The following is a 57671-nucleotide window of genomic DNA, read 5'->3' on the forward strand; positions in this document are numbered from 1 at the left end:
TAGTGTTAATCCCTCGACCTATGCTGGTTACGGTTGCAGCGCTTCCATTAAGCAGGCTTTTGACGCACGCCGTTACCGCATCCCGACGAGCTTTATGCATTTTTAAGCTGACAAGCGATACGACTTTGTTCACAATAGATAGGGCATTCATGGCGTTTAACCTTCACTTTTTTTTGGCGAAAGATCTGATCACCAAACGTCATGAATGTTCCCATCTTTTTTATCTCACTGATTTCGCTATATTATTTGTGGGGATACCTCAGGGTCAGAGTACATTAATACGAGTACACAAATACCTAATACTAAACCTTCGACCTCTACTCAAGTCGGGCGCTACGCTCCCACTAAGCAAGCTTTTTACATAGGCATTCACTGCTTTCTGACGAGTTTTATGCATTTTATAGCTGACAAGCGATACAATAGTGTTCACAATAGATAGGGCATTCATGGCGTTTAACCTTCACTTTTTTTTGGCGAAAGATCTGATCACCAAACGTCATGAATGTTCCTATCTTTTTTTATCTCACTGATATCGTTATATTATTTGTGGGGATACCTCAGGGTCAGAGTACTTTTTGCAAAATTAACTCTGACCCCATTATTGATTCAATCTTCGACCTTGCGTATTCTCATTCCAATTGTGTTTGAGAATAACTCTAAAGGTAATAAACGCTGTGTGTGAACTGTTAGGCATGAGTGCCAATACGCCTACCGATCTGTGTTTTAGTTTTACTGGGCTCACTCGCCGGGGAGGTGAGACTGGGCCTCATAAAGATGGGTGGGGCGTAGCGTTTTATGAAGGTAAGGGCGTGCGTATGTTTCACGACCCCGAGCCGTGTGCAACATCACCTATTGCCGATTTTGTCTCAAAATTACCGATAAAAAGTAAAAATGCTATTTGCCACATACGCCAAGCGAACGTGGGCAATATCAATTTAGCCAATACGCACCCTTTTGCTAGAGAATTATGGGGCAGCTATTGGGTATTTGCCCACAATGGTCAGTTACCTAATTTTACTCGTAGAACGGGTATCTATGAGGCCGTGGGTGATACCGATAGCGAAGAGTTGTTTTGCGACATTATGAACAATGTAAGAGAAAATTTGCCACGTGATGCTATGCCTGAACAGCTCGCTGAAACCTTGGTGGGGTTAGCTAAAGAATACGCGCAGCAAGGTGTGTTTAATTGTTTGTTGAGTAACGGCGACTGGCTATTCACGTTTTGCAGCACTAAGCTTGCCAGCATTACCCGAAGAGCGCCTTTTGGCCCCGCGTGCCTTAGCGATGTAGAAGTAGAAATTGACTTCGCCGCTGAAACCACGCCAAAAGATGTGGTAAGCATTATTGCCACTGAGCCACTAACTAATGACGAACAGTGGGATATCTATGACCGAGGCGAATGGAAGCTATGGCAAGAAGGCGAGGTGATTGCGACGGGTAAAGTGGATGTGCCTGAACATAAAAGGGAAGCCGAGTTAGTTGCGCCGGATCCATCCCTTCATGGGTAGTTTTTCTGCTACTTCTTAATGGAAGTATGTATTGGGGCGTTAGGTTTTTACTCTGACCCCATTATTTGCGAGCACTTCTCCAATCACTTTTTTAACTATCTGATAGCGAGCTGGTAGCGCACTATGTGGGGTTTGAACGCTGTACAAGGGCTCGGTAACATCGTTTTTAGCTTGATATACGATGAGTTTGTGGGCAAAGCTGACAAAGTTTAGGCTACTGGTAGGGAGTACGGTAAAACCCAATCCTTCGCTTACCGGCAGTAATATTTGCGAAAGCTGATTGATGTAACCGGTGTGTTGAAGCTTATTTGGATTAATGCTGGCAAGGTCAGCTTCACCGCAATCGTTAAAGTAGCGCTGCACATAGTGCATGGCATCTGGGTGATTAATAAGCCCTAATGCCGTGACAACGTTTTTGATAGAGCCCTCAGCGTTTTGAAGACCACCGTCAGCGCTTTGAAGACCACCGTCAGTGCCCAATAGATCACCTTCAGCACTCTGTGGAACTCTTTTAATATCAAGTGCAGCGCTTTTTGCGTTATCCGAAGTTGCAAGGTCTAAACCGAGCAGCGCGCGAGGTAGAATAAGCCCCAGCGGCTCTTCGCCTAAATATTCGCTTTGCACATCTTCTGTGTCTGGCATGTTGGTGACAATACCAAGCTCAAGGGTATTGTTGGCAATACCTGACAAAATCGTTCTGCGGGGCGCTACTTCAACGTGAATATTAAGTGCACTATGCTGTTTTTGAAGGCTAAGTAGCGCAGGGTAAATACGCTGCGCAATTGCGCCAGAACACGCCACTACGCATTTTCCTTCATACGGCGCGTCGAACTTTAAGCTAGCAATAAAATCTTGCTCTTGGGCTTGCTGACTTTTTGCGTAGTGATAAACGCGCTGGCCTTGTTCGGTAAGCTGAATGCCTTTGCCTAACCTAATCACTAACTCACAATTGCAAACATCTTCTAGCTTTTTTAAGTGCTGGCTCACCCCGGGTTGCGTCATAAAGCGCTGTTCCGCCGTACGCGTAAAATTTCCTGTTTCCACCAAGGTGATAAAGGTATCTAGCCAAATTGGATTAATCATAGGGCTATAATTTTAAATTATCATATCGAGAAGTAATGATAATTTCATGTTTTATGTTTGTCTAGCTACTATGTGTCCACGTTCACTTAAGCGCGCTATCACTTGCCGTAAGACCGCTGAGATAAACCGTGCGTTTAAGCCATTTTGAATACTTGCACTACAAAGGAGTAAGTGATGACTGAAGCAGTAAAAACACCGTATCCACGTACGTTTTCACACATTGGTATTTCAGTACCCGATTTGGAAGCCGCAGTTAAGTTCTACACCGAAGTGCTTGGCTGGTACCTTATTATGAAGCCAACCGAAATAGTAGAAGACGACTCTGCTATTGGTGAAATGTGTACCGATGTCTTTGGCGCAGGCTGGGGCAAGTTCCGTATTGCGCACCTTTCAACGGGTGACCGTGTAGGCGTTGAAATCTTTGAGTTTAGCAATCAGGAAAACCCAGAAAACAACTTTGAATACTGGAAAACCGGTATTTTTCACTTTTGTGTTCAAGATCCTGATGTTGAAGGTTTGGCCGAGAAAATTGTTGCCGCTGGTGGTAAAAAACGCATGAAAGCGCCACGTTACTACTACCCAGGTGAAAAACCTTACCGCATGATTTACATGGAAGACCCGTTTGGCAACATCCTTGAAATTTATAGCCACAGCTATGAATTACACTACGCAAGCGGTGCTTACGAATAAGCGTGTGGTAGTTGAGCTAGCGTAATTTGAGTTACCCCTTGTGGTTAACAAAGGCAGTTAGCGATTAAATACCGACTAAATACCAAAAAGGCGAGGGCGCTTCTACAAGCGTACTTCGCCTTTTTAATACGTACTCACTACATCTGCGTTACCCGAACTGCCCAGAAACATATGGGTTTGTGGCTTTCTCTTTGGCTATGGTGGTCGTTGGGCCGTGGCCGGGATAAATGGTCATATCATCGGGTAACACCATTATTTTCTGCTTAATTGAATCGATAAGCTGCTGGTGATTTCCTTGCGGAAAATCGGTGCGGCCAATAGAGCCTGCAAAAATGACATCTCCCACAATAACCTTCTTGCTTGCGCGCTCTACTAATACAACATGGCCCGGTGTGTGCCCAGGGCAGTGCAGAACGTTTAGCGTTAAGGTTCCAACTGAAAGGGTATCGTTATCGTTTAGCCACGCGTTAGGAGCAAAAGGCTGTGCCGGTGGAAACCCAAACATTTGGCTTTGCTGCATTAAGGCATCTAACCAAAACTTATCACCCACATGCGGCCCTACAATAGGTACATTGTAATGTTCGGCAATAGCAACCGTGCCGCCCACATGATCTAAGTGACCATGAGTTAAAATGATCTTCTCTATATTGACGCCTTTGCTCGAAGCCGCGCTTATCAGCTTTTCAATGTCGCCACCAGGGTCAACAAAAGCCCCTAGCATAGTAGATGAGTCCCAAATTAATGAGCAGTTTTGAGCAAACGGGGTAACGGGTATAACTTGAATTTCCACTTTCTAACCTTTTGAAGCGTTGTTGTGTAGGACGACATAAAGCAGTGCGCCAATGACGAGTTCGCCCACTAAAAATAACCATGCATGGGTTGAAGATTGTGTAACAGACCACGCGCATACCGCAAGCGCTAAAAAAGGCAGCAAGCGCTTAATAAGGTTAACCGGAAGCGTTAACTGATTTTGCGCTTTAATGAGCACCAACACACACATTGCGTACACCACCAACCTTGCCAGAACACTTGCAATGGCCAGCCATACGAAACTTCCACTTAGCGCCATAATGCCGGCGAAAATACCCAATACCACTATGGAGATGTAAGGTGTAGCAAACGTTTTGTGTACTTTGCCTAACCATGGCTTGCCTAGTGTGCCTGGAATGAGCGACTGATGCGCCATAGAAAACGTTAACCGAGAGGTAGAAATCATATTGGCGAGCAAGTTACCTGCAACAGACACCACCGCGGTTAGCGTCATAACAAGCGCCCCGGTTTGACCAAAAATCATATCGGCAAGCGCAATTAGCGGCGCACTATCGGGTTTTGCTGCGCCTACCGTATGCCAATATAACCACTGTACGCAAAAGTAAAACAGTGCAATACCTGCCACGGTTAACATAAGTGCCCGAGGTATAGTTTTTTTCGGTGAGTTCGTCTCTCCACTGGTTACCACCACAGTTTCAAACCCTATAAAGGCGTAAAGCGTAAGTAGGGCGCCAGCAGAAATGGTATCAAACGCCGGTAGCGTGTTGGACATTGATGAGTCAGCCACGCGGCTAAAATCTAACTGCCAATAGCCTATACCGATAAGAGCGGCAAAGGGCAAAAGCTTTAACACCGAGATAGTGTCTAGTGCCCGCATCGCCGCTTTTAACCCCACAATATTCACCAAGATTAGCGTTGTTGTTAGTGCAATGATGGCTAAAGACTTACCTATCCCCGCGTTTAGCTCAGGCCAAACATATCCAGCGTAAAGTAACAGCACGTGCATATTGGCCGCAATAGCGGTGGCGCGGGCTAAATAGTAAATAAAGCCAGTTTGAAACGCGGCGGCGTCGCCAAAGCCTTTGCGGGCATAAATCACTGGCCCGCCGGTTTCTTGATACAAAACTACTAGCTGGCCAAAGCACCACACCACAGCAAGTATCAGGGCGCCAAAAATCAAAAAGATGTAAGGGCTGAACCCACCTAATTCGGCGGCCATTTTGGCTGGCAGGGCAAAAATTCCCGCTCCAATAAGGCCGTTTAGCACTAATAAGGCGGCTCCTACACCGCCAATACCTTTGCTTAAAAGGCCTTTGTTTGAACTGCTCATTTACACATTACACTCGCGGTTATTGGGCAAATACTTGCTTGCCTGCCACATACGTAGCCTGCACTTTGGTTTTCCAAATGTCCTTCGCATCAATGGTGAAGATATCTTGGTCCACTAAGATAAAGTCGGCCCATTTTCCTGGCGTTAGCGTCCCTAGTGTGTCTTCCATATGCCCCGCGTATGCCGCATCTAACGTAAAGCCTTTAAACGCTTGTTCAACGGTTAGGGCTTCGTGAGCATACCAACCTTTTACTGGCTGGTTGTTTCTGTCTTGGCGTGTTACAGCCGCATGAAGACCGTAAAAGGGGTTGGCTAACTCTACCGGAAAGTCAGAACCTAGTGGCAGCGCAATGCCTGAATCTAACAACGTTTTCCACGCATAGGCGCCTTTCATACGTTCTTTGCCTATGCGATCTTCGGCCATGTTCTTATCGCTGGTGGCATGCGTTGGTTGCATAGACGGTAGCACTTTTAACTTGGCAAAGCGGGCCAGGTCATCGGGTGCAATTACTTGCGCATGCTCAATACGATGACGGAGTTCGCTGCCGCCAATGTTGTCAAAGGTAGTTTCAAATTCATTGAGCGCTACGTGGTTCGCTTTATCGCCAATGGCGTGATAGTTAAGTTGAAAACCTGCGCCTATAACGGTAGTGAAAAGCTGCGTCATGTCTTCAGGTTGAGTCAGTAGTAAACCATGCTGGTGCGGAGCATCGGAATAAGGCGCAAGAAGCGCTGCACCACGGCTACCTAGTGCGCCATCGCCATAAGCTTTAACCGAGCGAATATACAAAAAGTCGTCTTCATCGCGAATAGGTCCGTTACCCAACATGGTTGAAAGCTCGTTATCTGTTGCGCTTATCATAGCGTAAATACGTACCGGTAAATCTCCCTCAACGGCCTCTTTTAAATAGAAGTCATAAACCTCTCTGCCTACGCCGGCATCGTGCATTGACGTAATACCATTAGCAAGTAAGTGCTCACCCGCAGCGTCGAGCTGTTGTGCATATATGGCGTTACTGGCTTTAGGTAAATGCGCTTCTATTAATAAAGATGCGTTATCAATGAACACGCCTGTAGGGTTGCCGTTAGCGTCTTTGATAATTTCACCGCCAACGGGAGATTGAGTATCTTTAGTAATGCCTGCTAGTTCCATGGCTTTGGTATTCACCCATGCCGCGTGACCGTCTACCCGAGTAAGAAAAACGGGGCGATCGGATACGACTTTGTCTAAGTCTGCGGCGGCTGGAAAGGCCCTGTCAGACCATAATTCCTGGTTCCATCCCCGTCCTGTAATCCAGTCTTGTTGTGCATTGGCAAAAGCGTAGTCGGCCACCATTTTAGCGGCATCTTGGGCGCTGCTGCTTTCTCGCAAATTCACTTCAAGTAAGTTTGCGCCTAAGCCTAACAAGTGACCGTGTGCGTCTATCAACCCTGGCAGCATTACTTTGCCTTCGCCGTTTATTGTGGCATCAATTGAGTAGTTATTTTCATCAACGTTTAGGGCCACAATCTTGCCTTCGTCAAACACAAGGTTGCTAAATTTTACCAGCTTGCCCCCTTCATTTAAGGTGTACCCGGTGACGTTCTTTACTAAGGTTGTAGCGGTGACTGAGCCAATGGATAGGCCTGTTGCAGCAATGCAGGCCATAGCCAAGGACAAGCGAGTAAATAGGGTTTTAACTGTCGTTATTTTCATGGTTATTCTTCTTCTGTAGAAATAATAGGGGGCTGAAGTAAAAAGTCTCTTTCCCATATTTTTGCCATCGATGCTTGGCTAATATTGCCGCCTGACAATATGACCAATGCAGTTTGACCTGGCGTGGTGTTTGCCGCCCACGCAGCCACTGCCGCCATCGACATAGCGCAGGTAGGTTCAATATGCAGTTTTAGTAAATGTTGTAGCCATTGGGTCCAATAAGCTATTTGCAGTTCATCCACTTCGTAGAAGTCATCGAGTTGTTGCAAAAGAGGAAAGGTTACTTCGCCAATACTTGGCGTAGCTGCACCATCTGCTAGGGTTTCTGGCGGGTGTTCTAAGGAAACTATCTCGCCGGATTGTAAAGACATAGAGGCATCGTTTGCTTCCGCGGGTTCTGCACCAATAACCAATGCGTTAGGTTGTAGTTCACGCGTAGCAATAAGCGACCCTGATAATAGGCCGCCCCCGCCACAGGGGGCAAATACCGCATCTACATTGCCTATTTCTTGTAATGCCTCTAATGCCACCGTGCCTTGCCCAGCTACAATATCATCGTGGTTGAACGGCGGTATCCATACTGTATCGGGAGCTTGTGCAGCTTCACGCACGGCCGCATCGGCGTCTGGGCGAGAATCAAATAACTTCACTTCAGCGCCATAACTTTGTGTGGCAGCAGCCTTAATGGGCGATATATTTTTGCTCGCAAAGATAGTGGCTTTAACCCCGAACGCTGCCGCAGCATAGGCAACAGCTTGTGCGTGGTTACCTGAACTATTTGCCACAACATGCTTAGGCAGTCGGCCTTGTTCGTTAAGCTTTGCTATAAAATTCATTGCGCCACGTAATTTAAATGCACCCACGGTTTGCAAGCATTCTGCTTTAAACAAAATACGTTGGCCCATCCATTTGTTTAAAAGCCTAGACTCCATAACTGGCGTATGTTTTACATGGTTTTTTATGCGTGCTGCAGCGGCTGCTATGGCGGCATAGTTTACAGAAGAATTTTGTGTCATTTTAATTTGCTAACGCATCGTGTTGTTTTTCTATTGTTATCTACCCTAGCATCTATCTGGCATCACGAAAATTCATAATTAATTCATAATAGTCCATTAGGCTTGTCGCTCATCGAGCAGAGAAGTCGTCATGCAAATAAGAGTTACCCACCGAGTTTACGGTTTACCTATCGCATTATTTATATTCTTGGCGATATTTTTCGTTTCAGCAGGGATTTATCTCGAGAACGAAGAAAAAAGCGCCCGAATTTCGAAAGCATCGTCGGTAGCTGAACAGGTAAGGATCAGTTTGGAGGTGTTCTCAAGTGAGCGAATTCAGGCAATAAATAACCTTATGCGAACATGGCCTACTTTCGAGCCTAACCAAATAGATTGGTTTAACGCGCAAGCAGTATCGCTAATGGGCATGCAAAAAGGCTTTAGTGGGCTTATCTTTATTGATGAAAACGGAGTAATACAGTGGGCGGCTACTCCTTCAGAAGTTAGTAGCGCGCGGCTGTCCACCGAATTAATTGGTCAGCCCATGGATGCCACGGGGTTATCCATTCCGGCTATTTCAGAACAGTTTACCAGTACGCTTATCTATTCTGTACCCACCCAACACCACCACATATTGCTTGGTAGAGCGATTAGCCCTCAGGAACCCAGTCATGGGTATGTTATTGCGGGCTTTGATGTGCAAACCATTTTATCGGTAATGTTGGGCCAGTTGGTTGGGCCCCAGTTTAACTTCGAGTTAGCCAGCGGCGAAAACATATTGTTTAAAAGTGGCGACTTTAAGCATGATGGTAGTGTGGTTTCCACCAAAGATTTTTGGTTTATTGATCAATTGTTCTCATTGTCCATGCAATCGCAAACGACTATGTACCAGCCAGGGAAGCTGATTATCCTTATCGGGCTGTTTATGTCAGCCTTGGTGAGCTGGGTTTTCCATAAGCAATTAAAAGGCGCATTGCATTTGTCATTAAGTGAACAGCGCTATCTCACTGCCAGTGAGGCGGCTTTGGATGCCATGCTTATTTACCAACCCCACGGGAATAACTATCGCTTGGTTGAGGCCAATCGATACAGTCGTTTCTTATTTAAAGGGGCGTGGGAGAAACTAAGCGCAATGAGTTTAAAAGGGCAATTGGCTTTTTTAGGGTTGCAGATTGAGTATGACAAGGTGAAGCAGGTGGCAGTAAGTGGCCAGCCCTATGAAGGGTATTTCGCCATTGAAAGTACCAAAGTTGCACCACAATGGGTAAAGGTGCAGGTAGTAAAAGCGGGGGCGAACATCGCGTTAACCGTTCGCGATGTAACTGAAAGGTTCAATGCCCAACGGGAGCTAAAGCAAAGCGAAGAGCGTTATAAACGCCTAGTAGATGGTCTGCACCGTCATTTTGTGTATACCAAAACGGCTACACATAAATTTATTTACGTGAGTGCGGGTATCAATACCATATTAGGTTATTCGGCCGAGTATTTCTGTGCCAATGAGTCGAGTTTGGTAAAGCAAGTGCCAGATGAGACGCTGGGTATTAGAAACACCATTTTACGGGGCCAGAAGCCAGAACCTTATCTTGTGCACTATGTAGGGGGCGCGGGTAAAGAACATGTTCTTGAGTTTTCTGATACCCCCATCTTAGATGAGAACGGTCATATCATTGCAGTAGAAGGTATTGCTCGAGATGTGACTAAAGAGCAAGCTTTACAGGCGGAGGTTGTGTTTCAAGCCAATCATGATCAGCTGACAGGCCTACTTAATAGGTATGCTTTTGATAACCAACTGCGCGCCATATTAAGCGAGCGCGACTGTGCTCACCATAACGCGACTGAGTCTACAAATGTCACCCCTATAGGGGCAACAGTTGCTATTGAAAAGCACACAAGTGTGATGTGTTTCATTGACATGGATAGATTTAAATTAGTCAACGACAGCTGCGGGCACCCGGCAGGCGATAAGTTACTAAAAGAAATTTCTACCTTGTTTCGCCAACATGTTAATGACAACGATCTGCTAGCCCGAATTGGCGGCGATGAATTTTGTATTATTTATCGAGCAGAAACCTTATCGAGAGTAAAGGCTAAGTTAGATCGGCTACTAAAGGCTATTTCAGGTTATCGCTTTGTCTATGACGATAAACTATTTTTTGTGGGCGCAAGTATTGGCGTTATTGAAATAGGTGCGCGCTCAGTAAGCGCCGCAGAGCTTATAAAGGCAGCTGATAACGCATGTTATCGGGCCAAGCATTTAGGGCGAAATCGCTACTTTATTGTCCATCCCAACGATGAATATATGGGCATAAACAATAACGAAAATGACGTACTACACACCTTACATCGCGCATTACAAGACGATGGTTTTGAGCTTTATAGTCAAGCTATATTGCCGCTAAATGTCCCATCGGCCTCGTCACAACAGCACTATGAAATATTACTTCGTTTAACGGCCAGTGACGGAAGCTTAATTAGTCCCAATCTATTTATCCCTTTAGCTGAGCGGCACGGTTTAATGAATAAAGTAGATATGTGGGTAGTGGACAACACCCTTAGGGTGTTAGAGACGAACCCTGCGCATTTGGATAGCGTAGGCAAGGTGGCGATAAACCTTTCGGGAATTACGCTGGGAGATGAAACCACACTGTTGGCCATAACTCAGCGGATACAGAATACCTGTGTACCTGCTGAGAAAATTTGTTTTGAAATAACCGAAACCACAGCGGTAACCAATTTAAACGCAGCAAAGCATTTTATATCTACCCTTCGGGCCTTAGGTTGCAGTTTTGCTTTGGACGATTTCGGGGCGGGTATGTCTTCATTTACTTACCTAAAAAACCTTGATGTGGACTACGTTAAAATTGACGGTTCTTTTGTGCGAAACATTGCTCACGATCACATTGACCATGCTACAGTTAAAGCGATAAATAATATTGCGCATAGTATGGGCAAGCAAACTGTTGCAGAGTTTGTTGTAAATTCTGCCACCGCTGAGGTTCTCAAACAGCTTGGTGTTAACTTTGGCCAAGGGTTTGCTTTAGATAAACCAAAGCCTTTAGCGCACCGTGTTCAATGGCGTTTGAAACAAGCGTCGGTTTAGGAGATAAAAATGGGGTTATTCGATACATTGTTAGGCAACGCCAGCGAAACCAGCGCAGAAGCCGTTAACGAAGAGCTTATGCCTATATTGGCGGCTAACGAAACCGTGACAGCTGCGTTTAAGCTAGTAAGAGACCTAAGTGTTTTCACCAATAAACGTTTGATACTTATTGATAAGCAAGGTTTAACCGGGCGTAAAGTGAATTATCATTCCATCCCTTACAAGTCGATTACACAGTTCATTGTTGAAACGGCGGGTCACTTCGATACAGATGCAGAGTTAAAAATTTGGTTGTCGGGCAAAGCCGATGCTATCGAAATAGAGCTAAGTGCATCTTCGGCACAAGCGGTACAGCAAAATTTAGCAAATCAACTTTTTGCCTAAACCCGGTGGGGCTTACCGCCCACTAAAACGAGGTTAATGCAGTTGTCATTAATGAAAAGGCACCGCCAAAACGCTGGCGGTGCCTTTTTTATCAGTTATGTTTTCGATTAACTGAAAGGACGATTTATTTCAGTGTACGATCGAAGAAATTAGTAATGGTATTGTACAAGTGAATACCGGTTTGTTTGCCACGTATACTGTGCTTTTTACCCACATAGTCCATGGTTTCAAACGGAATGGCTAAATCCTGTAAATGCTTATATAGCATGGTGGAGTGAGTGAACAATACGTTGTCATCTGCCATCCCGTGGTAAATTAACAAATCGCCTTTGAGGTCTTTTGCGTATGGGAAGACCGATGATGCTGTATATGCATCATCATCTGTATTGGGGTTGCCCATATAACGCTCAGTATAGTGAGTGTCATATAAACGCCAGTCGGTTACCGGTGCACCCGATACCCCAGCAGCAAAGTAATCACCCGCTTTAAACATACTCATTAGTGTCATATAGCCGCCATAACTATGGCCATGAACACCAATACGCTCAGCATCTACATAAGGAAGGGTACGGAGGAACTCTACACCCGCTATCTGATCTTCTACTTCAATAAAGCCCATTTTCTTATAAATTGGATCCTCAAACGCTTTGCCGCGATAGTTAGAACCACGATTGTCTAAGGTGAATACAACATAACCTTTGTCCACCCAATGCTGCATTAGTAGGCCCCGGTTACCTGCCCAGCTATTGGTAACGACTTGGGCATGAGGGCCGCCATATAGGTACACAATAACAGGGTGTTTTTCTTCAAGGTTATCGGGCTTATAAATGCGATAGTTGAGGGTAGCGCCATCTTTGGTTTCAATTTCGCCAAATTCAGGGGCTGTCCAACTATCCATATAGGTGTAAAGGGGGTGGCCTTGCTCAACCTTGTTTTCTTCAAGCCACGTAATTCTTTTGCCTGAAGCGTCATTTAAACTTACTTGAGCCGGTGAATTTACGGTGGAAAAACGGTCGATAAAGATAGAGGCATCGCCGCTAAAGGTAGCGCTGTGGTAGGCACCGAGTTCTGTTATACGCGCAATGTCTGTACCATCAAGGGAAATAGAATATACGTGACTTTCAAGTGGCGTATCTTTACGTCCAGAGAAGTAAAGACGATTGTTCTTTGTGTCTATCGCTTCAACACTATCAACAACCCAATCGCCTTGGGTAAGTTGTTTAACTAGGCTGCCATCATTGTTGAAGAGGTATAAGTGTTTGAAGCCGTCTCGTTCTGACGCCCAAATAAATTGGTCACGATCGGCCAGAAAATAAAGGTCGTCGTGTAGGTTTACCCAGGTATCACTGGTTTCTTGTAACAACACACGTTGCTTTTTATTGGCCACATTAAAGGCGCGTAGTTCAAGGGTTTGTTGGTCGCGGGTTTGCCACTGATAAGTAAACGTTTTGCTATCTGGCATCCAGGCGCCACGGGCCAGGTAAATATCTTTATTTTCACCTAAGTCTACCCACTCGCGCTGCTGGCTCTCAATATTCTGGATCGCTAATTCAACCTGAACATTTGGCGTGCCTGCTTTGGGGTACTTCTGCTCGATAAGCTTAATTTCGTCCGCGTAAATTTCTGAACGGGTAATCACGTCTACGGGGGTTTCATCTACTTTGGTAAAGGCAATGTGACTTTCATCGGGCGACCACCAGTAGCCTGTCATCCTTCCCATTTCTTCTTGCGCTACAAATTCGGCCATACCGAATTTGATATTACCGCCGCCTTCGGTAGTGATCGCGGTTTCTTCGCCACTCTTAATGTTTTTAACGTAAAGGTTTTGCTCGCGAATAAACGAGATATAATTGCCCTTGGGCGATAGTTTTATATCTGTTTCAAAGGTATCGGTATCAAGCAATTGCTTGGCACCTTTTTCACCTAATTTATGGTAATAGACGTCGCCACCAAGAGGGAAAAGCAAGGCTGTTCCATCATCGGACCATTGGTAACTTACAATACCGCTACCCGATAAACGCATACGCTCGCGGCGTGCTTTTTCTTCATCAGAGAGCACTTCATCACCGCTTTGTAAATCGTTTGAATCGAACAGCAAACGAGTTTTGCCGCTCTCAATATGGTATTCCCATAAATCTAGGCGTTCGTAGTCGGTTTGCTTTCCTTTAAGAAAAGTAACCCGTTCGCCATCAGGCGAAACTTGTAGCGCCCTTGGGGCGTTTCCATCTAGGGAAGGTGAAGAGAATATTCGCTCAATAGTGAGCGTTTCAGCGTGTAAAACTGTAGAGAGCATAGCGGCTCCAATTAAAAGGGCTTTTTTCATTATTTTCTGCATATTTTAACTGTCGAAGGGTTGATTGTAGAGAATCTATTAGATGATACAAGGTGCGAAGTATGAAATCAGCAATGGTGCTGGGAGCGACAGGTCTGGTTGGGCGAGCGTTAGTAAACTTATTATTACAAGACCCGCGCTATCAAGAAATTACGTGTTTAGTGCGAAAACCTTTAGCCCGCCACCAATATAACGACCCGCACAACAAGCTAAAACCTGTGGTTATCGACTTTAACGCGTTGCAGGATTATCAAGGGTATTTTAGCGTTAACCATGTGTATTGCTGTTTAGGAACTACGTTAAAACGAGCGGGTTCTAAAGCCGCTTTTAGACGGGTAGATTTTGAATACGTTCATATAGCTGCGCAACTTACCCGCGCGCAACGGGCGGATAGCTTCGTATGGATATCTTCGGTAGGGGCAAATGCCAATAGCCGCAGTTTCTATTTACGGGTAAAAGGCGAGTTGGAAAATGCCATTATGCGCATGTCGCAGTTACCTTATGCCTCAGCAGTAAGGCCTTCTTTGCTGCTTGGCAAGCGCGACGATGCGCGAACATTAGAAGATATAGCGAAAAAAACGGCACCTGTGTGGCAAGCGCTTATGAAAGGCCCGCTTAAAAAATACCGTCCTGTCCACGCTACAGACGTAGCGAGGAATATGCTGGCGTTGCAACGTTGGTAATAAGTACGAAGGCGTGGCGCTGCGCGTTCCTTTTGCCTAGCCAGATGTGAAGACCCATAGTGTGCAATGCAATAATTAGAAGATATTAACAATGTTTAAGTGTAAGCAGTTTACGGTGAAACAAGGCAATTGTGCCATGAAGGTTAACACCGATAGCTTAATATTAGGAAGCTGGGCAGATGTAACTGACGGGGCGCGCGTGTTAGATATCGGCACGGGGACGGGGGTTTTAGCCCTAATGATGGCTCAAAAAACAGATACCTCAGCGCACATAAACGCTATTGATATCGACACGGGAGCGGTAGAGCAAGCGAAGGAAAACGTACATGCTTCCCCGTGGCCCCATAAAGTAACCGTGTTTCACTGTGACATCAGTAAACATATTAGTAACGGCTATGACGTTATCATTACTAACCCACCTTATTTTGCAGAGCAAAATAAGCGCAGCGCTGCCTATGATGCGCAATCACACACGCGTAAACAGGCCCGTCAATTTTTGTCACTTTCTCCAGAGGCTTTATTTAACGCCGTGGCCAAAAACTTATCATCTACGGGGCGCTGCTACTGTTTATATCCTGCTGTGCAGGAAAATGAAACCAGGCGTATCGCATTAGCGTATGGACTACATGTTCAGCGGATTTTGCGGGTTAAACACGAGGCCACGGTAGCGCCTTATGTGAATGCTTATTGCTTTGCATCTACGTCGGCAATCGAAACAGAAGAAACCCTTATCATAAGAGCAGAAGACGGACGCTATTCGGCGCAATACCAACGGTTGTGCCGGGCATTTTATTTGAATTTTTAATCACAAGGTTTGTGTAACTATGATAGTGGCTGAAGCGTTTGGTGCGTTGGCGGTAATACTTAATTTTATTGGTTACCGACAGAATAATGTCGATAGGTATCTGCTTATCTCCGCCTTTGGGTTAGCCGCACTTAGCGCGCACTTTTTTATGTTAGATGCTATGGCGGCAGGAGTAGGTACGTCATTAGCAAGCCTGCGTAACTTTATTGCATTGAAAAATCGAAATCGATTTATCTTGTTTTTGTTTGTGGCAGCTAACATAGGGTTTCTTATTTATGAATGGTTTGTATTAAACCATGGGGCAATTATTTTTATTGCTTATGCTTCCTCTCTTATTTTTACCGTGGGTTCAATTGTATTGCGTAGTGCGGGCAAAATACGCCGCTACTTTTTATTGGCAGAGCTACTCGGGCTTATTTACGCAGTATCAGTAGGCAGTATTTTTGGCACCGTATTTAACATCAGTAATTTAATCAGCATATTGTCTAAAATTCATGCTGAAAAGCACACTCAAAAGGCCTAGATTGGTTCAACTTTAGTCTACATTTGATTTCAATAATCACTTTTGAATCAAGTGCTTATAGAGAGTGTTAGGCGAAAGTTTAATTTTCCCCTCAAAGATCCCGCGTATACTTTGTCATCAGTAAGTATGAGTTTAGCGATTTTTCCTCAGGGTAAGCAAAAGTAAGCTTACGCTGTACTGTTGGGGAGGACCTATATGCCGAACGTAGTAGAGTTAAATCAATTCAACACCGTTGTTGAACCTGCACATGACGCGTGCGAATTTCGCAATCCTTCTTTGGTAGATACGCATACTCGTGTACAAACCGAGCAGTTGTGGCAAAAACGTCTGCGCATGTTTGTTCGTGCCGAACGAGCACTGTTGAAAATGAATCGCTTAAGTAAACTTACCGGGGTGTTTACCGTTGCTAGTACGGGAACGCTACTTTTTTCATTATACATGGCGCCCACGTTACCGCCTTCGGTATTTTTCGCTCTGTTCGTAACAATGGCTTTTGGTGTTATTACTTACCCCGCTTGGTTATTGGTTGGCAATGATAGTCGCAAAAGACGAGATTCAATCTCTAAAATGTTCTATCTAAGCAATCATGAACTTGATATTGAAGGGGATAAGGTGACATTAATCAACCGCGCGAACTATGCCTACGTGACCCATGTCCACGTTACGGACAGCCACCTTGGACAGTTCTCGCGCAGATAAACACTATACTAGTCAATATTTGGCTATTCTTCTTATTGCTGCAGCACTTCTTGGCCTTTTGCTGTTAGCGCCGATGGACGCAGCGGGCCAATTGGTAACCTCTACTGTAGTGCTGGTTATAATTTCTCTATGTAGTCGAGAAGCTACACACACACAGCGCTATCAATCTTTGTTTAAAACCTTTGCCCTTGTATTGGGCGTGGCTTTAACGTTTCGCTATTTATTATGGCGCGGTATATATACACTAACCGCTACAGATTTTCTCTCGCTGGTGGCCGTTTGGTTGCTCTTTGCGGCAGAAATTTATGCGGGTATTACTTCTGTACTCGGGTGTATTGTGAACGCCTTTCCGTTAACTCGGCCCCCTTTGCTACTTAGTGAAATGGAGGTAGACCGTGTTCCTACTGTAGATGTCATGATACCCAGCTACAATGAATCGCAGGATATTCTTGAAATCACTATCCGCGCCGCAAAACTACTCGACTACCCTAAAGATAAGGTCTCCATCCATTTATTAGATGACGGTGGAACGGATCAAAAAATTAATCAAGCAGATAAAGCTGGGGCGGCTAGAGCCATTGCGCGTAGGGAAAGTTTGCAGCGTTTATGTCAACGTCTCGGTGCCACCTACCATACCCGTGAAAAGAACCTAAATGCGAAAGCCGGTAATGTGAATAGCGCGATTGAAAACACCCATGGTGAGCTTATCGTTATCCTTGACGCAGATCACGTGCCTACCAGTGATTTTCTTGCGCGTACCGTGCCTTGGATGATTAAAAGAAAGAAGGTCTTTCTTGTTCAAACCCCTCACTTTATGGCAAATCCAGACCCCGTAGAACGAAACTACTTTTCTGCCTTTACCCGTATGCCGTCAGAAAACGATATGTTTTATGGCACCATTCAAAAAGGGCTCGACTATTGGTCTAGTTCCTTTTTTTGCGGGTCAGCGGCGTTAATGCGCCGTGAACATTTAGCGTTAGTTGGCGGAATCTCGGGCGAGTCTATTACTGAAGATGCTGAGACCGCGTTAGATTTGCATAAGATGGGCTATGAATCTGTATATGTAGATCGCCCAATGGTGAGTGGCTTAGCCCCTGAAACCTTCGATGCTTTTATTCAACAGCGTATGCGTTGGGCGCAAGGTATGACCCAAATATTACTGCTTAAGAAACCCTATAAAGCTGAAGGGCTAAAGTGGTATCAGCGGGTGGGATACATGAGTTCTATCATGTTTTGGCTATTTCCCTTTGCCCGCATTGTGTTTCTTCTTATGCCGTTGGCATACCTGGTTTTTGGTTTGCAGGTATACCACGCCTCCCTTCTTGAAATTTTAGCATTCACGCTTCCCCACGTTATTGCTACCTATATGCTCTCAACCATGCTATTTGGGCGAACGCGATGGCCTTTGGTTTCAGAGCTATATGAAATATTGCAATGTGCCTTTACGTTAAATGCCTTGATAAAAGTATTCCTCAAGCCGAGAGCGCCTTCGTTTGTGGTTACGCCAAAAGGCGAAAGCTTAGATAAAGCCTTTGTTTCTCCTTTATCGAAGGTGTTTTATTGGTTAATTGCGGTGCTCACCTTTGCCACCTTAGCGGGTGTGTACAAGTACATCAACCAACCCCTCACCCGCGAATTAACCATTGTTGTCATGTTGTGGAATACCTTTAACTTACTCTTGCTACTTAGCGTTATGGGGGTGTTATTGGAGCGCAAACAGCTACGCAACCAATCGCGTTTACCAGCCACCGATAACGTAGTGATTGAAACAAAAGAGGGGCACGCTTGGGTGGGGCAACTTATCGATTTGTCGGTGGGAGGCGCGCGGCTGCGTTTGAAGGGCGACGGCATAGAAATTCCGTCTAATGTCGTATTAACTTCTTGGTGTGAAGCGATAAAATCTACTGTGAACCTGAACGTGCAAATACTTAATTTTGATACTGAAAGTAAAGAGTTGCGGGTTAAGTTTACGCCGGTCACAGAGCAGGAGCACGCTGATGTTGTTGCCTATAGCCTATGTGATAGTCGTCGTTGGCAGTCATTTCAACGCCGCCGGACGCGCCCCATTTCTTATTGGTATGGCGTAAAGCACGTATTGAAAGTAGGTATAAAACCTACCTTCATTCATCTATCGGTGAGCTTGCAGCACGGTTTTCAAAAATTGAAGACCTATTGGCAAGTCGCTAAGGAAAAGTAATGTATAAAACCCTGTTTCTGTTATGTCTGTCTTTTTTTTCTTTTGGCATTAGCGCTGAATCCCATACTTATCGTCTCACCAACTTCTATGGCGGCGACGGCGTAGTACGTATGCAAGGGAAGTCCAATAGTTTCGATATTGCAATTCCGCTCACTTCCATACATTCGGTAACCTCTTCATCGGTTACCCTTGAGGTTACCAGCTCTCAAGCGCTGATTAAGCGGCGTTCGCAGCTCTTCGTTCGTTTTAACAATGCCACAATTGGTCAAATAGCGTTTGATCCTACCCGGCCTAGCCTAACCTCGCGCATTGTTATCCCTGCAGCCCTATGGCGTGCAGGTTTTAATCGGCTAACCCTCGCAGTGAGCCAACATTATGCAGAGCAGTGCGTAGATGGCAACGCGCCTGAGTTATGGAGCGAGGTAAACGTTTATAATTCAAGCCTAAGCGTTGACACTAAGCTTGGTGTAGACGAAGTGACTCTGGCACATTTAGCCGGCTTTTTTAACCCGGGTATTGGCGGGCAACGCAATGTAAATGTGTTCACAGCGGCAGATACGCAGCGTCAGTTGCAGGAAAAAACCTTACCTCTTGTTGCGCAGGGTTTAGCGCTTCGCAACCAATATCAGCCACTCTCTATTCGTCACAACGTGCTGCCCGATGGTAACGTATTGCCTGAGATACAATCGGCAAAAGAAACGTTTTGGAATGAGACCCAGGTGGATAATTATGAGCACTCTGCTTGGTATCTAAAGGGGGCGGATACCGATGAGGTTCATGTGGTGGTAGGCACAGTAGAAGAGCTAGCACTTATTTTATCCGATGATGTTATTAACGAAATAGATGGTGCTTATGTAAAGGTAGAGCGTTCGTCGCGATTTATGGCAAATAATAAAACTCTGGTGGCTCCCGCATACCGCCTTATTGTAAGTGGCAATACACACGATGAAGTATATCAGGCCGCGAAAGCCCTTGCCGTGATGGACGATGTACTAAGTCCAGTTTCAAGTATCCGTGTGCTATCGCAAACGCAGGTACAGGCTGAACGTCTTCAGCGTATGCGCGTACTTACGCCAGGTGAACAATATAGTTTCGAAGCCCTTGGGGTGGCCAGTGAACGCTTTACCGATGAGGGCGATTTTTCTAAGCGCATAACCTTTCGATTGCCAGCTGATTTTTACGTACCCGAAAATGCCAGTGTAGCCCTGCTGCTTGATTTCAGTTATGGCGCCGGCACTGGGCCAGGCTCTATTATGAACATTAGCGTTAACGATGAATTAGTTCATGGGCTTTATTTTGGCGATCAAAACGGCGAAGCCTTTAGAGATTATCAATTGCGGATCCCGGCGCGTTTTTTCAAAGGTGGCATCAACAATGTGGACATTAGTGCCACCATGCGAGCCCCTTTAGCAGGCGTACCTTGCGATGATGTGTTTGGGTCTCATTTAGTATTTCAAGTAAATAACTCTTCTAGCATTACCCTACCCAAGGCGGGGCATGTAGCAGTGCAACCTGATTTAGGCCTATTTAGTGAAACAGGGTACCCCTTTGCACGGTACGCAAGCGCACCAAAAGGAAGTATTTTTATTCCTTCTAACGAATATTTAGACAGCGCGCTCACGTTATCGGGTAAGTTAGCTCAAGTAGCGCAATCACCCTTATTAAACTTAGCAATTATTGACGCGCTATCGAGTAAAAATGAGGGGGCTCTTATTGTTTTGGGCTCACCCGCAACCCTTGATGATATTGAGCAGGATAGTTTTGCCGCGGCTGTGGGCAACGTAAAACGTTGGCCTTACCGATTACAGAATGAATTGCACAATCAAGTAAGAGAATTAACCGGCGATGAGTCATACCGCCAAATGCGGGTAACCGGTGCCACAGTGCAGCAAAGTGACTTAGGTGAGCAAGCCATTTTACTGGCCCAGCGCCATCCGAATAGCCATGCATCTGACACCATGTTCATTATTGCCGCGCAAACGCCAGAATACTTATTTGCGCGAGTGAATGACCTGATAAGCTTATCGATGTGGGGGCAATTAGCGGGCGACTTTTTTGTTTGGAACGATGGGTTGAAACCCCAGCTCGTCATGCAAGTTAATGAAAAGTTCGAGCTTGGGGAAGCCAATAGCTACTGGCTAACTTTACGCCTTTGGTTATCAAATAATCCCTGGTATTGGTTAGTATCATTCTTGTTGCTTGTATTGCTTGTAAGTTTATTGATTTATCTTTTGCTGAAGCGAAGAAACCAACAAATAGAAGATTCATGGTAATTGTGGTGACGCAAAAACGTGAGATGAAATGGCCAAGGTTATGGCTGCTAACGGTGCTGGTATGCGTTTTGTCTTCATGCACCAGGCATGAGAACACCGCGTTTAACAATGCCTACCAAGGGTATAAAGCGTTGTTTATCGACGCTGGACGGGTTGTGGATACAGGTAACCAAAACGTATCTCACAGCGAGAGCCAAGGCTATGGCATGCTCTTTTCTGTGGTAGCGGGAGACCAACAAACCTTTGATAGTATTTGGCAATGGACTCAGGCCACATTGCAGCGCAAAGATAAGCTGTTTTCTTGGCGCTATGTTCCCTGCGAAAGCGCGGATAAGAACTGTATTGATGATGACAATAATGCCTCTGACGGTGATTTACTGATTGCATGGGCGTTGTTGCGTGCCGCAGCAAAATGGGATGAGCCTCGATACCAAGACGAGGCCACAAATATTATCAAAGCTGTTGAGACGTCGCTTTTTTATCAAAGCGGAGACTACCATCTACTACTGCCCGGCGAGTTTGGTTTTATACACCAAGGTGAAGAGAAACAAGCCCAAGATACAGTGCAGATAAATCTGTCTTACTGGGTTTTCCCTGCTATCAATGCCCTAGCTAAAGCGTCCAATCAACCGAAGCGTTGGCAGCAATTGTTCGACAGCGGTGTGTCGTTAATTAATCGTGCCCGTTTTGGCGCCCACCAGCTGCCGCCAGATTGGCTAGGTATTAAGGGGGAAACCTTTACTTTCGAACACACGCTTTCGCAAGATTACGGTTTTAACGCATGTCGTATTCCGCTTCACTTGGCGTGGGCAGGGGTAAATGCACCTAACGTTTATTCCGCGTTTCTTAGTTGGTGGAAACAGGGCAGTGTACCTGCCACGGTTAATGTGGTTACAGGCGAAGCGGCTGACTATGAAATGAGTGCGGGGATGAAAACTGTTGCTGATACTGTTGCATACCTGATTAATCAACAAGCGGTTTCGTTTAATCAGATAAACCGCCACACGGATTATTATTCGGCGAGCTTAATTATGCTGTCGCGAGTAGCTGTTATGGATACGACGATATGAGCTATAGGCCCCATAATTATCTATTTAGTTGCTTGCTAGCAAGCGGTTTTTTTGCTGCCAATACGCTAATAAACACCCCTGCATTTGCGCAAGTCACTACCACGTATAAGTCTTCTGATGAACACCCTAACCCCATCGAGCAAGCCGACCCCGATGTTACTGGTTTGTGGTATCACATTAACCAGCAGCAAACGGCGTTAGCCAACCAAGAAGCCGCACGTTTACGGCGCAACTATCCCTATTGGGCCATGTCGGTTGAACTTAAAGAGGCGTTAGAGAAGCTTAATATCCCTTCTACAGCGCGCGCTAACCCGGTAGTAAAACCAGCGAAAGATGCACCATTAGTGCGTTTCTCGTCGTGGTCTAACAGTAAAAGGGCAGGCATTAGCGATAGTGCATTTTCCCGCCTATCCCAATTGGCAGATACTTTGGCCCGCAGCGATTATCACCTATTAATGGGGTGGAGTGCCCTAGAGCGAAAGCAGCTTAGCCGTGCTGAGAACCATTTTAAACACGCCGAGTACACCGCTAGCAACCGAAACGAGCAACAGGCGGCGCAAGCGGGTTTAACTGCACTTAAGCAAGTTCGTGTTGATCAAGCTATAGCCCGTAATGATATTCCGACGATCCGCCAATGGTTAGAGGAAGATAATAGCGCACAAGTACGCACCTTAGTCGAAGGCCAAGGCTGGAAAGATTATGAAAGCGACAATTTTACACACGCCCAGCAATGGTTTGCTTTGGCGGGGAATAAAGAGGGGCTATGGTTAAGTTTACAGCGTCAAGGCGATGAACACGCTGCTGGAGTGTTTGCCTGCGGGCTAAGCAATACAGAGGTTTTTCTAAAACGCTGTGCAGATTATTACGCTTCACAGCAAGCAAGCCTGTTTCAGCAAGGGAAGCTTGAAAACAGTATTCAAACGGCATTGGCGCTTAAGCAAATTAGACCTTTAAAAGAAGGGGAGCTGGCGCTACTAGGGTGGGCTGCAAGTGACGCTGGTCAAGATGCGCTTGCGATTGATGTATTTTCCAAGGTACTGAGAGCAACCCCGAACAATGAAGACGTTGCCGGACAACTTATCCGTTTATATCAGCGTAATCAGCGCTCGCTAGCACCCTTAATACGAACGAATAGCCAAGTTCGCGCATTAGTTAGTAAGATGCACGGCGCTAAAGCTTGGCCACGAAAACAGTTTATGTACAGCTACTTTTCCGGCGACCCGCGTTCGACATCAGTGCAGTCAAAGGCGGCCTTTAACATGGTTGCGGGCGTAACTACAAAGCAACGTAGTGGCGAAGTAGGCTTAGGAAATTTCGATATACTAGGCAGTTATATTGGCGTTGGAAGCACCCTTAAGCAATGGCGCTGGCAACTCGCGCTAGATTATCAACAGCTATATAGTGGTGCGCCTGCAAGCAATAGTTGGTTTGCTAGCGAGCAACTTACTACGACGTTTGCAGGCATAACTGGTTTGGAAGATACAGGGATAAGAGGTGAAGTTGAATGGCAAACAAATGGCTTCAATTTTTACGGTAACCTTGCTTATTCGCTTCTTGATCAACCTGAGTCGGCCAGTGTCACCGGCCAGTTTTCAGGTACATGGTATCTATCTAATACTACCCTTGCTACAACCGTTTTTCGACAACCCAAGCAAGATAGCTTGCTAAGTTATGCGGGAACGTTTGATGCTGCGCATGAACAAACATGGGGCTATGTGCTAAGTGAAGGTGCTTCTGCCTTGGTGGCTTACAGCCTAAAACCACAGGTGTCGTTGGCTGGAACGATAAAATGGGAAGAGCTAAAAGGAGAGGGGGTTGATGACAACCAAGGCCTGTTTTTGCGTACAGATATTAGCGTTAATATAGCGCCTTCAGTTTCTCAACAATTAGATTATTGGCGGATAGGCCCTTACGTAAGTTATCTTGGGTATAACAAAAACCTTAGCGGCTTCACCTACGGCCATGGCGGTTATTTCAGCCCCGATTACTTGGTCACAATTGGCGCTTATTCAGAGCTATTAACCCGTGAAGCGCATCAATGGCAAGTTAAGCTAAGCACTACGTTAGGTTTCTCTAAGCTAAAAGAAGATGATAATACGCGTTTTCCATTAGATCCTGATTCTAGCCAAACAGCGCGCCTTGGGCAAAATAAAAGCTCAGGGCTAAGTGGTAATATGATGATTGAGGGGCAATATCGACTATCTGATAACTGGATTGTAGCGGGTTATGTAGGCAAAAGCTTCGCTGTGGAATATCAGGCATTTGAAGCGGGCTTCCAGCTTCGCTGGCGCCCGGGTAAGGGCAATGGGGTTACCAGCGATGAATTATTACGCTCATCGCCGCGCTTATCGGGCTTCGCGCTTTAACCCATTTGGCCTTAATACAAAAAACGCAGCCAATAATACCAGCCATGAAGTAGCGGGCGCAGGTACTTCCACCAAACCAAATCGATAATTATTCACTTGCCCTGTAGGCGCCGTATAGGTATCGCCAGCGTTGTTAGTGAGCAACATTTGCGGCGTACTTAACGAGGCAGCAATCAAATTGCCATCTATTTGACCGTTATAAAAACTGACATCGGCGAAGGGCGCTAATACACTGCCTTTTACGCCTACTGAATGTAAGCTCACATTGCTGGCGTCTAGAAAGTTAAACAGTACATTATTGGTATACGTACCATCGTGACGGTAGTCTATCGCTGGGTTGTTATCTACGTATTGTCCCTCGAACGCAGTATTGTAAAAACCGGTATTAAACAACTCGACGCTGTCGCCAAACACGTTGATGATGTTGTAGCTGGTGGAGGAAAAATCATAGGTGATACTTTTGTTAGCAGAAGATAGTGACGCCGCATCGATAGCAAAAATATTGATATCAGCATCACCGGAGAACACAATCCCATCAATATCACTCGCATCGCAGGTAGTTTTACCCGCACAATAAACCTCAGTCACGCCGTTAACAGCCATACTACCAAAGGCGAGAGATTGCTCGGTGACCTCATTGGCAATGCGAGTAAAGTCGATAGTGGGTTCGTTAAGCGGTGAGTTGGCGGTTGTTATTACAACATTATTTACCGTAGAGTTGGCGTCTAAAGATACCGTCGCTGCTGACAATGACCCACTGGTCACTTGTGAATTGACGAACACCGCGCTATTTTCCACGCTTACGTTACCGCTATTAACACTGCTATCGCGCTGCACTAAATTAGCTGCATTAATATCGCCTTGCAGCACTTCAGAGTTTTCAAGAACCAATGAACCCTGGGAATTGATATTACCTGCCGCCACTTGAGATTCAATAAGACTAACGTTGCCATTCGCGTTAATGCCGCCTTCAAAGGTAACACCTGTAGCACTTAGGTTACCGTTTACCGTGGTTTGGCCGTTGCGTATAGTTCCATTTACGTAGTTAATGTTACCGCCTACATATAGGCTGCTTGTGGATAGGTCAGGGGAAAGAAGTAATCCAACATCGAAGTCTGAAACGTTCAGATTTCCTCCCACGGCTAGCGTTCCTTCTACATCTGATTTGTAGCCGGTGTAGTCACCAAAAATAAAGGCGTTGTAATCGAATGCATCGCTAAGGGGAATTTGTCCTGCCTTGCCAGCAGGTGACAGCGTCAGGGCGGCCGCCATAATGGCAAGTGTACTACACAATGTTTTCATAGAATTGGCTCCAGTCTCATCAGGGTCTGGAACCGTTTCAACATGGCTATCCAGATAAACCTGATGGTACGATCTGACCAGATTTCATGCGACACGACAAGAGATACTTTGGTATAAGAGCCAATACGAAAAAAGCCGCCCAAGGGCGGCTTTTTTATAGTTAAAAAGAGCGTCTAGGTCTTTTTAACCAGTACAGATACTTTCTCAATACCCGCCACTTTTACTTGGTTCATTACTTCAACCACAGTACCGTGCTCGGTATCTTCTTCAGCTTGGATAGCTGCTGTATCAGTGTTGTTTTCTGCAAGATAAGTTTGCGTATTTGCAACAACACGACGAATATCCACTTCACGACCACCCATCATAATGGTGCCATCTGCCTTAATACGGATAGAAAGCGCTTTTGATGGCTTGTCGTTTTTAGCTTGATTGTCTTCAGGACGGTTTGCGTCCAAACCTTTTTCTTTTACGAACGAGGTCGTTACGATGAAGAAAATCAACATGATGAACACTATGTCCAACATGGGGGTCATATCAATCTGAGCCTCGTCTTCAGCCGAGGTATGCTTTTTTCTTTTCATCTCGTCTTCTTTCTTCTATTACGTTCGAGCGCTTTAGTATACTGCTTGTTACAAAAATAAACAGGGTTTTGTACAAAAACAGTGTACTCATTAACACTTGTTGCTGAAAAATTGCTCTACTTTCACAGTAAAAAAACAACAAACTAGGTTTGTTTATGTGAAATGGCGACGCCTAATTAGTAAAAATACAACATTCACGCTTCTTGCAGCGCTATGCGCAAATTACCATGAGGAGAAACGCCAAGTCTAGCTTCTGTTGTTTTTTTCTTTTTTTGCCCCGAAGAACACAGTATTAACGCGGCGATCTTCGATACAAGCCTCAAAAGTTCGAGCAGCCATCTCCTGAGATTTAACATAGTAATACATTTTTAACCTGTGATCAGCCTCTACCGATCGCAAAAAATGATCGTTGAGTGGAGCTGGATCTGATTTTATAAATACAAAACAATTACTTGTTTCGCAATATCCATAATGATCATAGTTGAATTCAATATTTAACGAGTGCTTTATCACGTTAAAAAAGCATCAAATCGGATCGTAGGTATTACGCGCTAGTGACACATTTACTCTTGCTGATCGTCTTGCTTAGCTTTTTTGGCAATACTTTCAGCGTGGTAAGGTTACCTTCGTTCAAGGGTTTTACCAAGCATAGCGAAATAGGTTTTGAAGTGATGCCCGATGAGGGCTCTTTCAGCACCTAGAGGGTAGATGCCGAGTTTAGCTTCAGGGGACTGCTTAGTGCCTTTTACCAAAAAATCGTTTTTTAGTGAATTATCTTGCACAAAGGCTTCAAACGCGCGGGCAGAGATTTCTTCAGGCATAGCGTAATAAAAGGTACCAAGTGCCTTATCTGCTTTTACACTTTTGACAAAAACCTCGCTTGGTTGGTCACTGTCTTGTTTGAGAAAGACATGTTGATAACAGCGCTCTAGTAAATTATTTAACGGGTGCTCAATCACTTGATTCCTTTGTAGCCATAAAGCAGAGGCGAAATCTTTGGCGCTCACCTTTTTTAAAAAGCGTTGGGTTATAAAATTGTCGAACGCATGAAAATACTCATGAGCTAGCGCACCAGCCCCCGCGTTTTTGGCTAAAGCGAGGGTTTTAGTGGCTGGGTTATATAGCGCCGAGCTATGCTTATTGCCGCCACTACCAAAAGCAATAGACAGGGTTCCGCGAAGCGAGATTACCTGCTCGTTTACCTGTAATATTGTCATTAAATCGCAAAGCGCATCAAAGAACAGGTTTGCTGCAATTTGCTGCTCTTCTTTACTTACCCACGCACCTACCTTTGCACTTTTAAAGCCGAATATCTTTACAATATCGCGGAACGTGACATCGGCACCGTCTCGATGACTTGGCCCATTTCGATAAAAAGGCTGATATAGCCTGCCTGGCGTCAAAATTACTCCGCAAGCTCGATTACAAGTTGTTCGCACCACTGGGCTATACGCTGTTCTGACACATCGTATTGATTTTCATCATCTAGCGATAACCCTACAAAATGCGACTTATCTTCAGTGAGTGCTTTTGATGCAGTGAAGTCGTAGCCTTCGTTAGGCCAGTAGCCAATAATATGGCAACCCCCAGGGGCGATAGCATCGTGCAACATACCCAAGGCATCTTGAAACCACTCACCATACCCAAGTTGGTCGCCTAGCCCAAATAGCGCAATGGTTTTGTTATTTAAATCTAGTTGATACACATCTTCCCAGTGCGATTCCCAGTCTTCTTGTAGCTCACCGAAGTCCCACGTAGAAATACCAAACAGAACAATGTCATAGTCGCGGGTTTTGGTTAGGTTCACGTCTTTAATATTGTGCATATCTGCAATATTGGCGTCGAACAGGCTATTCAACTGGGCCTGAATTTTCTCTGCCGCCATTTCGGTATAGCAGGTGGTGGAACCATAAAAAATGCCAATAGATAGCGCGTTTTCACTCATGACGTACCTCTGTATCGATCGCTAATCGTCTTTAATGGGCGGGAATTCTACCTCTTTCCCACTGCTCAACAAAGCTTTGCAGGTTACATGGCGGCGATTATTAGACAGTTTTAATACGCCAATGGCACAGCCATTGTAAAGTTCGCCATAACCTTCGGTAGGTTCGCGAGCAGATACCGACATATTCCTTCGTCGAGTAAACACGTTCAAAATAGAAGATGGGCCGTAAAACGCACGATTTAATCTATCGAGCCAGCGTATAAGTCCGTCTGGAAAGGCGTTTTTAAGGCCACTGCAGGTAAACTGGGTAATATGAGGGCTATTACGGCGAAAGCGCAAGCGCACATCGTACACGAAAGAATAGTGAACATCGCCAGATAAAATAATGAACTCGGGAGGCGTTTTATAGTGGCGAAAGATATTTAGCATTACATTGGCAGTGCCTTTGTGGGCCATCCAATTTTCGGCATCTACGGTGAGGGCTTTGCCGAAAAAAGTGAAAACCTTTTGGATAGCTTCAATAAACTTTACGCCATAAACTGGGGCGGCGGAGACCACGATAACCGCCTCTTTACCAATGATATTGTGCTGAAACTCGCACAACGCTTCCCAGTCCATTAATCCAGACGGTTTATTCATGCTCGACTCTGAACGCCACCGGCGGGTGCGTGTATCGAGTACTTCAATTGGCGGTGTGGTATCTAGCCGATAGTCCCACTCTTCAAAGGCAAGCAATTGGTCAATAAACGCGGCGTGTTTGTTAGTATCAGGATAGGTATACCATTGTTTAGCATGGTCGATAAGCTCAGCGCATTTATCTGGCGCGTTTCCCCAACCTTGGCACAGTAAATAACCGGTAAGCGCATTGCCAATCATACGTTTAGATAGGGGGTTACTGTAAACCTCTTCTTCCCAGCCGCGGGTTAGGTTCCAATCGTCAGTGACATCATGATCATCGAAAATCATATAAACAGGTACATGGGCTAACGCCCGGCGTACTTTATTGAGCGAGTCAACGAAACAACCAATTACCTTAGCTTCTTTATCGAAAGTTTCTCGCTGCTCGTTAGCTATTTCATCAGATGTTAATGTTATTGAAGACCATAAACTTGGCGACCAAACCAGTAAATACATGGCGAGTACTTCGGCGCCACTAATAAGATGGTTTTGCGCATTCACCGAGGTAAATATTGGTTTCTTTTTAGCCCCAAAAAAGAGCGTTGAAAGAGCGGTATTGGTGGCAATTTTAGGCAAAAGCTGTTGTCGTTGATAAAAGCAAAAGGGATGGCTGGCTAATTCACTTGAGTGAGAAACTACCGCGCCTTCTAAGGGTTCTTGTTGTAGCCCTAAAAGGCTAATTGTTTGTTGGATGGCGAGCAGCATGGGGCCCGCAACATCGTCTACATATACCTGATCGCCGGTCATCAGCAATAAATCAGGTCGTGCGGTTTCTTGATTGCTGCCCTGTGGACGAATAGCATTGGCGATGAGGTTATCTACTTGGGCTAGCGCATCATCACCATCATAATGAGGTTTTCGGCACGAACCATGTAAGATAGTACTTGGCGTATCTGTCCATACAAAACTTAAATTCGACTGATTGTCATAGAGTAAGCCTGGTAGCGTAGCATTCCATTGTTGTTGGTGCTGGTTACAGGTAAATTCAAGGGCGTATTCCACTGCCTGATTAGGCGTGAAGGTTTGCTTAGGGGTAAACGTGAGTAAACAGATATAACAGTGGGTGCCTACCTGTACGCTAACGCACTCACTTTCCCCCGCCAGTTGCTTGCCCTGTTGGGTTAAGGTTAGGCTAATTTCATCGTTATGAGAGGTAACGAGCCAGACATTACATTGCTTAGACGTTACACGTCTTACCATTGGCCCTGCTATAACAGCAGGAAGACTGGTTGAAGTGATAAGGGCCCCCAAAAAATACGTCTACCCAGGATTTTATAACCTTACTCTTTTTTGGCATTAAACGGTATGACAGATATACTCGGTTACAATTTTTTATAGGAAGTTTGTTTAATGGGTAAATCGCGTTTTTTGGCGCTATGCGCAGGTGTTTTTCTAATGGGGTGCAGTGAACCTCAGTCGGTTATTGTTGTTGAACAGAGCGATACGAGTATTGTGTCTAATGGGCAATGGATCCGAGATGCTTCTGGGAATGTTATGCCCGATCCGCAAACCTCAGGCTTATTTGCGCTAGGTGGCACCTTGGTTACTATTGCTGATGGCAGTGCACGTGAATCGCAACAGCGTAAGTTGCATTTCATTACGCCAGCTACTGCTAAGCTTCAGGGTGCAAGTAATGTCTTTGAACTTGCCTCGCGGGTATCTCGCAGCTGTTTTAGTGGCTATTTAACCAATGCCCCCGATCTTGAAGCGTTAGCTGCTGACCCTCGCCATCCAAACGTTTTCTATACGGTAACTGAAGATGCTACTCGCACAGGTACCCTAACCCCCCGCTGTGAGAAAAAGTACGAGAAGACGGGGTCTACCGACTATCCAACGCTACTGATTAGGTTGGAACAAAATAGTCAGGGTAAAGTAACCCTTACTCATGTGCGACCGTTACAGTTTGCCCCAGAAATGGCAGTGGGTAACTTTCCTAACGATGGCATTGAAGGCATGGTGATGGCAGAAGATGGAACTTTGTATCTTGCCTTGGAGAAAGATAAAGCCGGGCAGCCTCGTATTTTTACTCTTTCTATCGATGAGCAGTTTTGGGAAAGTGGCGATTTTGCGCCTGTCGCTGAACCATCGCTTTCATTACCTACCTTCAGCAAAGGAAATCACCCTATTAATGGGCTTGCTCTATATAGCACAGCGCAAAGCGAGTTTTTACTTGCTGCTGCCCGTAACGATGACGAACTATGGGTTATAGATACCCACAACGCTGTAAATACAAAACGCATACCCCTTGAGTTTTCGGTAAACGCGAGCGAAGGGTGTGAAAGCTATATTATGGATAACGCTTCTATAGAAGGGTTAGCGGTTATCGACGACACGCTATGGTTGATAAATGATCCGTGGAAGAAAAATTATATGAAAAACGTGGTTTGCGAAACTGAGCGGCCTAACTACGAAGCTAATGCACCTTTGTTATTTTCGCTCCCTTTGCGGGAAGAATGGTTTAGCAAATAGCGGCGGCAAAACGAACGGGCGCAACTATTACAGCGACTACAATAGTTGCGCCCATTTTAATTATTCACTGCGTAAACGGCTGGCAAACGTTTTTTTAAACTTGGCCAGTTTAGGTGCTACCACCATTGCGCAGTAGCGGTTTTCGGGGTTATTTGTAAAATAATCCTGATGGTAAGCTTCCGCTTCGTAATAGTTATTAATTGCTACCAGTTCGGTAACCACAGGGTCAGGCCAAATTTTCTCGTCTTCAATCTCTTGAATAATCGCTTTGGCTTCAGCTTCTTGCTTCTCGTCGTGATAAAAGATAGCGCTTCTGTACTGTGTTCCGACGTCGTGTCCTTGACGATTCAGTTGAGTAGGATCGTGTAACGCAAAGAAAATTTCTAAGATTTCACGGTAACTTATACTTTCAGCATCAAAGGTTACCTGAACGACTTCAGCGTGGCCCGTGGTTCCCTGACATACTTCTTCATAGGTGGGGTCGGCTTTCTCACCACCTGCATAACCTGACACTGCTTTCACTACCCCTTCAACGGTATTAAATGCAGACTCTATACACCAAAAACAGCCCCCGCCAAGGGTGGCTTTTTGTAAATTTGCCATTAGGTGAAACCTCTTTATATCTAATGACCACAGTGTGGGTGTGAGAGGCGTAAATCTCAAGTCATCCAAGGGCATTTTTTTATCGTATAACGGTATAACAAATAAAAAATGACCAAAGTAACTACGGTTACTGTAAAAGTCAGAGGTATATAAATTGATTATTTTTTATGATGGCTATTGCCCCTTGTGCAAGGCCGAGATGCGTCATTTGCAAAAACGAGATAAACACAATGCATTGACCTTGGTAGATATTCAGTCCACGGCGTTTGCCAGCAACTATCCACAACTAGACTTCCACGCACTCAACGCGCGTATTCATGGCATGCTCGATGACGGGCGTATGATTACGGGGCTAGATGTTACCTACCAAGCGTGGAAAGTCGTCGGTATGGGGTGGGTGTATGCACCGCTACGCTGGCCAGTAATTCGTGTTTTCGCCGACTGGGGCTATGTAAAGTTTGCAAAGCATAGATACACCATTTCCTATTTATTAACAGGTAAAAAGCGTTCTTGTGCGCGCTGTGTGCCTGGAGTGAGCAATGAATAGACAAACCTTAGTGGTAGGGGCTACTGGCGGCATAGGGAAGGCCTTGGTAGCCGCCTTAATTGAGCGAGGCGATAAGGTGATTGCGGTTAGCCGGGGCCGTGACATCGACGACACCTGGCCGGAAGCTGTAACATCCTATAGGTTAAAATCGCATACCGATGAAAACATTGCTACTTTGATAAATCACCTGCACCAAAACAAGGTGAAAATAAGCCTAGCAGTGGTCACCACCGGCATATTGCACGACGAAGATTACCCAGTAGCACCAGAGAAGCGTTTAGAAGATATTGATGAAAATGCCTTGCTACGTTATTTCGCCGTGAATAGTATTATTCCCGGATTATGGCTTAAGCACCTGATTCGGGTAATGGACAAAGGCCAGCCAACGCTTGTGTGCCTAAGTGCGAGGGTGGGCAGTATATCAGACAATAAACTGGGGGGGTGGTATGGTTACCGCGCATCGAAAGCGGCGCTTAATATGCTGCTTAAAACTGCGTCTGTGGAATATGCAAGGCGCTTGCGCCAACCTCTTTTAGTTAGTTATCACCCCGGTACGGTAGATACTGCGTTGTCGCATCCGTTTCAGCGCAATGTGAAGCCCGATAAGCTATTTACACCGACATTCACAGCACGCCAACTACTCCAACATATTGCCACGTTAGATAGGCAACAACCCTGCCACTATATTGACTGGGAAGGTAAGGTGGTAACTTGGTAATACGCCTTTTCCAGCCGTCAATTCCACGCTAATTCAAGACTTTTTATTACACTGCTGTTAACATGCGAAATTGGGTATGGTGCAGTGTATGTCGTTGCCAAAAGCGTAACGTTACTACCTCGTAGTAGACGCCACACGATGAAGTCGTTTTATGAACGCCATCCCGGCAAAATATAACAATAACTCAACAAGAGGAAGGGATATGAGCGGGGCCAGAGAACAGTTCGGATCGCGCATAGGTTTTATCTTAGCAGCAGCAGGTTCAGCTGTTGGTATCGGTAACTTAGTGGGGTTTCCCGTCGGCGCAGCAAAAAATGGCGGCGGTGCGTTTTTATTAATGTATGCAATTTTTGTATTTTCTATTTGTTTGCCCGTCATGTTGGCAGAGATGACCATGGGACGTCATGCAAAGAAAGACCCACTTGGCGCATACAGTGCTATTAGTGGAGATTCGCCCAAGTGGAAGCTAGCTGGATGGTTAGCAATTGCCACCCCCTTTATGATTGCGGTTTTCTATTTGGTTATTACCGTGTGGATCTTCGGCTATTTATTTGAAGCTGTAAGCGGCAATTTAGATTTGCTGGCCAACCCCGAAACATTTAATTTATTTATTAATTCCTCGTCTATCTTTATCTATATGGCGGTAGTGGTTGGCGTAGTTTATTTGATATTGCAAGGGGGCGTGAAAGAAGGCATCGAAAAAGCGGCCAAGCTACTTATGCCGGCCTTATTTGTAATGTTACTAGGGCTAGTAGTCTTTGTACTTACCCGTGAAAATGCTATGGCTGGGGTTAAGTTCTATATTATCCCTGACTTTTCAAAGCTTACGGCCTCGGTGATTAACGGCGCGCTATCGCAAGCATTTTTCTCGTTGTCGCTAGGTATGGGTATTTTGATTACCTATGGTAGCTACATCGATAAACGCGCAGATGTACCTACATCGGCAAAGTTGGTAGCGTTAACCGATACCGCCGTGGCTTTTACCGCTGGTCTAATGATTTTACCGGCTATCTTCTCGTTTAACCCAAACACAAACCCAGAGGATTTGAGCGAGTCTTCGGTAGGAATGATTTTTACTTACTTACCTAATATCTTTTTAGCTTTGCAAGATTCTGTGGGTTATTTAGGCGCATCAATAGTAGCAAGCCTATTCTTTTTGTTGGTATTTTTTGCCGCTATCACGTCACTGGTTTCTATCTTTGAAGTTCCGGTTGCAGCGCTTATGGATGAAAAGGGCGTAAGTAGAAAATGGGCGTTAACGTCATTAGGCAGTATAATGATTGTGATTGCTATATTGGCCGCACTCTCCTTCGGTAAGGTAGAAGCACTTACCTCATTTATTCACTATGCAGGCGTAGATAAATCTTTCTTCGACGTAATTTTAGACGTGTTTTACGAAACAATACTGCCGCTGAACGGCTTATTGGTATGTATCTTTGTAACCTATCGCTGGAAGAGCGCAAACTTTAATAAAGCGCTAGAAGAGGGCAGTCAGGGATACCGAGGCAGTTGGTTCGAGAAATATGTGGATGTTTCACTAAAAACGTTTATCCCCGCCATATTGCTTGTCATTTTCATTAATACGGTTGCAGTAAAGTACTTCAGTGTTAGCTTGTTCGGCTAATACCGGTGTGATTTCACTGCACATGTAAATAAAAACGCCCCGAAAGTTTCGGGGCGTTTTTATTTCTGCGTATCGTGGTTTGTGTATAGTTGCTCGCGTTTTGTTCGTTATGTTTTGGTTTTTATAGCCACTAACGAAAGGTTTTTTTGTAGTAATAGGCAAAGGGATAGGTATAAACCACGACTTCAAATCATTTTATTAGGGTGAGAAAAAGTGGGTGAAATGCCAAGTGTTTCCCAGCATGCAGTAGCATCAATACACTTACCACTTGCGGTATGGTTGGTGTCCTCGAATACCGGTAGCTCAAGGCCGCGGGCTTTAGCTGCCTCCACGTAATACTCTCCCCGTTTAGGATGCGCATTACTACACAAGTGAAAAAGTGTCTCTGTGGAGGGGGTTTCTATAATGTGTGTAAGTGCAGACACTACATCTTGTACATGAACTAAGTTTACGCGCTTGTGACCAGCGCTAAGGTGTTTACCGCTTAAACTCTTCACTGGGTGCCGATCGGGCCCGGTTAGCCCGGCTAAACGGACAATAGTAGCCTTAGTAGCGTGGTCCAGTAGATATTGTTCGATTTTTACGTGGGCTTTAGCAGATGGGGTTTCAGGCGCGGTAGGGGTATGGATATTTATATTACCGTCGCGACTATCCCCATACACGGAAGTGGTGCTGATAAAAACAATATGCTTCACCTTATGGCTTATCGCATTGTCTATGAGGTGCAGCATATTCTGGGTAAAGTCGCTAAGGTCTTTGTTTTTACGCCCTGGAGGTATATTAAGCACCAATGTAGCATCTGTTACAACACGATTAAGGTTGTGCAACTCATCACCAAGTTGGTAAACGACACCTTCTATACCTTGCGTGCTTAATTGCGCCGCTTTGTGTTTATCACGGGTAGTAGCAATAAGAGAGTAATGGGGGGATAGTGCGGCCCCAAGATAGCTACCTAACCATCCATACCCGCATATAACAACCTTGTTCGACATCAGACTTCTCCCAGTTCGTTGTTGTTAGGGGTAAAGTACCACTGATGTAGAACAAGGGGTAGTGAGCAACCGTCAGAGGTTACATTTTCATGTTATCGCCGCGCATATCCAATAGGTTAAGTTCGTCTAAGCCTGGGATGGTGGTTTGCATTTTGTGTTCTGCATAATTCGCTTCTTTAAGCACGTCACACAGTTTGTGCGCTTTTTCTTCTAGCGCCTCGGCTTCCGACTCTATGCGTGTTTCGATGGTTTCGCCAAAACGTTCCATTCTCTCTTCAAAGTCGCCCATGTCACCATCGTTCCATAACATTTGCGTACCCACCGCAATAAGAATTTGCCCCATGGATTGGCTAACTAACGACTCTACTTGTTGCTCAAATTCAGCTTCCCAACTTTCGTCAAACCAATCATCGCCCTCAAACTGAGTAGAGTCTATGTGAATATTCCCAGCCTCATCATAAAAAGAACTATCTAGCTTTTCCTCTAAAGTAGTAAACATCTGGTCAAAGTCACCAGTTAGAGAATTATCCGCGCCGAGTAATTCGCCAAACACTTCACTTACGGCCACGTTTGCAACAGCAAGGCCTTCGGTAGCGATTTCAAGCGTCATCGGAATGGCTTTATCAATATTGTCGTAATACTCATCTACCCACTGCTGTTGTGCCCCCGAAAGCGATATTGTGTCCCCATCAATAGAGAGTTCATGGTCACTATTAATCGCCATCACAGCCCCATTTTCCATATCTACAGTAAGCAGTCCTTGATGATATTGAAGGGCACCATGTAGCTGTACATTACATTCATTATCGTGGGCGAAAGCTGGGATAAGTGTCATAGCGCTGGCTAATGCAAGAGGAAGTATTGGGTTGAGCTTCATAAGGTAGTGTCCTTGTTTGTGGCTATCGCGAACATGATGCGGTTAAGCAATGCTTTATATTGCTATAAGGTTAGCAACCCCAGTGCCATTATTTAAAGTATTTGTATATCAATAAGTTAATGATTTTTAACGATGATAAAAGCGGGGAGGAAAACGAATAATTGGCGATCATGTTAATAATTTAGCGTTTTTGACCACGATCAAGTTTTCTGTAGACAATCGTTATTTGGCTAAAAATTTACTCTGTGAAGCATGTTCAAGTTATTGGATTTCGTGCATAATACGCGCAGAAAAATTAAGGGGTTTAGAGAATGACTGATTGGATTAACGCATTTTTATTTGCTGTTGCGGTAATGGCCTTCGCTCTGGGGCTTACCAGTATTATTATGAGTTTCATGACAACTGAGACTGGCAATAAAGGCATGCAAGAAAAAATCGAATACGGTTTTTTCGGTGTAAGCGGTATAGTGGTTTGTCTTCTCATGGGGTACGCACTAGCGTAGCACCGTCTACTGAGATTAAAAAAAAAACCGGCGTATTGCCGGTTTTTTTGTGGCTTATTTTGGTATTTATTCTGTGGGCTTATCAGCCGCATCCGCTTGCTTAGCCGGTTGACTTTCACTCACGGGGAAACAATGAGATAACTGTGTTAAATGGCCATCTCGCTGGTACGCTTCTAAATCAAATACCGATAGCATGGCCATTACATGATCGAAAATGTCGGCCTGAATGTGTTCATACTCAACCCAGTCTTTGCGAGCACTAAAGCAGTATATTTCAAGCGGGAGCCCTAGCTCCGTCGGTGGCAATTGTCTCACCATTAATGTTAACGACTGATTAACCAACGCATGCTTTCGTAAATAGGCTTCTAGGTACGCTCTAAAGGTACCTATATTGGTAAGGCGGCGACTATTGAGAAGGTCGGATTCATCAATAGAATAGTCGCGATGAAATGCCCGTAATTCGTTGGTTTTATTTTCGATGTATTCACTGATGTAGCGTACTTTAGAAAATCTATCTAACATTTTACTGTCGCACAGCTTTATCGAATGAATATTAATGTGAACAGCGCGCTTTATTCGGCGTCCGCCCGATTCCTGCATACCACGCCAGTTTTTCACCGCTTCTGTGGTTAGGCTGTATGTGGGCAGGGTAGAGATAGTTTTGTCCCAATTTTGTACTTTTACATTGGTTAAACCTATCTCTAATATTTCACCATCTACCTCATATTTAGGCATGGCTATCCAGTCGCCAGTATTAAACATTCTATTGGCCGCTATTTGTATACCGGCAACAAAACCTAAAATGGTATCTCTGAATATCAACAACAATACCGCCGCGATAGCGGTAAGCCCAGATACCAATAGCAAGGGGCTTTTATCTACAATAAGAGAGATACTGAATAATATGGTGAGAATAGCAAAGCCAAGTTTTAACACTTGTATAAAGCCGGTTATCGGCGCTCTTTTAGACAAGGCTGATGCGTTGTACACATCTTCAATTGTGCTCAATAATGCAAAGAGGGCGAGCAAGCCACTATAAAACATATACAGCTGTGCGCTTTTTATCAAAAGTCCATGAAAAACCGATTCACTGTCAATTAAGATGGGGGTAATAAGAAAGATAAAGAGCGCAGGGAATAAATGCATAAGACGGCGAAAAAAGCCGTGCTCTTGCAGCGCGTTGTCCCACAGATTATTGGTTTTATATACCCATGACGCGATTTGAGGGCGTACCACCAAACGGGCGATGATATAAATCACAAGGGCCACCATGAGAATGGATGCCAATGCAATAACATTGTAGAGCGGGTCTTCGGTGGTAAGTGAAGGGAATACATCTTTCACTAAATGAACAAACGTACCGCGAACCGAGGAACTCACTTCCATCATTTTAACTCCAGTAACTTATTAATACGATGGTCTTTATCTTGCCATAGCGTATTCAGCCATTGTTGGAAATAAAGCCTAAATTCAGCTTCGGCGCGCTTACCTTCTTGTTGTAATTCAGGTACGGCTTTTACTTCTACATCAATGATAATTTTCGTCATTTGCCCGCTAAGCATGGCCATCATAGGGTGGCGGCGGTTCTCAGGGTATAGCAAGGAAATATCTAATACGTTAGTAAATAATTCCCCCATTGCGGCAAGCGTGAAGGAAACCCCCCCGGCTTTCGGAGGAAGTAGATGGGTGTAGCTACTGTTTCGTATCTTATGCTTAAGAGGGGTGAAGCGCGTACCCTCAACAAAATTAATAACGGTAGTAGGTACGGTTTTAAACTTCTGACAATAGGCTTTAGTGGTAGCTAGGTCTTTGCCCCTTCGCTCTGGGTACTTCGCTAAATACTTTTTGGTGTATCTATGCATAAACGGCATATCTAGCGCCCACGCCCCTAGCCCTACAAAAGGAAGCCATATCAACTCTTTCTTTAAGAAAAATTTTGGTGCCGGAATACGCTTGTTAGCGAAATCAATTAATAAAACAATATCTAAATAACTAAGGTGATTGGCGATGATAAGATACCACCCTTCCTTCGCAAGTTCGCCGTGAATATTGCGCACTATTGTTACGCGGTTAAATAACTGTATGAGCCTTACGCTGATGCGGCCGAACGCAAACATACAACCGTGCATAACGGTATTCCATTGCGCTCTTATTTTACCCTTAGGTAGTGCTAGTTTGATAAAGCCCAGTACAATGATTAACGAGCCCCATAAGGCAAGGTTAGCTATCTGCAAACTGGTATGGATAACGAAGATAAAGGGTGCGAGAAGTAAACGGATCATAATGGTTTCTGCGTCGCATTTAACGAGTCTAACAAGGCATCTTTTTTCGCCCAGCGGTCATTTAAGTAGCCCTGAAAGCGACTTCTGACAGCAGGATCATCAAAGTATGCTTGGCTAAAGTAGCCGCCCTCAGTAATATCTTTAATTGGGGTTACCTCAATGCTAACGCGAATGTCTTTCACCTTACCGCTAACGAAGTCCCAAAACGAGGGCACACCGCCAGGGTAATCTATGGTCACGTCGATAAGCTTGTGTAGCTGCTCACCCATCGCTGAAAGCACAAATGCCGCGCCCCCTGCTTTAGGCTTTAATAAATGGGTGAAGGGAGATAATTGTCTGTCGTGTTTAGCTTGCGTAAACCGAGTACCTTCAACAAAATTCATGATACTTACGGGTTTATAGCGAAACTTTTCACATGCTTTGCGGGTGGTTTCCATATCTTTGCCTTTCAAATGCGGGTTTTTAGCAATGAAAGATTTTGAGTATCTACGCATGAACGGGAAGTCCAGTGCCCACCAAGCTAGCCCGAGAATGGGTACATAGATGAGCTCTTTTTTAAGAAAAAACTTCAAAAATGGAATTTTGCGGTTGAAAATTCGCTGTAGAACCAAGATATCAACCCACGATTGGTGATTCGCAATGACTAAATACCAATCTTTACGGGTAAGCTTCTCTAAGCCAGTTACATTCCAGCGTGTGGCGCTACTCATACGCTGGTTTAGGTTGTTCACGCCTATCCACGCCGTAGCACAGGCATCTAGCAAGTGAGAAATAAACCGACGCCATGCCGCGATGGGTATGAGTTTAAAAATGGACAGAACTAAGATTGGTGTTGCCCAAAGCACTGTGTTTAAAAAGTAAAAAATAACCGAAATTGTGCCAACAAGATGATGCATTATGCTTCTTATCATCGTACTTACCTCAAATATTTGGGCTTAGTGTAAACGAACTTGCTTTAAAATCCGATAGAACCTAACGGGATTGACGAGTAAATTGTGTAATTTTCCATATTTAACAGAGTAATAGGAGCTTTTATGGAGCTGATTAGTGAAAATCGAGCGTTTGGCGGGCGGTATTTACGATACAGCCATAGCGCAACCACAACTAACTGTAGCATGACATTTTCCGTGTTTTTGCCACCTTTTGCCTCAGCTGAAAAGCCTGTTCCCGTGCTTTATTGGTTATCGGGACTTACTTGTACTGACCAAAATTTCATGCAAAAAGCGGGTGCGATGAGGTTGGCTGCCGACCTTGGTATGGCCATAGTGGCGCCTGATACGAGCCCCCGTGGCGAGGATGTACCTGATGATGAAAATGGAAGTTACGATTTTGGTTTAGGTGCAGGCTTTTATGTAAATGCCACTCAAGCGCCGTGGGATAAGCATTATCACATGTACAGTTATGTTGTGGATGAACTCCCTGAACTTATCGAAGCTAACTTTCCAGTAACGCGGGAAAGAGCCATAAGCGGCCATTCTATGGGCGGGCATGGTGCTTTGGTTGTTGGGTTACGCAACCCAAACCGATATGTTTCGGTATCTGCGTTTAGCCCTATCGCCAACCCTATTGATTGCCCTTGGGGGAAAAAAGCCTTATCTCACTATTTAGGCGACGATGAGCAAACATGGCAGCAATATGATGCATCGGTATTACTAAGTAAGCAGAACCACGCCATTCCCTTATTGGTAGAGCAGGGAAATAAGGATGAGTTTTTAACTGAGCAGCTTAAGCCGCAAGCACTTGTGCATGCAGCTCAGCAATCCGATACACAGCTGACGTTAAATATGCATGAAGGCTATGATCACAGCTATTTCTTCATCGCCTCATTTATCGATGAGCATTTAGCGTTTCACGCCGGCCATTTAGGGCTTATTTAGCAGATAGGCTGCTACTGTGCCCAAAATGCGATAGTTGAAAATAAGTCTTCAACGTTATCACCTGTTTTGGCACTGGTTTTAATAAGAGAAGTGAAGCTTTTAGCATGTTCATTCACTTCTTCTTCGCTCCAGTGCCAGCTAGTGGGTAGGTCAGTTTTATTTACCACGAAAAACGCAGGAGTATCGGGATAGTGTTCTCTTGCCATAGATAATATGTCTAAACCCTCAAGCAACGACTGAGAGCGGGTTTGGTCGACCACCACAATATAGGCGGTTGCGCCACGTAAATACCTAGGGTTAAACCCACAGTATCTGTCTATACCTTCAAGATCCCAAAGCAAAAGCTGAACATCGTTACCGTTTTGGCTAAGCTGCTTCTTATCTATTTTAACACCAATAGTGGTTTGGTATTTTTCTGAAAATATTCCCTCTACGAACTGCTTTACTAGGCTAGTTTTGCCTACACCAGTAGGGCCGAGAATACACACTTTTTTCTGGTTCATGGGTTTTTATCCTCGGTAGTTTTGGCTTCCGATATCAATACATTGAGAAATACAGTTCGCCCCATCGCGTTTTCATTTAGAGGGAGCGAGCCTAACCCCATAGGTAATAGGAGGGACTCATCGACACCGTTAGAAACAAGTAAGTTTTTCACATTGTCGGCCCGTGCCCGGCTTAAGGTTTTATTCTTTGCGGTAGTACCGGAGCGGTCACTGGCGCCCATAATAAATACAGCAACAGATAGATTAATCTGATGCGCGACATCCTGCAACTGCGTTAACAACAATGTCAGTCTGTTAAACTTTTCCATTTCACTCACCGCCAAGGTATTTTGATTCTTTTTAAAATTGAGTGTTATGCCAGAAACTTCACTGGCGATCTGCTTGGCTAATGCTGCTGATAGTGTTGCGCTATTATCAGTAGCAACGGGGGGTATGGTGATATTATTGGCGTTGATATTTAGCTGCGATATTCCAGGTATGGCATTGACTTTTTGCAAGAGCAAGCTGTATTGCGCTGCAGAAATACTGCCCGATAGGCGCAAATTATTTGCCTCTTCTCTTGCTATTGAAAGCGAAGGGTAGGCGGAAATTAAGTTAAGCAATTTTGTTTCGATAACCGCATTGTGGAGCGATACGAACGATGATTCAGAAATACTTACGTCGTCAGTTTCTACACCATAACGGCGCAACCACTCACGGGCTGACGGTGCGGCTGGGTCTCGAAGTAATCGAAGGTGAATTTTGCCATTGTTAATTTCAGTTCGACTTAACACAATCCCCGGCTCGGGGGGCAATGTGTCTATATTGTTTTGCAAAAGCGCTAATTCAATGCGGAAAAAGGCCAGCGTAAGAAGGGAGACTATTGCCAATACAACCAGTAAGGTACCAGCTAATCGTTTCTTTTTACCTTGTTTCGCCTCTTTCTTTTCACTGACTAGACAATCGTTGAGAAGCGTGCCACACCCTTCAAACGGGCGGTTATCGCCTTTATATTCAAGTAGCGGCTTTTGATAGAACTGGTGAAATTCTTCCAGCGCTAACTGAAATTTTCCTCTAATTTCCGGGGGGGCGCTTCCTATCACGGCAGCGACTAATATAGCTTGCGGCCCCAAATTAATCAGTAGGGTAAAGTCGTCGGTTTTAATTTCCCCTAACTCATTGTCATAAGCGGCTTTGGAGGGGCTAAAAGCATCTGCTACAAAGTCGTTAATAGCCACCAGCATTGATGAGATAAGATCGGCGTCTTTGCTTTTTTGTGGATCGCTAGAAACCGTATGCAACAGGGTGCCTGTTTCACGATGGATGACGAATAATTGTTGAACTTGATATTGGTATACTTGTGAGGCGACATAGTCTGAGTAGCGAACCCCAGATTGCCAAGCTTTAAAACGCCAGGTGATACTTTTAGGGCTTAGACTATGTTCTATTAACGCATTTGTTTTTTCTACAAAATCGACTAAAAAAGCCGATACAGCCTTGCGAACAAGGGTTCCTACCAGAGGATATAATGTCCCTACTATTTTATCGCTATTTGCTTCAATAGACCGATGGAGCGATTTTTCAACTAAAGGAACGAGTACTTTATTCACCGAGCCATCTTTGGTTTCCCTGTCAAGCAAGGCCTCAGATACAACACCGCTCACCACACCCTTTGCGTTTCGGTTGAGTTTGTCTTCAATATATTTGTCGTCTCGCCCAATAAGCAACTCTCTGATTTTATCCAGCGAGTCGTCTACGGGGGCAGACGTTGGCCCCTTGTCAGTCATTTATTAGTGGTCGGTTGCAAGGTTGGTGGCCATGGTCGAAAGTAAATTCGCCAGCGTTTTCCTGTCGGTTTTGCTTTCGGATAACTCGCTGGTAACCTGCTGCAGTTTTTCCAACAATTCTTGGTGGCGCTTACTAAATAAACTGTCTAACGACTCTAGCTCTTTAACCACGTGTGCTTCTAACGCATCGTTGTCGTTCTTCGCTGACGTTTCGGCTATTTCAAGCTCGCTTTGTAATTTGTCGGTGGTACTTTGTAATTGCGCTTGAACATTGCTGTGGTTGTCATTTGCACTGGATAGTTGATGGGAGAGTTCGGTGATCTGTTGGTCTATCAGTTTACGTATATCGTTAAACTGGTTATCTAGATGATCGTTAAGCTTGGCGAAATTATCATTTACCCGTGACTCAAGTGCAGATAGGTCTGCGCGAAAAGCACGGTTTGTTTGACCAAAAAGAATCTCGCGTAACTGCGCCAATTCATCGGCGGGTTGCGGGGCGCTTTGTGGTTGGTCAATGTCGTGAGCTTGCTGGTCCTTTGGCTTCTTGTCCGCCATAAAATCTCTCCGTAACGTGCGGTTTAATCGCATCGACTGTGCCTAAAATGGCATTTTTAATTTCATCTGTGCAAATGAAAATTGTTTAATACTTATACCATAGCTCTAAATAATGAACTTTGAAATACACCATAAGCATAATTGTGGTAAATGTGATGTAAAAAATTACTGAGCTTTCAGGGAGTTGATGGTAAACATCTGTTTTATTAAACAGATGTTTACAGCGCGACGTAGGGCGTATAAGTGGAGAAAGTGGAAGCGTTTAAAAAAACGCCGGCGCTCACAATACACGGTTAGGGCTATTTAATAAGGCTGGGTCGATAATGCATTTGTAATATCTGACTGTGAAGGTAAACAGATAACGTCGAATTGGTGTTTATTTTCATTAAAGGCTACAAATCCTCTATCGCAGAAATGTTGAAGCCATGAATACATAGGAAAATAATTATGTTTTGAAAAAAAACGATTGGCATTATGAACAATTTCAGAAAGGTAGTTTAACGGTGGTGTATATTTTAAATGATACTGATGTAACACTTCATCTTTCACCAACATAAAAGCGAAACCCATCGCGTTAAAGCGCTCTGCGAAATCTGTGTCTTCGCCACCGTACCCCGTAAACCCTTCGTCAAACCCACCAATAAGATTGAAGCTCTTTCGCTTTAGCGCAAATACAAGTGACCAAAACTTTTTATGCGGCAAGGTTTCAAATGTGCTGAGTTCTGCTCTTTTAGGGTGAGTAAGTGCATCGGGCGCAATTAACGGGTAATTGCCCTTTAGTGGCATATAGGGCAGGTATCGCGCATAGGCTGAGATAATGGTGTTGTCGGTTACATGGGCAAGTAAATTTTCAAGTACAGTAGGACTACATATGCAATCAACATCGAGAAATACAATATTTTCAAACGAGGTGTTTTGAAAACCTACATTCCTTGCTTCTGCAAGAGGAAGCACTGCATCTTCTATATAAACCTGTTTTAGGTTAAGTTCTGTGTCAGTAACGTGAGACTGAGGCGTGGGTGTTTCCATCCATACCACAACAATTTCATCGGGAATTAAACTGCCCGCTTTTATGCTTTCAAGTAAATTTTCTAACTGCCTTTTTCTCCCTTTAACCAGGGTTACTACCGAAAACCTCATAATAAATGTTCCTTAACCAGGGCTTCAAAATTGCGTTGCCATAGCGCTGAGACCGTTTCATTTTTGATTGTTGCTAGCGTGTCGGCATTTAAGCTTTTGGCGTGATCAACGGCATGAAGTATGTTGATTTTTTCATGCAGTTCATCTTTTTCTAAACATACCGCAGCCCCAATCTCAGATAGCCGCTTGGCTTTTGCATTCTGTTCTTCATAGGGCCTAGATGCCGGCACAACAATAAGTTTCTTTCCTACTGAAAGGAGTTCGCAAAGGGTATTGTTACCGCCACTACAAAAGACGATATCTGTTTGTGCGTGCGCAATAATGCTGTCTACCTGTTCGTTGTGAGTCACCTGATTAAGGTAGCGAAGCTGGGTTTTATCACCGCCAATAACTGAAATGGGCATTTCATAGGGCAATAGCGCCTCGCAAATAGCATTGATAACCTGCGCATCGTTATGAATAACGGTTATGCCCTTTTTGATTACAGGAGAATTGTTTGTGGAAGCGGCGATACACCCTAAAAAAGTAGTTTTGTTCAAAAACGCGAAGTCCGGGGCTTCAAATTGTGAAGGGTAGGGAGCATATAGCGCTTGTGCACAATGGTAAGCGAACACTTGCGTAGGATCGCCGCTAATATCCCCGGTATGCCGTTGCATCAATACCGGAAGGCCTGCTCCGCGTGCGTAAATAGTAAGCTCTGCCGAGACATCGCTGATAAAGCCCGTAAACAGAGTTTCATTAACTAACTGGTAAAAATAATAGGCCCGGTGACACGAACTTGGGGATAAGGGAACCCCTTCAAATGCAGCATCGAACGAACGTGCTTTTGCCGTGTTGCCCTGGCATTTCGCCGGCAAGGTAAAAATCTCTCGATTGCTAAGGGCTTCAGCTACAACAGCTTTAAAGGCGTGGTGCCCAATCAACAAAGAAACGTCAGCATACTTTTCAGCCAAAGGGACGAGTTTTTTCGCTCGCGCAATATGGCCATTACCGTGATGATGAATATAGTAAAGTAACTTAGGCTTTTGTGAATTAGGCTTTTGCTGCGGCATAAATTCGCTCGTAGGCTTTAACGGTAAAAGAGATATCGAACATGGAAGCAACGCCCTGACATTCAGTGACGCTTACGTCACAGGCTGTTTTATAAGCGTGATGCAAGCTATCACGGTCTGCGACATCAATGGTTTGTGTAACAGGAGAATGACGAAGCTCCTTGGGTATAGCGGCGTCTGTTCCAATAACAGGGGTACCTAACGCAAGCGCTTCTAGGGTAACCAGCCCAAAAGGCTCCTTCCAATCAGAGGTGATGAGAAGAAGGCGGGCGTGTGAAATGTAACTGTACAATGTGTGCTGGGAAACATGTCCGCCATAGCGAATATCGCCCTTAAGCAGGGGGGAAACGCATTCGTCAAAGTAGGGTTTATCGCTTATTGGGCCATATAGGGTTAAGGCAACATTTAACGCTTGTGCAGCGTGAATGGCTTTGACGGGGTTCTTTTCTTCACACAGCCTTCCTACCCAAATTATCTCATCGTTCTTTTTAGTTGCTGGTGAAGGCAGATGTGCCATATCAATGCCATTGGGAATAATAGCTAACTCACTAGAAATCGTTTCTCGCCACTGCTCAGCAAGCCGCTGAGACACCGCAACGTATATATCCTTGCTTCTACTGCTATTGAGTTTATGGGTTAGCGCAAGCCGCTCTGATACTGGGCTATGAAGGGTAATAACGTTAGCGCGTTGATGAAAAAATGCGAAGTCGTACATAGCATGGTAATAACTATGAAAATGGATAATGTCGTAATCTTCAGTATCAAATAGCCCGAACTGCGCTGCCTGAAACAGTTTTTGTCCATCCGACTCTTCGGTTATGGCATCCGCCATTCTAAACGCAGACTCTTGCAACTGAAGGGTATTGAATTGGTTATCTTCATCAGCATCCTTACACAAAATGTCTACTTCGTGCCCAGCGCTTGCCATGCCATTTGCTAAGCTAACCACGAATGATTCTGTGCCGCCTTTAAAAGGCTCCCGCAAGGAGACAATAGGGCTAGTTACCATTAATATTTTCATATTATCTGCGCTAACTTTTCTAAGTAAGAGGAACACATAGTGTGGATAGGAAATTTCTGTGCACGATGCACCACGTCATCACTGTGTATAGACAGTGATTTTTCACACGCCTCAGCTAAACTTTCTACGTTGTTGCCCAGTGCAAGTACGCCACCCTTTTTCGAAACCACCTCGGGAAATGCGCCTCTATTAAACGCAGCGACCGGGGTGCCAGAAGCCATAGCTTCCACTGTAGAAAGACCAAATGGCTCGTCCCATCGAACACCAAAAACAGCCGCTTGTGCCAATTTCAATTCCTGTTGTAGTGCGCGATGGTCAAGATGACCTAGATAATTAACGCCGTTTCCAAGGTGAGGAGCTATTTTCTCTTCGAAATAGTTTTTATCGTGAATAGGCCCAGCAATATTTAAATCTATTTTAAGCAAATTGGCGGCTTTTACCGCCAGGTCAAACCCTTTTGAGGGCACGATTCGGCCAAAGCTGAAAAGTTGCTGTTTTGCGGCTTTCGCGCCATACCACTCAGTTAGCTCAATACCGTTGTAAATAACATCGATGGTGTCGTTGATATAGGGCTGCCAGCATTCAGCCACACTGTAAGAAACGGCATTGAAATGCACATAAGGAGATAAAGATGATAGTTCCGCCGATGCTTTTAGCCGGCTATAGGGCGGTGTGTGAAGCGTGGTTAACATAGGTAAATCATACTTACAGGCCCAAACCGTAGGGATAGGGCTTATCGCGTTGTTGTGAACCACGTCATAGTGGTTTACTAAAATGTCTCGCATTACTTTAAGTAGAAAATCATTTTCGATGAGTTCGGGGTAGCGCCGATGGGCTTCGCTATCAAAAGGGAACGATACTAAACGTGCGGGAGAGGGAATGTCTGATCCAGGGTGGGCGTAGACTACCACTTCTGCTTCAGCACAATAGTGCGGTATGAGCGAAGCTATAAACGCTTCAAGTCCCCCAGGGAAAGGCGACTTAATTGGAAAACGCGGGTGAGCGATTAACGCTATTTTCATGCTGGTATTTCTCGTCCATGGCCGTGTTTATAGAGAATTACATCGTCGTATTCCTTAGGGCGCTGCGCTTCATAGGCGTGTTTAAGAAGCTGCCAATCGGCGCTGGCCTCATTTTTAAAAGGTAACAAGCGTTGTAGAAATGCATAGTCAAAAATACAGCTCTCTATTGGGCGCCGGTGATCTTTTGCTTGTTGCAATGTACCGTTGAATTTATGGGGCGTGGTTGCAAACCCATTCCATTCTTGCTTTGCGATGGAAGCGGTTATTGCTTCATCAAATTCATCATCGTCAGTTCGAAAAACAACCCGGCCACCACGGATAGATTGAAGGGCTAAGTTATATGCAATAAAACGGGAATTTTTACGGTTTTCTATATATGTGCACTGGACGGGTAGGCGTGTTACCGCGTTTTTATATACTGATAACTGTTTGTATTTCTCTGGGGAGTTATCTACCAGTATTATGGTTGCATTAGGCATAGCGAAGGCCAGCTTCGCTATATTATTCAATGCTGAATCTATCATGGCATAGGTAACAACTACCGCGGTTACGTGCTTTTTCATCGCAAACTAGCTATGCAATTGGCTTTTTAAATGGCGCAATTTCAGCTCAAGTCGTAACCGCTCAGATATTTTCCAATAGGGTAATTTTCTAAGCAGCTTCTCAGATTTAATTAACTCAGAATTAAGCTTTGATGAGTTTAGAAATACCATATCAATATCCTTTTAAAAATTACCCGCCGTCGACAATGGATATAGCCACGGGGTGGTTGCATCAATAGAAAGTAAAAAGATCTCAAGCAATCAGTGTGCCTAGGCTACACGTACCGTTAATAAAGGCTCTTACCCTATAGATTACTAATAACGATGAAAAGCTTTCAGCGCTCAAGGAATATTTACACACTGACGAAAGTGTGGCCGTAAGTGATCTATTCGCAGGATTTAGATTAACTATTAAAAAGCGAAGAGAACGGCAATGATGAATACAAAGAAGCAAAATAATATTGCAGTGATAGGGGCTGGGCCAACCACGCTTTATTTTATTTATACGTTGCTAGGTGAAAAAATATTCCCTCAAAAAATAGCAGTATTTGAGCAGCATGATGAGTTGGGTAAAGGAAACCCATTTAGAAACGCCAACGCCATGCCTCACTTGCTATCAAATTTAAAAAGTAGCGAACTGCCAGATTTAAATATTAGCTTCGAAACATGGCTTAAGAGTACGAATCCTCCATACTTAATTGGCCAAACAAGTGATTCCGTTTTCTCGTATAACTTAGACGGGGAAACAATAGAAACTGATGTTATCCCGCGAAAAGTACTAGGAGATTATTTCAACTATTGTTTCGATAAAGTGGTAAAGGCGTTGCAACAAAAAGGTGTAGAAGTTTGCCTACATACCCACACAACCATTCGCCGTATAACAAAGCTTAGAACATGTTTTGTTGTTGATACGGGGAGTAATACCTATTCAGGGTTTTCGCATTTGGTTGTTAACACCGGTACTGACTTATGTGAGCATCAAAAGGAGGAAGGGGTATATTCAGCTTATCCTCCTCACCTCTACGCCACTAAGGCTAGTTCCCAGTTTTATATCGCGGGCATGTCGTTAACAGCTATTGATGCAGCGTTATCAATAGCTAAAACGAAAGGCCGTTTTTACCGACACTCTGGTGATATTAAATACGCCAGCGATACTGCCTACACAATAGTAATGCATTCACGTTCTGGGGTATTTCCAAAAGTTTGGTATAACAGTGATCCGGTTGCTCGCTACCAAAAGCAACTACAAGAAATAGAGACGCCGCAGGTTAGCGGTGTAGAAAGCTTCTATCGCCACAGACTTTTGCCCGTTTTTAGAAAGGCGATGCCTAACATTTATAAACAAATAGAGTTTATGTCTTTCGTTGACGCGATGGCTTTTCTTAATCAGCGGACCAACGAAACAGATCCCATTTTAAAATTAAAAGCGGAGCTCTTTTCTTTAGACAGTGATACCGTTCAATCGGACTGGCCTGCAATTATTGCAGCAGGCATAAATTGCATTCAACAAACCCCCTTGCTATTACAAGATTTTCTTACTCATTACCAAGATATTAAACCGCACTTCTCTGCCAGTGTAGCTTCAATTCCACCAGATAGCGCGAATAGGCTTATAGCCCTTTACGACAGCGGAAATTTGCGGATAACAAAAAGCGATAGCATAGACGCAGAGCCAAGGCATCACCCTGACACCATTAAGATAGATGCAACAGGCGTATTAGGCGATAAAGATAAGTTGGCCAAACTTCGTGAGCTTATTGTTTTTGATAGCGAAACCTTAAACGAGGGTGAGACGCATGTCGATAAGGTTAAAATTCAAGAAAGCACTGACAGTGAAGAATACGAACTAAGTATTGCAGATACCCACGAATTGCTTAGAAACTCCCTGCCTACCCGCGTTTTTGTAGGATCTGCTTTTGCTACCCCTTGGTATATTAATGTACCTGGGCTTGATACCTGTGCTAGCTTTGCAAAAACAATAGCCCTAGGTTGCTTAGATTCTAGCAATTATGAAGAGGCTGTAGGAGAGTAGTATTTTAAAGCAATGATACGTCGCTCATTTTTCGTATTATTCTCACATCTAGTGAGCTGTTTCCTTCGCCCATTTGTTAGCTGCTGACTTAGTATTGAATGTTTTACTTTTAGAAAACGTAATAATGCCACTTTGCTTCTGTCTAACCCGTGCAGTATAGGAAACTCCATTTTTTCTCGTCCCCTTAGTTATGCTAATATTAGCCATCTTATTTGACCCAATGTAGAGGGTGCGCCAAAGCGGAAAATTATTCCCCCATTTGGGCACCGCGCTCCCTGAATGGGGACTAAAAACCGTGAAAAGTCTAATGCTTTCGGCATTAGTGATTATTTGAGGAATGCCGTAAGTGACTGATGTTAAAGTTTTAAATGAAAATTCTGTTAAGCCAGCTATCGACAGGCGCTTCTCGGTGGCCCCAATGCTGGATTGGACAGACAGCCATTGTCGTTACTTTTTACGCTTGTTGTCCAAGCACTCGCTTTTGTACACCGAAATGGTGACAACAGGGGCAATTATATTTGGAAAGGGTGATTACCTGGGGTTTAACCACGAAGAGCACCCTGTAGCGCTACAATTAGGTGGTAGCGATCCTTCTGATATGGCTAGGTGTGCCGCTTTGGCCCAGTCGCGCGGCTATGATGAAGTAAATATTAACGTAGGCTGTCCCAGTGACAGAGTTAAAAACGGCAGCTTTGGCGCCTGTTTAATGGCTCAGCCAGAGGTAGTGGCCCGCTGCGTAAAAGCCATGCAAAAAGAAGTGGATATTCCGGTTACTGTAAAATGCCGTATAGGTATAGACGATATGGATGAAGATGCAGACTTTGCGCGCTTTATTGATATTGTCGCTGATGGTGGCTGTGATACTTTTATCGTACATGCACGAAAAGCATGGCTACAAGGGTTAAGCCCCAAAGAAAATAGAGAAGTTCCGCCGTTGAACTACCCAAGAGTGTATGCCTTAAAACAAGCGCGTCCCGAGCTATCGATTAGTATCAATGGTGGGGTAAAAACAATTGCAGATACCCAAGCGCAGCTAAATAACGTTGATGGCGTAATGATGGGGCGCGAAGTGTATGCAAACCCATATCTTCTTGCTTCTGTTGATAGTGAAATATTCGGCGATCACGCCACACACCCAATAAGTCGCCGCGAAGCGGTAATACACATGCAGCAGTACATTGAAAAGCAGACTGATCCCTACTTTAAGCCTTGGCATGTGGCTCGCCACATGCTGGGGTTATTTCAAGGTCAAGCAGGTGGACGCATCTGGCGGCGTTATTTGAGTCAAAATGGCACTGGTAAAAATCCCGACCCACATCTATTGATGAATGCGCTGGCAGCAGTAGAAGCAGCGCAACAAGAGATTGAAGAATATAATGCTAAAAAAGAAAGTGTTTAGCGGGTGGTGAAAATCACTAAATAGATAGTGATTTTGACTAAACTTTGAACTATTTGGTGGGTGGTAGGGCTTTTGTTTTTTTCGCTGCATGTTATTTATTTTTTAAATATCAGTGAGTTAAATTTATTTTCTGAGGCTGGCACAAGTCTAGCTATAAAGTAATCAAAGCAATAGCAAAGTGCTGTTGCAGTGATTATATTCGAGGGAAATTATGAAAACTTCACTTCTAGCAGCTACTATTATTACCGCAAGTTTATTTACTACATCGGCTAATGCGCAAGAATCGTATATTACGTCTATGTTGAATAATATGGTGAAATACGCAGTCACTGTATCTTCTAGTGAACTGAAAGCCGATGCGGTTGAATCTATCGCGAATACAACCTATCACTTTTCCTTAGATGAAAGTACTTCTACAGGAAAAGTGAGTATTTCTGATATCGCAGAAACTAAAGTAGACGAGTCAGTAACCGCATCTAGCGATGAAGAATAGCTCGCCAGCACTGCATCACAAACGCGCGGCACAGTTGCGCATTATTAGGCACCTTTAGGTGCCTTTTTGTTTCAAAGGGGCCTTACTGTTACTGTAATACGTAACCTTAGCTGCTCATCATTTTAGCACCACATCATTTTGCTCCAGTAACCACAATCTCATCGTGTAGGTACTGTGTTTTCTCTTCTAAGTATGCTGTTACGCGCTCTATTGAATAAATACACACCCGCCCCCCCTCCTATTTGTCGTTGAACTATTCTCTTATGACATAAGGCTAACCGGCAAAACGATGCGTTCGTTTAGGGTGGTGAATTTGACTAATTCTATTGTCAAATTCACCAAAATTAGGTTTTGATAGCCGAGTCAATACGCTACGTATTCATAAAAAATATCAAAAAACCTTGTTAAACCATGCAGTTGCCTTTTTGGCATAACGATTGTAACGGTATTAGTAACGACGACAACAAACGTTAGGCCGATGTAGATTGGTCACAACGATGAACGACTTCCATCATACCTAGCATTTTGATAGGGCTTGACTGGAAACTCACAAAGCAATGGAGAATTACAATGGGTATGTTTTCACGCATCAACGATATCGTTCAAGCGAACTTAAACGCAATGCTAGATAAAGCGGAAGATCCTGAAAAAATCATTCGTTTAATTATTCAAGAAATGGAAGAAACGCTGGTAGAAGTGAGAACCGACGCAGCGCGCTTTATTGCACAACAAAAAACGCTAACGCGGGAACGTAATGCCATAGAGAAAAGCATTGCAGATTGGCAGTACAAAGCACAGCTAGCAGTAAATAACGATAAAGAATCCCTCGCGAAAGCGGCATTAGTGGAAAAGCAAAAGTATGTTGCCAAGGCGCAAGCGATTGAAGAGCAACTTAGCCAGTTAACCGACAGCGTGGATAAAATTCAGCAAGATACAGGCCGGTTAAATGAAAAGCTTGTTGAGGCGAAGCAAAAACAGAAGTCGTTAATAACCAGAAAGCACTCGGCCACCACACGTTTAAAAGTAAAAGCGGTAGACAGTGCAGGCAAGATTGATGACGCCATGATGCGCTTTGAACACTATGAACAGCGCATTGATTATCTAGAAGCGCAGGTGGATGCATACGATGTAACCGATCAAAAAACGACTTCACTTAGTGATGAGTTTGCGGCGCTAGAGCAGGATGAATCGATAGACAAAGAACTTGCTGAAATGAAAAAGCAGAGCGTTGCCTAACCGCAATCTTTGCTGCATGGCGCCTTTTCGCCTTAATAATGTTCACAAGTGAAAGGATAGGAGACCAATATGAAAATGCCTTCGCAAAAGAGAATATATCGAGACCTAGATTCCGCCATTATCTCAGGTGTGTGCGCTGGCGTAGCGCGCTACATGGAAGTGGATACCATTTGGGTTAGAGCGGCAGCTGCGGCGGGCCTCATCTTTATGCCATTTATAGCCCTCGTAGCCTACTTTGCGGCCGTTATTTTATTGCCTAGGATAGTGTAATGAAGAATTTTCTTATCGCTGTTGTTATTGCCGTTATTATTGTTAACTGCATAGGTAGCGCGTTAAGTGGGTTGCTTGATATTCATTTGTATCAAGCGGGCACCAACTTAGCCTCTTGGGAAAGTATGGCTCTGCTGTCGGTTATTGGTGTAGTGATGGTGGTGGTTGGATTTATTGTTGCGCTAAGTGTGGTTGGAACTATATTACTTGCAGTGGGCGCAGGCTTCTTCGCACTGCTAGCTGTGGGGGTAGGCGCATTTTGGCCTATCATTGTGGTGGCACTACTTATTTACGCGTTACGTCGTAAAGGCCCGCGCACTACCACTGCGGATCACGGTGTATAGTGACAATAAGCGTAGTAAAGTTGTAGTGATTAGGTGAAAAATGGTGATATACCAATAATCATCATAAAGGTACGATAAGTTTGTAGTAACATCGCTTATTAAATAAAGCCGGTCGTCTCCGGCTTTACGTCATTGGAAAGGAAGGTTGGCATAAGTATGAGAGAATCGATAACCACAAAACGGGTAGCCGCTATTGTCGTCATTTTATTTTTAGTCTTCTGGCTTATAGGTTGGTATTGGAGCATAGCGCCAGACACTTATGACGTTAAGAAGCGGGTTGCGCAACAGTCCTCCGTCGCCCAGCCTGAAGCCATCGCAGGCTATACGTTAACTACAACTATGATTGATGTATCTGAAACTTTACTTGATAAACCAGGTGGTTACCTTTCCAACGATGTGATGCCTCCGGGCGTGTTTCTCGACAATATGCCGGCGTTCGAGTTTGGCGCATTGGAAATGATACGAGATTTAGCATTGTCTATGCGTAAAGACTTCAGTCGTTCACAGTCCCAGTCACTAGAGAATACCTATTTAACTAAGGCGCACCCTAAATTTAATATGGATAATCGTAGCTGGATGTTTCCATCATCAGAGGCGAGCTATCGCGATGGTATCGAGTTATTAAAGCAATACCGTGATGAGTTGGGCAATCCCCAAAATTCTGATAGCCAGTTTTATGCCCGTGCAGATAATTTAAGAGAGTGGCTAAAGCAGGTAGAAAAACGTTTGGGTAGTTACTCCCAACGTTTAAGTGCCAGTGTAACTTCATCGCGGGTAAATACAGATTTAGCCGGCGATGTAAAAGGCAAGCAGTCTACACCTGTGGGTCCCCAGCGTATGGTCAAAACAAGTTGGTGGAAACTCGATAATAATTTTTATGAAGCACGAGGCGCAACATGGGCTTTGCTGCATTTTTTAAAGGCCGCTGAAGTTGAATTTGCTGACGTGCTTGAAGATAAGAATGCATTAGTTAGTTTGCAGCAAATAATTCGAGAGCTAGAAGCGACTCAGCAAACCGTTTACAGTCCAATGATTCTAAATGGCGGTGGTTTTGGTATACTCGCTAATCATTCGCTAGTAATGGCAAACTATATTTCTCGCGCTAATGCCGCATTAATCGAACTTTCTGAAATACTTAATCAAGGATAATCCATGAAAAAGGGCCTTCTCGCAGCTGCCTTAGGCTGCGCATTGTTTTCGGTAACAACACAAGCAGACACAATCGCAGGGGTTTACGCCGGTGCACAGGCGTGGCAAACAGATACAACGGGTGGCTTTGCTGATAGTTCTTCTACCGCTAATTTTAATTTCGATGATGAAACAAATTCGTCGCTATACATTGCCTTCGAGCACCCCGTTCCACTTGTGCCTAATGTAAAAGTGGTTCACACCACGCTTGATAACAATGGTACCACAACGCTAGATTCGAGCTTTAGCTTTGACGGCGAGCTTTATACCGCAAACAGTGAAGTTAATACCATCACTGAACTTGAAGCTACCGACTTAATTCTTTATTACGAGTTATTCGATAATGATCTAGTAAGTTTTGATGTGGGCCTGAATGCTAAATATATTGACGGTGCGTTTTATGTAGAAGACACCGCAAGTGACACCCAAAGTTCGGGAGAGTTTTCTGGTGTGATACCTATGGTGTATTCGAAAGTTCAGGTTGGTTTGCCCTTCACTGGATTAGCAGCCTACGCTGAAGGCAGCTATTTGTCTTTTGATGACCACGAACTTAGTGACTATCAAGTTGCCGTAACTTATTCATTTATTGAAAGTATTGCAGTAGATATGACGGTGCAATTAGGCTACAGAAATGTAACGGTAGATATTGAAGATATCGATGATGTGTATGCAGATATGGAATTTGATGGTGTATTTGCGGGCCTAGAACTTCATTTTTAGGCGCTAGATTAACGCGATACCCATAGCATAAGTGGTATAAATAAAGGCACGTTTTTGCGCTAGAAAACGTGCTTTTTTTGTTTTCTTTATTTTCTTAATCACTTTAGGTAATAAAAAAGTTTCATTTATTCTTTTCTCTTCTTCTCTAAAGCCGTTAGCCTTGTGCCCATCAAATAAAGGCTAATGAATTATGTCACAGAAACCGAACCAACAATCCGCCCCTGGCGCAATATTAAATGATCAGCAGTGGAACGCGATAACGCAAGCAATGGCTGGGTTAAATCGTGATCAACTTACCTGGGTAAGTGGCTATGCTGCCGGTATGGCTGCGGCGCAAAGTGGTGCCGTGGCATCAAGCGCGGGCGCAAATGCCGTGTCGTCTGCCCCCGCACCTACGTTAACTATTTTATACGGTTCGCAAACCGGGAATGCGAAAGGTTTAGCGCAACAGTTTCAAGCTAAAGCGGAAGAGGCTGGATATAACAGCAAATTAGTTAGCATGGCTGACTACAAACCGCGCCAGCTTAAGTCAGAAACACATGTGGCGCTCTTTGTCAGTACGCATGGCGAAGGCGATGCACCTGATGATGCTATTGAGCTGCATGAGTTTGTGGCGGGTAAAAAAGCCCCTAAACTTAATAACACCAAGTATGCCGTAATGGGGTTAGGTGATAGTAGCTATGAGTTTTTCTGTCAAACCGGTAAAGACTTCGATGCAAGTCTGGCTAAGTTAGGTGCAACGTCAATCATTGAGCGTGCCGACTTAGATGTTGACTACGATGCCGATGCGCAGACGTGGATAGATAAGCTTATAGATGCACTAAAAGAAGACTTAACAGCGAAAGCGCCCGTAGCTGTAACGGCCCAAACTGGGTCTGCAGTACA

At 44.5% G+C, this 57671-nt stretch carries 53 protein-coding genes (1 of these 53 running past the window's edge); 27 read left to right on the forward strand and 26 right to left on the reverse strand.

Translation table 11 applies throughout. The annotated features are described in order from the left end of the window. Nucleotides 1–674: 674 nt before the first annotated feature. Nucleotides 675–1508 (forward strand): class II glutamine amidotransferase, encoded by an 834-nt coding sequence (locus tag GTH32_RS15220; RefSeq protein WP_163087315.1) that lies wholly within the window; start codon nt 675–677, stop codon nt 1506–1508. Between the two features lie 39 nt (nt 1509–1547). Here GTH32_RS15220 and GTH32_RS15225 read toward each other — a convergent pair whose 3' ends face one another. Further along, nucleotides 1548–2591, reverse strand: coding sequence for a LysR family transcriptional regulator (locus tag GTH32_RS15225; RefSeq protein ID WP_163087317.1), 1044 nt, complete (start codon nt 2589–2591; stop codon nt 1548–1550). Between the two features lie 174 nt (nt 2592–2765). Between GTH32_RS15225 and GTH32_RS15230 the strand changes: the two genes are divergently transcribed. Continuing rightward, nucleotides 2766–3281, forward strand: coding sequence for a lactoylglutathione lyase family protein (locus GTH32_RS15230; protein ID WP_015068113.1), 516 nt, complete (start codon nt 2766–2768; stop codon nt 3279–3281). 148 nt (nt 3282–3429) lie between these two features. On the opposite strand, the gene GTH32_RS15235 is transcribed toward GTH32_RS15230, so the two are convergent. Genes GTH32_RS15235 through GTH32_RS15250 form a run of 4 tightly spaced genes read right to left on the reverse strand, consistent with a single transcriptional unit; the run spans nt 3430 to nt 8094 of the window. Beyond that, entirely contained in the window at nt 3430–4071 is a 642-nt protein-coding gene (locus tag GTH32_RS15235; RefSeq protein ID WP_163087319.1) for an MBL fold metallo-hydrolase, read from the reverse strand. A 3-nt stretch (nt 4072–4074) separates the two neighbouring features. Then, a complete protein-coding gene (locus GTH32_RS15240) occupies nt 4075–5382 on the reverse strand; it encodes an APC family permease (protein WP_163087321.1) in 1308 nt (435 codons plus the stop codon). A gap of 19 nt (nt 5383–5401) precedes the next feature. Further along, nucleotides 5402–7078: an amidohydrolase gene (locus GTH32_RS15245; RefSeq protein WP_425482376.1), complete on the reverse strand. Its 1677-nt coding sequence runs from the start codon at nt 7076–7078 to the stop codon at nt 5402–5404. Nucleotides 7079–7080: 2 nt separating this feature from the next. Continuing rightward, nucleotides 7081–8094: a serine/threonine dehydratase gene (locus tag GTH32_RS15250; RefSeq protein WP_163087323.1), complete on the reverse strand. Its 1014-nt coding sequence runs from the start codon at nt 8092–8094 to the stop codon at nt 7081–7083. A 130-nt stretch (nt 8095–8224) separates the two neighbouring features. Here GTH32_RS15250 and GTH32_RS15255 point away from each other — a divergent pair, with 130 nt between their 5' ends. Both GTH32_RS15255 and GTH32_RS15260 read left to right on the forward strand, forming a co-directional pair. Continuing rightward, nucleotides 8225–11173, forward strand: coding sequence for a putative bifunctional diguanylate cyclase/phosphodiesterase (locus tag GTH32_RS15255; protein ID WP_163087325.1), 2949 nt, complete (start codon nt 8225–8227; stop codon nt 11171–11173). 9 nt (nt 11174–11182) lie between these two features. Beyond that, on the forward strand, nt 11183–11557 hold the full coding sequence (locus GTH32_RS15260) for a PH domain-containing protein (RefSeq protein ID WP_163087327.1): 375 nt from the start codon (nt 11183–11185) through the stop codon (nt 11555–11557). Nucleotides 11558–11681: 124 nt separating this feature from the next. On the opposite strand, the gene GTH32_RS15265 is transcribed toward GTH32_RS15260, so the two are convergent. Beyond that, nucleotides 11682–13880, reverse strand: coding sequence for a S9 family peptidase (locus tag GTH32_RS15265; RefSeq protein WP_163087329.1), 2199 nt, complete (start codon nt 13878–13880; stop codon nt 11682–11684). A gap of 71 nt (nt 13881–13951) precedes the next feature. Here GTH32_RS15265 and GTH32_RS15270 point away from each other — a divergent pair, with 71 nt between their 5' ends. The 8 genes from GTH32_RS15270 (at nt 13952) to GTH32_RS15305 (ending at nt 24505) form a co-directional block, all read left to right on the forward strand. Further along, nucleotides 13952–14572 carry an NAD(P)H-binding protein gene (locus tag GTH32_RS15270; RefSeq protein WP_163087331.1) on the forward strand — a complete coding sequence of 207 codons (621 nt, stop codon included), beginning with the start codon at nt 13952–13954 and terminating at the stop codon, nt 14570–14572. Between the two features lie 91 nt (nt 14573–14663). Then, complete coding sequence (locus tag GTH32_RS15275; protein ID WP_163087333.1) at nt 14664–15377, forward strand: tRNA1(Val) (adenine(37)-N6)-methyltransferase; 714 nt, start codon at nt 14664–14666, stop codon at nt 15375–15377. 19 nt (nt 15378–15396) lie between these two features. Further along, nucleotides 15397–15900: a YgjV family protein gene (locus GTH32_RS15280; protein ID WP_163087335.1), complete on the forward strand. Its 504-nt coding sequence runs from the start codon at nt 15397–15399 to the stop codon at nt 15898–15900. A 195-nt stretch (nt 15901–16095) separates the two neighbouring features. Beyond that, nucleotides 16096–16599 (forward strand): hypothetical protein, encoded by a 504-nt coding sequence (locus tag GTH32_RS15285; protein WP_163087337.1) that lies wholly within the window; start codon nt 16096–16098, stop codon nt 16597–16599. Then, nucleotides 16577–18796, forward strand: coding sequence for a UDP-forming cellulose synthase catalytic subunit (bcsA, locus tag GTH32_RS15290; RefSeq protein WP_163087339.1), 2220 nt, complete (start codon nt 16577–16579; stop codon nt 18794–18796). The genes GTH32_RS15285 and bcsA overlap by 23 nt, the downstream gene beginning before the upstream one ends. Further along, nucleotides 18796–21069, forward strand: a complete 2274-nt coding sequence (locus GTH32_RS15295; protein ID WP_163087341.1) for a cellulose biosynthesis cyclic di-GMP-binding regulatory protein BcsB — start codon at nt 18796–18798, stop codon at nt 21067–21069. Before bcsA ends, GTH32_RS15295 begins: the two co-directional genes overlap by 1 nt. After that, nucleotides 21063–22139: a family 8 glycosyl hydrolase gene (locus tag GTH32_RS15300; RefSeq protein ID WP_246223285.1), complete on the forward strand. Its 1077-nt coding sequence runs from the start codon at nt 21063–21065 to the stop codon at nt 22137–22139. The genes GTH32_RS15295 and GTH32_RS15300 overlap by 7 nt, the downstream gene beginning before the upstream one ends. Next, the gene (locus tag GTH32_RS15305) at nt 22136–24505 is read left to right on the forward strand and encodes a cellulose synthase subunit BcsC-related outer membrane protein (protein WP_163087343.1); all 2370 of its coding nucleotides are present in this window, start codon (nt 22136–22138) and stop codon (nt 24503–24505) included. Before GTH32_RS15300 ends, GTH32_RS15305 begins: the two co-directional genes overlap by 4 nt. Here the strand turns inward: GTH32_RS15305 and GTH32_RS15310 are convergent. The 6 genes from GTH32_RS15310 to GTH32_RS15330 form a co-directional block, all read right to left on the reverse strand. Beyond that, nucleotides 24485–25807, reverse strand: coding sequence for a choice-of-anchor A family protein (locus tag GTH32_RS15310; protein ID WP_163087345.1), 1323 nt, complete (start codon nt 25805–25807; stop codon nt 24485–24487). The genes GTH32_RS15305 and GTH32_RS15310 overlap by 21 nt on opposite strands. Nucleotides 25808–25980: 173 nt before the next feature. Continuing rightward, nucleotides 25981–26388, reverse strand: a complete 408-nt coding sequence (locus GTH32_RS15315; protein WP_163087347.1) for an ExbD/TolR family protein — start codon at nt 26386–26388, stop codon at nt 25981–25983. 246 nt (nt 26389–26634) lie between these two features. Next, a complete protein-coding gene (locus GTH32_RS19800) occupies nt 26635–26754 on the reverse strand; it encodes an LPD1 domain-containing protein (protein ID WP_425482377.1) in 120 nt (39 codons plus the stop codon). 254 nt (nt 26755–27008) lie between these two features. Next, on the reverse strand, nt 27009–27794 hold the full coding sequence (locus GTH32_RS15320) for a CLCA_X family protein (RefSeq protein ID WP_343033449.1): 786 nt from the start codon (nt 27792–27794) through the stop codon (nt 27009–27011). Beyond that, nucleotides 27794–28333, reverse strand: coding sequence for a flavodoxin FldB (fldB, locus tag GTH32_RS15325; RefSeq protein WP_163087351.1), 540 nt, complete (start codon nt 28331–28333; stop codon nt 27794–27796). Before fldB ends, GTH32_RS15320 begins: the two co-directional genes overlap by 1 nt. Nucleotides 28334–28354: 21 nt before the next feature. Beyond that, entirely contained in the window at nt 28355–30211 is a 1857-nt protein-coding gene (locus tag GTH32_RS15330) for a metallophosphoesterase family protein (RefSeq protein WP_163087353.1), read from the reverse strand. A 150-nt stretch (nt 30212–30361) separates the two neighbouring features. Between GTH32_RS15330 and GTH32_RS15335 the strand changes: the two genes are divergently transcribed. Further along, nucleotides 30362–31480 (forward strand): SdiA-regulated/phytase-like domain-containing protein, encoded by a 1119-nt coding sequence (locus GTH32_RS15335; RefSeq protein ID WP_163087355.1) that lies wholly within the window; start codon nt 30362–30364, stop codon nt 31478–31480. A 60-nt stretch (nt 31481–31540) separates the two neighbouring features. Here GTH32_RS15335 and msrA read toward each other — a convergent pair whose 3' ends face one another. Beyond that, nucleotides 31541–32083 carry a peptide-methionine (S)-S-oxide reductase MsrA gene (gene msrA, locus GTH32_RS15340; protein WP_163087357.1) on the reverse strand — a complete coding sequence of 181 codons (543 nt, stop codon included), beginning with the start codon at nt 32081–32083 and terminating at the stop codon, nt 31541–31543. A 154-nt stretch (nt 32084–32237) separates the two neighbouring features. Between msrA and GTH32_RS15345 the strand changes: the two genes are divergently transcribed. The 3 genes from GTH32_RS15345 (at nt 32238) to GTH32_RS15355 (ending at nt 34972) form a co-directional block, all read left to right on the forward strand. After that, nucleotides 32238–32630, forward strand: a complete 393-nt coding sequence (locus GTH32_RS15345; protein ID WP_163087359.1) for a thiol-disulfide oxidoreductase DCC family protein — start codon at nt 32238–32240, stop codon at nt 32628–32630. Next, the gene (locus tag GTH32_RS15350) at nt 32623–33348 is read left to right on the forward strand and encodes an SDR family NAD(P)-dependent oxidoreductase (protein WP_163087361.1); all 726 of its coding nucleotides are present in this window, start codon (nt 32623–32625) and stop codon (nt 33346–33348) included. Before GTH32_RS15345 ends, GTH32_RS15350 begins: the two co-directional genes overlap by 8 nt. Before the next feature lie 202 nt (nt 33349–33550). Further along, nucleotides 33551–34972: a sodium-dependent transporter gene (locus GTH32_RS15355; protein WP_163087363.1), complete on the forward strand. Its 1422-nt coding sequence runs from the start codon at nt 33551–33553 to the stop codon at nt 34970–34972. A gap of 185 nt (nt 34973–35157) precedes the next feature. Here GTH32_RS15355 and GTH32_RS15360 read toward each other — a convergent pair whose 3' ends face one another. After that, the gene (locus GTH32_RS15360) at nt 35158–35964 is read right to left on the reverse strand and encodes an NAD-dependent epimerase/dehydratase family protein (RefSeq protein ID WP_163087365.1); all 807 of its coding nucleotides are present in this window, start codon (nt 35962–35964) and stop codon (nt 35158–35160) included. A gap of 79 nt (nt 35965–36043) precedes the next feature. After that, nucleotides 36044–36841: a DUF2884 family protein gene (locus GTH32_RS15365; protein WP_163087367.1), complete on the reverse strand. Its 798-nt coding sequence runs from the start codon at nt 36839–36841 to the stop codon at nt 36044–36046. A 311-nt stretch (nt 36842–37152) separates the two neighbouring features. On the opposite strand from GTH32_RS15365, the gene GTH32_RS15370 reads away from it, so the two are divergent. Next, nucleotides 37153–37344: a hypothetical protein gene (locus GTH32_RS15370; protein ID WP_163087369.1), complete on the forward strand. Its 192-nt coding sequence runs from the start codon at nt 37153–37155 to the stop codon at nt 37342–37344. A 66-nt stretch (nt 37345–37410) separates the two neighbouring features. Here GTH32_RS15370 and GTH32_RS15375 read toward each other — a convergent pair whose 3' ends face one another. The 3 genes from GTH32_RS15375 to GTH32_RS15385 are packed head-to-tail and all read right to left on the reverse strand — an operon-like array spanning nt 37411 to nt 40537. Continuing rightward, complete coding sequence (locus tag GTH32_RS15375) at nt 37411–38730, reverse strand: mechanosensitive ion channel family protein (RefSeq protein ID WP_163087438.1); 1320 nt, start codon at nt 38728–38730, stop codon at nt 37411–37413. Then, nucleotides 38730–39626: an acyltransferase gene (locus tag GTH32_RS15380; protein ID WP_163087371.1), complete on the reverse strand. Its 897-nt coding sequence runs from the start codon at nt 39624–39626 to the stop codon at nt 38730–38732. Before GTH32_RS15380 ends, GTH32_RS15375 begins: the two co-directional genes overlap by 1 nt. Beyond that, nucleotides 39623–40537 carry an acyltransferase gene (locus GTH32_RS15385; RefSeq protein ID WP_163087373.1) on the reverse strand — a complete coding sequence of 305 codons (915 nt, stop codon included), beginning with the start codon at nt 40535–40537 and terminating at the stop codon, nt 39623–39625. Before GTH32_RS15385 ends, GTH32_RS15380 begins: the two co-directional genes overlap by 4 nt. A 123-nt stretch (nt 40538–40660) precedes the next feature. Between GTH32_RS15385 and fghA the strand changes: the two genes are divergently transcribed. After that, nucleotides 40661–41503, forward strand: coding sequence for an S-formylglutathione hydrolase (gene fghA, locus GTH32_RS15390; RefSeq protein ID WP_163087375.1), 843 nt, complete (start codon nt 40661–40663; stop codon nt 41501–41503). Between the two features lie 11 nt (nt 41504–41514). Here the strand turns inward: fghA and GTH32_RS15395 are convergent, their stop codons facing one another. From GTH32_RS15395 to GTH32_RS15430, 8 genes are all read right to left on the reverse strand, one after another. Continuing rightward, nucleotides 41515–42006 (reverse strand): Rab family GTPase, encoded by a 492-nt coding sequence (locus tag GTH32_RS15395; protein ID WP_163087377.1) that lies wholly within the window; start codon nt 42004–42006, stop codon nt 41515–41517. Then, on the reverse strand, nt 42003–43772 hold the full coding sequence (locus tag GTH32_RS15400) for an OmpA family protein (protein WP_163087379.1): 1770 nt from the start codon (nt 43770–43772) through the stop codon (nt 42003–42005). The genes GTH32_RS15395 and GTH32_RS15400 overlap by 4 nt, the downstream gene beginning before the upstream one ends. A 3-nt stretch (nt 43773–43775) precedes the next feature. Further along, nucleotides 43776–44327 carry a hypothetical protein gene (locus tag GTH32_RS15405; protein WP_163087381.1) on the reverse strand — a complete coding sequence of 184 codons (552 nt, stop codon included), beginning with the start codon at nt 44325–44327 and terminating at the stop codon, nt 43776–43778. Nucleotides 44328–44630: 303 nt separating this feature from the next. Further along, entirely contained in the window at nt 44631–45467 is an 837-nt protein-coding gene (locus GTH32_RS15410) for a glycosyltransferase family 2 protein (RefSeq protein WP_163087382.1), read from the reverse strand. Continuing rightward, nucleotides 45464–46519 (reverse strand): glycosyltransferase, encoded by a 1056-nt coding sequence (locus GTH32_RS15415; protein WP_163087384.1) that lies wholly within the window; start codon nt 46517–46519, stop codon nt 45464–45466. Before GTH32_RS15415 ends, GTH32_RS15410 begins: the two co-directional genes overlap by 4 nt. Next, complete coding sequence (locus GTH32_RS15420) at nt 46500–47540, reverse strand: glycosyltransferase (RefSeq protein ID WP_163087386.1); 1041 nt, start codon at nt 47538–47540, stop codon at nt 46500–46502. The genes GTH32_RS15415 and GTH32_RS15420 overlap by 20 nt, the downstream gene beginning before the upstream one ends. Further along, nucleotides 47537–48562: a glycosyltransferase gene (locus GTH32_RS15425; RefSeq protein WP_163087388.1), complete on the reverse strand. Its 1026-nt coding sequence runs from the start codon at nt 48560–48562 to the stop codon at nt 47537–47539. Before GTH32_RS15425 ends, GTH32_RS15420 begins: the two co-directional genes overlap by 4 nt. After that, entirely contained in the window at nt 48559–49125 is a 567-nt protein-coding gene (locus tag GTH32_RS15430) for a glycosyltransferase family 2 protein (protein WP_163087390.1), read from the reverse strand. The genes GTH32_RS15425 and GTH32_RS15430 overlap by 4 nt, the downstream gene beginning before the upstream one ends. A gap of 412 nt (nt 49126–49537) precedes the next feature. Between GTH32_RS15430 and GTH32_RS15435 the strand changes: the two genes are divergently transcribed. The 9 genes from GTH32_RS15435 to GTH32_RS15475 form a co-directional block, all read left to right on the forward strand. Next, nucleotides 49538–51136: an FAD/NAD(P)-binding protein gene (locus tag GTH32_RS15435; RefSeq protein ID WP_163087392.1), complete on the forward strand. Its 1599-nt coding sequence runs from the start codon at nt 49538–49540 to the stop codon at nt 51134–51136. A gap of 418 nt (nt 51137–51554) precedes the next feature. Next, the gene (gene dusA, locus GTH32_RS15440; protein ID WP_203565520.1) at nt 51555–52535 is read left to right on the forward strand and encodes a tRNA dihydrouridine(20/20a) synthase DusA; all 981 of its coding nucleotides are present in this window, start codon (nt 51555–51557) and stop codon (nt 52533–52535) included. Between the two features lie 211 nt (nt 52536–52746). Continuing rightward, on the forward strand, nt 52747–53028 hold the full coding sequence (locus tag GTH32_RS15445; RefSeq protein WP_163087396.1) for a hypothetical protein: 282 nt from the start codon (nt 52747–52749) through the stop codon (nt 53026–53028). A gap of 570 nt (nt 53029–53598) precedes the next feature. Next, nucleotides 53599–54264 carry a phage shock protein PspA gene (gene pspA / locus GTH32_RS15450; protein ID WP_163087398.1) on the forward strand — a complete coding sequence of 222 codons (666 nt, stop codon included), beginning with the start codon at nt 53599–53601 and terminating at the stop codon, nt 54262–54264. Nucleotides 54265–54333: 69 nt separating this feature from the next. Then, a complete protein-coding gene (locus tag GTH32_RS15455) occupies nt 54334–54534 on the forward strand; it encodes a PspC domain-containing protein (protein ID WP_163087400.1) in 201 nt (66 codons plus the stop codon). After that, nucleotides 54534–54878, forward strand: a complete 345-nt coding sequence (locus GTH32_RS15460) for a hypothetical protein (protein ID WP_163087402.1) — start codon at nt 54534–54536, stop codon at nt 54876–54878. The genes GTH32_RS15455 and GTH32_RS15460 overlap by 1 nt, the downstream gene beginning before the upstream one ends. Before the next feature lie 156 nt (nt 54879–55034). After that, complete coding sequence (locus tag GTH32_RS15465; RefSeq protein WP_163087404.1) at nt 55035–56027, forward strand: DUF2333 family protein; 993 nt, start codon at nt 55035–55037, stop codon at nt 56025–56027. Between the two features lie 3 nt (nt 56028–56030). Continuing rightward, nucleotides 56031–56786, forward strand: a complete 756-nt coding sequence (locus GTH32_RS15470; protein ID WP_163087406.1) for a TIGR04219 family outer membrane beta-barrel protein — start codon at nt 56031–56033, stop codon at nt 56784–56786. A 190-nt stretch (nt 56787–56976) separates the two neighbouring features. Beyond that, nucleotides 56977–57671, forward strand: partial view of an assimilatory sulfite reductase (NADPH) flavoprotein subunit gene (locus GTH32_RS15475; protein WP_163087408.1) — the beginning only. 1129 nt of this gene lie beyond the right edge of the window; the window shows 695 of its 1824 coding nt (coding positions 1–695); its start codon is at nt 56977–56979; its stop codon lies off the right edge, out of view.

The organism is Alteromonas profundi (assembly GCF_010500865.1).
GTDB lineage: Bacteria > Pseudomonadota > Gammaproteobacteria > Enterobacterales > Alteromonadaceae > Alteromonas > Alteromonas profundi.

Coding starts and splice junctions, on each gene's coding strand:
- GTH32_RS15225 (WP_163087317.1), bottom strand. CDS start 2,591: ATGATTAATCCAATTTGGCTAGATACCTTTATCACCTTGGTGGAAACA.
- GTH32_RS15230 (WP_015068113.1), top strand. CDS start 2,766: ATGACTGAAGCAGTAAAAACACCGTATCCACGTACGTTTTCACACATT.
- GTH32_RS15240 (WP_163087321.1), bottom strand. CDS start 5,382: ATGAGCAGTTCAAACAAAGGCCTTTTAAGCAAAGGTATTGGCGGTGTA.
- GTH32_RS15245 (WP_425482376.1), bottom strand. CDS start 7,078: ATGAAAATAACGACAGTTAAAACCCTATTTACTCGCTTGTCCTTGGCT.
- GTH32_RS15250 (WP_163087323.1), bottom strand. CDS start 8,094: ATGACACAAAATTCTTCTGTAAACTATGCCGCCATAGCAGCCGCTGCA.
- GTH32_RS15255 (WP_163087325.1), top strand. CDS start 8,225: ATGCAAATAAGAGTTACCCACCGAGTTTACGGTTTACCTATCGCATTA.
- GTH32_RS15260 (WP_163087327.1), top strand. CDS start 11,183: ATGGGGTTATTCGATACATTGTTAGGCAACGCCAGCGAAACCAGCGCA.
- GTH32_RS15265 (WP_163087329.1), bottom strand. CDS start 13,880: ATGAAAAAAGCCCTTTTAATTGGAGCCGCTATGCTCTCTACAGTTTTA.
- GTH32_RS15270 (WP_163087331.1), top strand. CDS start 13,952: ATGAAATCAGCAATGGTGCTGGGAGCGACAGGTCTGGTTGGGCGAGCG.
- GTH32_RS15275 (WP_163087333.1), top strand. CDS start 14,664: ATGTTTAAGTGTAAGCAGTTTACGGTGAAACAAGGCAATTGTGCCATG.
- GTH32_RS15280 (WP_163087335.1), top strand. CDS start 15,397: ATGATAGTGGCTGAAGCGTTTGGTGCGTTGGCGGTAATACTTAATTTT.
- GTH32_RS15285 (WP_163087337.1), top strand. CDS start 16,096: ATGCCGAACGTAGTAGAGTTAAATCAATTCAACACCGTTGTTGAACCT.
- GTH32_RS15295 (WP_163087341.1), top strand. CDS start 18,796: ATGTATAAAACCCTGTTTCTGTTATGTCTGTCTTTTTTTTCTTTTGGC.
- GTH32_RS15300 (WP_246223285.1), top strand. CDS start 21,063: ATGGTAATTGTGGTGACGCAAAAACGTGAGATGAAATGGCCAAGGTTA.
- GTH32_RS15305 (WP_163087343.1), top strand. CDS start 22,136: ATGAGCTATAGGCCCCATAATTATCTATTTAGTTGCTTGCTAGCAAGC.
- GTH32_RS15310 (WP_163087345.1), bottom strand. CDS start 25,807: ATGAAAACATTGTGTAGTACACTTGCCATTATGGCGGCCGCCCTGACG.
- GTH32_RS15315 (WP_163087347.1), bottom strand. CDS start 26,388: ATGAAAAGAAAAAAGCATACCTCGGCTGAAGACGAGGCTCAGATTGAT.
- GTH32_RS19800 (WP_425482377.1), bottom strand. CDS start 26,754: ATGTATTACTATGTTAAATCTCAGGAGATGGCTGCTCGAACTTTTGAG.
- fldB (WP_163087351.1), bottom strand. CDS start 28,333: ATGAGTGAAAACGCGCTATCTATTGGCATTTTTTATGGTTCCACCACC.
- GTH32_RS15330 (WP_163087353.1), bottom strand. CDS start 30,211: ATGGTAAGACGTGTAACGTCTAAGCAATGTAATGTCTGGCTCGTTACC.
- GTH32_RS15335 (WP_163087355.1), top strand. CDS start 30,362: ATGGGTAAATCGCGTTTTTTGGCGCTATGCGCAGGTGTTTTTCTAATG.
- msrA (WP_163087357.1), bottom strand. CDS start 32,083: ATGGCAAATTTACAAAAAGCCACCCTTGGCGGGGGCTGTTTTTGGTGT.
- GTH32_RS15350 (WP_163087361.1), top strand. CDS start 32,623: ATGAATAGACAAACCTTAGTGGTAGGGGCTACTGGCGGCATAGGGAAG.
- GTH32_RS15355 (WP_163087363.1), top strand. CDS start 33,551: ATGAGCGGGGCCAGAGAACAGTTCGGATCGCGCATAGGTTTTATCTTA.
- GTH32_RS15360 (WP_163087365.1), bottom strand. CDS start 35,964: ATGTCGAACAAGGTTGTTATATGCGGGTATGGATGGTTAGGTAGCTAT.
- GTH32_RS15365 (WP_163087367.1), bottom strand. CDS start 36,841: ATGAAGCTCAACCCAATACTTCCTCTTGCATTAGCCAGCGCTATGACA.
- GTH32_RS15370 (WP_163087369.1), top strand. CDS start 37,153: ATGACTGATTGGATTAACGCATTTTTATTTGCTGTTGCGGTAATGGCC.
- GTH32_RS15375 (WP_163087438.1), bottom strand. CDS start 38,730: ATGGAAGTGAGTTCCTCGGTTCGCGGTACGTTTGTTCATTTAGTGAAA.
- GTH32_RS15380 (WP_163087371.1), bottom strand. CDS start 39,626: ATGATCCGTTTACTTCTCGCACCCTTTATCTTCGTTATCCATACCAGT.
- GTH32_RS15385 (WP_163087373.1), bottom strand. CDS start 40,537: ATGATAAGAAGCATAATGCATCATCTTGTTGGCACAATTTCGGTTATT.
- fghA (WP_163087375.1), top strand. CDS start 40,661: ATGGAGCTGATTAGTGAAAATCGAGCGTTTGGCGGGCGGTATTTACGA.
- GTH32_RS15395 (WP_163087377.1), bottom strand. CDS start 42,006: ATGAACCAGAAAAAAGTGTGTATTCTCGGCCCTACTGGTGTAGGCAAA.
- GTH32_RS15400 (WP_163087379.1), bottom strand. CDS start 43,772: ATGACTGACAAGGGGCCAACGTCTGCCCCCGTAGACGACTCGCTGGAT.
- GTH32_RS15405 (WP_163087381.1), bottom strand. CDS start 44,327: ATGGCGGACAAGAAGCCAAAGGACCAGCAAGCTCACGACATTGACCAA.
- GTH32_RS15410 (WP_163087382.1), bottom strand. CDS start 45,467: ATGAGGTTTTCGGTAGTAACCCTGGTTAAAGGGAGAAAAAGGCAGTTA.
- GTH32_RS15415 (WP_163087384.1), bottom strand. CDS start 46,519: ATGCCGCAGCAAAAGCCTAATTCACAAAAGCCTAAGTTACTTTACTAT.
- GTH32_RS15420 (WP_163087386.1), bottom strand. CDS start 47,540: ATGAAAATATTAATGGTAACTAGCCCTATTGTCTCCTTGCGGGAGCCT.
- GTH32_RS15425 (WP_163087388.1), bottom strand. CDS start 48,562: ATGAAAATAGCGTTAATCGCTCACCCGCGTTTTCCAATTAAGTCGCCT.
- GTH32_RS15430 (WP_163087390.1), bottom strand. CDS start 49,125: ATGAAAAAGCACGTAACCGCGGTAGTTGTTACCTATGCCATGATAGAT.
- GTH32_RS15435 (WP_163087392.1), top strand. CDS start 49,538: ATGATGAATACAAAGAAGCAAAATAATATTGCAGTGATAGGGGCTGGG.
- dusA (WP_203565520.1), top strand. CDS start 51,555: ATGCTGGATTGGACAGACAGCCATTGTCGTTACTTTTTACGCTTGTTG.
- GTH32_RS15445 (WP_163087396.1), top strand. CDS start 52,747: ATGAAAACTTCACTTCTAGCAGCTACTATTATTACCGCAAGTTTATTT.
- pspA (WP_163087398.1), top strand. CDS start 53,599: ATGGGTATGTTTTCACGCATCAACGATATCGTTCAAGCGAACTTAAAC.
- GTH32_RS15455 (WP_163087400.1), top strand. CDS start 54,334: ATGAAAATGCCTTCGCAAAAGAGAATATATCGAGACCTAGATTCCGCC.
- GTH32_RS15460 (WP_163087402.1), top strand. CDS start 54,534: ATGAAGAATTTTCTTATCGCTGTTGTTATTGCCGTTATTATTGTTAAC.
- GTH32_RS15465 (WP_163087404.1), top strand. CDS start 55,035: ATGAGAGAATCGATAACCACAAAACGGGTAGCCGCTATTGTCGTCATT.
- GTH32_RS15470 (WP_163087406.1), top strand. CDS start 56,031: ATGAAAAAGGGCCTTCTCGCAGCTGCCTTAGGCTGCGCATTGTTTTCG.